The sequence below is a fragment of the Bradyrhizobium sp. 26S5 genome (assembly GCF_036923295.1).
GTDB lineage: Bacteria > Pseudomonadota > Alphaproteobacteria > Rhizobiales > Xanthobacteraceae > Bradyrhizobium > Bradyrhizobium septentrionale.
The window spans coordinates 8455001-8512671 of sequence record NZ_CP145948.1; the positions used below are offsets into that span (position 1 = coordinate 8455001).

43 protein-coding genes, 2 tRNA genes, 2 rRNA genes, 2 pseudogenes and 2 riboswitches (2 of these 51 running past the window's edge) are annotated in these 57671 nt (G+C 64.2%); of the genes and pseudogenes, 23 read left to right on the top strand and 26 right to left on the bottom strand.

Annotated features, from left to right (window positions below; translation table 11 throughout):
• The 4 genes from V5279_RS40055 to V5279_RS40070 form a co-directional block, all read right to left on the bottom strand.
• Positions 1-102: ribosomal RNA gene (locus V5279_RS40055) — 23S ribosomal RNA — on the bottom strand; it reaches 2744 nt to the left of the window's first position.
• Between the two features lie 420 nt (positions 103-522).
• Positions 523-598 (bottom strand) — tRNA-Ala (locus V5279_RS40060).
• A gap of 35 nt (positions 599-633) precedes the next feature.
• Positions 634-710 (bottom strand) — tRNA-Ile (locus V5279_RS40065).
• A gap of 216 nt (positions 711-926) precedes the next feature.
• Positions 927-2417: ribosomal RNA gene (locus V5279_RS40070) — 16S ribosomal RNA — on the bottom strand.
• The 16S and 23S rRNA genes sit together here with 2 tRNA genes alongside, the layout of an rRNA operon.
• 853 nt (positions 2418-3270) lie before the next feature.
• Here V5279_RS40070 and V5279_RS40075 point away from each other — a divergent pair.
• The 3 genes from V5279_RS40075 to V5279_RS40085 all read left to right on the top strand — a co-directional run bounded on the left by V5279_RS40075 (position 3271) and on the right by V5279_RS40085 (position 6235).
• A complete protein-coding gene (locus V5279_RS40075) occupies positions 3271-5331 on the top strand; it encodes a M23 family metallopeptidase (protein WP_051346107.1) in 2061 nt (686 codons plus the stop codon).
• Positions 5332-5517: 186 nt separating this feature from the next.
• Positions 5518-5880 carry an SPW repeat protein gene (locus tag V5279_RS40080; RefSeq protein ID WP_338692338.1) on the top strand — a complete coding sequence of 121 codons (363 nt, stop codon included), beginning with the start codon at positions 5518-5520 and terminating at the stop codon, positions 5878-5880.
• An 88-nt stretch (positions 5881-5968) separates the two neighbouring features.
• Entirely contained in the window at positions 5969-6235 is a 267-nt protein-coding gene (locus tag V5279_RS40085) for a hypothetical protein (RefSeq protein WP_338692339.1), read from the top strand.
• Positions 6236-6291: 56 nt separating this feature from the next.
• Here V5279_RS40085 and clpB read toward each other — a convergent pair whose 3' ends face one another.
• Together clpB and V5279_RS40095 are read right to left on the bottom strand one after the other, a co-directional pair.
• Positions 6292-8943, bottom strand: a complete 2652-nt coding sequence (gene clpB / locus V5279_RS40090; RefSeq protein ID WP_338692340.1) for an ATP-dependent chaperone ClpB — start codon at positions 8941-8943, stop codon at positions 6292-6294.
• A gap of 191 nt (positions 8944-9134) precedes the next feature.
• Positions 9135-9698 carry an XRE family transcriptional regulator gene (locus tag V5279_RS40095; protein WP_338692341.1) on the bottom strand — a complete coding sequence of 188 codons (564 nt, stop codon included), beginning with the start codon at positions 9696-9698 and terminating at the stop codon, positions 9135-9137.
• Between the two features lie 57 nt (positions 9699-9755).
• Here V5279_RS40095 and V5279_RS40100 point away from each other — a divergent pair, with 57 nt between their 5' ends.
• A complete protein-coding gene (locus tag V5279_RS40100; RefSeq protein ID WP_166307568.1) occupies positions 9756-10271 on the top strand; it encodes a GNAT family N-acetyltransferase in 516 nt (171 codons plus the stop codon).
• Between the two features lie 56 nt (positions 10272-10327).
• Positions 10328-11119, top strand: a complete 792-nt coding sequence (locus V5279_RS40105; RefSeq protein WP_338692342.1) for an MOSC domain-containing protein — start codon at positions 10328-10330, stop codon at positions 11117-11119.
• 42 nt (positions 11120-11161) lie between these two features.
• Here V5279_RS40105 and V5279_RS40110 read toward each other — a convergent pair whose 3' ends face one another.
• Positions 11162-11824 (bottom strand): TIGR02594 family protein, encoded by a 663-nt coding sequence (locus tag V5279_RS40110; protein WP_338692343.1) that lies wholly within the window; start codon positions 11822-11824, stop codon positions 11162-11164.
• A gap of 230 nt (positions 11825-12054) precedes the next feature.
• On the opposite strand from V5279_RS40110, the gene V5279_RS40115 reads away from it, so the two are divergent.
• On the top strand, positions 12055-12927 hold the full coding sequence (locus V5279_RS40115) for an alpha/beta hydrolase (RefSeq protein WP_338692344.1): 873 nt from the start codon (positions 12055-12057) through the stop codon (positions 12925-12927).
• A gap of 15 nt (positions 12928-12942) precedes the next feature.
• On the opposite strand, the gene metW is transcribed toward V5279_RS40115, so the two are convergent.
• Both metW and metX read right to left on the bottom strand, forming a co-directional pair.
• Positions 12943-13608, bottom strand: coding sequence for a methionine biosynthesis protein MetW (metW, locus tag V5279_RS40120; RefSeq protein ID WP_029079707.1), 666 nt, complete (start codon positions 13606-13608; stop codon positions 12943-12945).
• Positions 13605-14813, bottom strand: a complete 1209-nt coding sequence (metX, locus tag V5279_RS40125; protein ID WP_338692345.1) for a homoserine O-acetyltransferase MetX — start codon at positions 14811-14813, stop codon at positions 13605-13607. Before metX ends, metW begins: the two co-directional genes overlap by 4 nt.
• An 85-nt stretch (positions 14814-14898) precedes the next feature.
• Positions 14899-14978, bottom strand: a riboswitch (SAM riboswitch).
• A 174-nt stretch (positions 14979-15152) separates the two neighbouring features.
• Here metX and V5279_RS40130 point away from each other — a divergent pair.
• The 5 genes and pseudogenes from V5279_RS40130 to V5279_RS40150 all read left to right on the top strand — a co-directional run bounded on the left by V5279_RS40130 (position 15153) and on the right by V5279_RS40150 (position 21305).
• On the top strand, positions 15153-16016 hold the full coding sequence (locus V5279_RS40130; RefSeq protein WP_338692346.1) for a chorismate mutase: 864 nt from the start codon (positions 15153-15155) through the stop codon (positions 16014-16016).
• A gap of 24 nt (positions 16017-16040) precedes the next feature.
• Complete coding sequence (hisC, locus tag V5279_RS40135) at positions 16041-17138, top strand: histidinol-phosphate transaminase (RefSeq protein ID WP_338692347.1); 1098 nt, start codon at positions 16041-16043, stop codon at positions 17136-17138.
• A 4-nt stretch (positions 17139-17142) separates the two neighbouring features.
• Entirely contained in the window at positions 17143-18075 is a 933-nt protein-coding gene (locus V5279_RS40140; protein ID WP_338692348.1) for a prephenate/arogenate dehydrogenase family protein, read from the top strand.
• A gap of 728 nt (positions 18076-18803) precedes the next feature.
• Positions 18804-19579 (top strand): annotated as a pseudogene (locus V5279_RS40145) (IS5 family transposase).
• A 430-nt stretch (positions 19580-20009) separates the two neighbouring features.
• Positions 20010-21305 carry a serine hydrolase domain-containing protein gene (locus V5279_RS40150; RefSeq protein WP_338692349.1) on the top strand — a complete coding sequence of 432 codons (1296 nt, stop codon included), beginning with the start codon at positions 20010-20012 and terminating at the stop codon, positions 21303-21305.
• A gap of 134 nt (positions 21306-21439) precedes the next feature.
• Here the strand turns inward: V5279_RS40150 and V5279_RS40155 are convergent, their stop codons facing one another.
• The gene (locus V5279_RS40155) at positions 21440-22372 is read right to left on the bottom strand and encodes a tripartite tricarboxylate transporter substrate binding protein (protein ID WP_338701657.1); all 933 of its coding nucleotides are present in this window, start codon (positions 22370-22372) and stop codon (positions 21440-21442) included.
• A gap of 282 nt (positions 22373-22654) precedes the next feature.
• On the opposite strand from V5279_RS40155, the gene V5279_RS40160 reads away from it, so the two are divergent.
• Entirely contained in the window at positions 22655-25456 is a 2802-nt protein-coding gene (locus V5279_RS40160) for an ATP-binding protein (RefSeq protein WP_338692350.1), read from the top strand.
• A 145-nt stretch (positions 25457-25601) separates the two neighbouring features.
• Complete coding sequence (locus V5279_RS40165) at positions 25602-26597, top strand: alpha/beta hydrolase (protein ID WP_338692351.1); 996 nt, start codon at positions 25602-25604, stop codon at positions 26595-26597.
• Positions 26598-26825: 228 nt separating this feature from the next.
• Here the strand turns inward: V5279_RS40165 and V5279_RS40170 are convergent, their stop codons facing one another.
• From V5279_RS40170 to V5279_RS40180, 3 genes are all read right to left on the bottom strand, one after another.
• Entirely contained in the window at positions 26826-27323 is a 498-nt protein-coding gene (locus V5279_RS40170; RefSeq protein WP_338692352.1) for a hypothetical protein, read from the bottom strand.
• 195 nt (positions 27324-27518) lie between these two features.
• Entirely contained in the window at positions 27519-29099 is a 1581-nt protein-coding gene (locus tag V5279_RS40175) for a hypothetical protein (RefSeq protein WP_338692353.1), read from the bottom strand.
• A gap of 387 nt (positions 29100-29486) precedes the next feature.
• Positions 29487-30674, bottom strand: coding sequence for a DUF2125 domain-containing protein (locus tag V5279_RS40180; RefSeq protein ID WP_166299362.1), 1188 nt, complete (start codon positions 30672-30674; stop codon positions 29487-29489).
• A 155-nt stretch (positions 30675-30829) separates the two neighbouring features.
• Here V5279_RS40180 and V5279_RS40185 point away from each other — a divergent pair, with 155 nt between their 5' ends.
• Positions 30830-31441 (top strand): gamma-glutamylcyclotransferase, encoded by a 612-nt coding sequence (locus tag V5279_RS40185; protein WP_338692354.1) that lies wholly within the window; start codon positions 30830-30832, stop codon positions 31439-31441.
• 255 nt (positions 31442-31696) lie between these two features.
• Here V5279_RS40185 and V5279_RS40190 read toward each other — a convergent pair whose 3' ends face one another.
• On the bottom strand, positions 31697-32662 hold the full coding sequence (locus V5279_RS40190) for an IS110 family transposase (protein ID WP_338692355.1): 966 nt from the start codon (positions 32660-32662) through the stop codon (positions 31697-31699).
• A 509-nt stretch (positions 32663-33171) separates the two neighbouring features.
• Between V5279_RS40190 and V5279_RS40195 the strand changes: the two genes are divergently transcribed.
• From V5279_RS40195 to V5279_RS40205, 3 genes are all read left to right on the top strand, one after another.
• The gene (locus tag V5279_RS40195; protein ID WP_338692356.1) at positions 33172-36477 is read left to right on the top strand and encodes an efflux RND transporter permease subunit; all 3306 of its coding nucleotides are present in this window, start codon (positions 33172-33174) and stop codon (positions 36475-36477) included.
• Positions 36478-36549: 72 nt separating this feature from the next.
• Positions 36550-37017 carry a TlpA disulfide reductase family protein gene (locus tag V5279_RS40200; protein WP_338692357.1) on the top strand — a complete coding sequence of 156 codons (468 nt, stop codon included), beginning with the start codon at positions 36550-36552 and terminating at the stop codon, positions 37015-37017.
• A 119-nt stretch (positions 37018-37136) separates the two neighbouring features.
• Positions 37137-38618: an aldehyde dehydrogenase gene (locus V5279_RS40205; RefSeq protein WP_338692358.1), complete on the top strand. Its 1482-nt coding sequence runs from the start codon at positions 37137-37139 to the stop codon at positions 38616-38618.
• Positions 38619-38693: 75 nt separating this feature from the next.
• Here the strand turns inward: V5279_RS40205 and V5279_RS40210 are convergent, their stop codons facing one another.
• The 4 genes from V5279_RS40210 to V5279_RS40225 form a co-directional block, all read right to left on the bottom strand.
• Positions 38694-39449, bottom strand: coding sequence for an SDR family NAD(P)-dependent oxidoreductase (locus V5279_RS40210; RefSeq protein ID WP_338692359.1), 756 nt, complete (start codon positions 39447-39449; stop codon positions 38694-38696).
• Between the two features lie 142 nt (positions 39450-39591).
• A complete protein-coding gene (locus V5279_RS40215) occupies positions 39592-40389 on the bottom strand; it encodes an enoyl-CoA hydratase/isomerase family protein (protein ID WP_338692360.1) in 798 nt (265 codons plus the stop codon).
• 24 nt (positions 40390-40413) lie between these two features.
• The gene (locus V5279_RS40220; RefSeq protein WP_338692361.1) at positions 40414-41226 is read right to left on the bottom strand and encodes an amidohydrolase family protein; all 813 of its coding nucleotides are present in this window, start codon (positions 41224-41226) and stop codon (positions 40414-40416) included.
• A 72-nt stretch (positions 41227-41298) separates the two neighbouring features.
• The gene (locus tag V5279_RS40225) at positions 41299-42177 is read right to left on the bottom strand and encodes an AraC family transcriptional regulator (protein ID WP_338692362.1); all 879 of its coding nucleotides are present in this window, start codon (positions 42175-42177) and stop codon (positions 41299-41301) included.
• A gap of 144 nt (positions 42178-42321) precedes the next feature.
• Between V5279_RS40225 and V5279_RS40230 the strand changes: the two are divergent.
• Positions 42322-42441 (top strand): annotated as a pseudogene (locus V5279_RS40230) (aldehyde dehydrogenase family protein); the annotation flags it as partial.
• A 76-nt stretch (positions 42442-42517) separates the two neighbouring features.
• Positions 42518-42603, top strand: a riboswitch (ZMP/ZTP riboswitch).
• A 34-nt stretch (positions 42604-42637) separates the two neighbouring features.
• Complete coding sequence (glyA, locus tag V5279_RS40235) at positions 42638-43918, top strand: serine hydroxymethyltransferase (protein WP_338692364.1); 1281 nt, start codon at positions 42638-42640, stop codon at positions 43916-43918.
• Between the two features lie 122 nt (positions 43919-44040).
• Here the strand turns inward: glyA and V5279_RS40240 are convergent, their stop codons facing one another.
• The 6 genes from V5279_RS40240 to ftsE all read right to left on the bottom strand — a co-directional run bounded on the left by V5279_RS40240 (position 44041) and on the right by ftsE (position 51293).
• Positions 44041-45873, bottom strand: coding sequence for a PQQ-binding-like beta-propeller repeat protein (locus tag V5279_RS40240; RefSeq protein WP_338692365.1), 1833 nt, complete (start codon positions 45871-45873; stop codon positions 44041-44043).
• Between the two features lie 214 nt (positions 45874-46087).
• The gene (locus V5279_RS40245; RefSeq protein WP_338692366.1) at positions 46088-47701 is read right to left on the bottom strand and encodes a hypothetical protein; all 1614 of its coding nucleotides are present in this window, start codon (positions 47699-47701) and stop codon (positions 46088-46090) included.
• A 240-nt stretch (positions 47702-47941) separates the two neighbouring features.
• Positions 47942-48703, bottom strand: a complete 762-nt coding sequence (locus V5279_RS40250) for a lysophospholipid acyltransferase family protein (RefSeq protein ID WP_338692367.1) — start codon at positions 48701-48703, stop codon at positions 47942-47944.
• Between the two features lie 94 nt (positions 48704-48797).
• Positions 48798-49508 carry a YdcF family protein gene (locus V5279_RS40255; RefSeq protein ID WP_338692368.1) on the bottom strand — a complete coding sequence of 237 codons (711 nt, stop codon included), beginning with the start codon at positions 49506-49508 and terminating at the stop codon, positions 48798-48800.
• A gap of 161 nt (positions 49509-49669) precedes the next feature.
• Positions 49670-50641 carry a cell division protein FtsX gene (locus tag V5279_RS40260; RefSeq protein WP_166299375.1) on the bottom strand — a complete coding sequence of 324 codons (972 nt, stop codon included), beginning with the start codon at positions 50639-50641 and terminating at the stop codon, positions 49670-49672.
• Positions 50634-51293, bottom strand: coding sequence for a cell division ATP-binding protein FtsE (gene ftsE / locus V5279_RS40265; RefSeq protein WP_029079730.1), 660 nt, complete (start codon positions 51291-51293; stop codon positions 50634-50636). The genes V5279_RS40260 and ftsE overlap by 8 nt, the downstream gene beginning before the upstream one ends.
• A 160-nt stretch (positions 51294-51453) precedes the next feature.
• On the opposite strand from ftsE, the gene V5279_RS40270 reads away from it, so the two are divergent.
• Both V5279_RS40270 and V5279_RS40275 read left to right on the top strand, forming a co-directional pair.
• Entirely contained in the window at positions 51454-52317 is an 864-nt protein-coding gene (locus V5279_RS40270; protein ID WP_338692369.1) for an MJ0042-type zinc finger domain-containing protein, read from the top strand.
• 37 nt (positions 52318-52354) lie between these two features.
• Complete coding sequence (locus tag V5279_RS40275) at positions 52355-52732, top strand: response regulator (RefSeq protein WP_166299376.1); 378 nt, start codon at positions 52355-52357, stop codon at positions 52730-52732.
• A gap of 277 nt (positions 52733-53009) precedes the next feature.
• Here V5279_RS40275 and V5279_RS40280 read toward each other — a convergent pair whose 3' ends face one another.
• Entirely contained in the window at positions 53010-55622 is a 2613-nt protein-coding gene (locus V5279_RS40280; RefSeq protein WP_338692370.1) for a TIGR02302 family protein, read from the bottom strand.
• A gap of 172 nt (positions 55623-55794) precedes the next feature.
• Here V5279_RS40280 and V5279_RS40285 point away from each other — a divergent pair, with 172 nt between their 5' ends.
• Together V5279_RS40285 and V5279_RS40290 are read left to right on the top strand one after the other, a co-directional pair.
• The gene (locus V5279_RS40285) at positions 55795-56178 is read left to right on the top strand and encodes a carboxymuconolactone decarboxylase family protein (RefSeq protein ID WP_018268955.1); all 384 of its coding nucleotides are present in this window, start codon (positions 55795-55797) and stop codon (positions 56176-56178) included.
• Positions 56179-56376: 198 nt separating this feature from the next.
• Positions 56377-57288, top strand: coding sequence for an NAD(P)-dependent oxidoreductase (locus tag V5279_RS40290; protein WP_338692371.1), 912 nt, complete (start codon positions 56377-56379; stop codon positions 57286-57288).
• A 197-nt stretch (positions 57289-57485) separates the two neighbouring features.
• On the opposite strand, the gene lysA is transcribed toward V5279_RS40290, so the two are convergent.
• A protein-coding gene (gene lysA / locus V5279_RS40295; RefSeq protein WP_166299113.1) for a diaminopimelate decarboxylase crosses the window boundary here: on the bottom strand, positions 57486-57671 show its end. 1080 nt of this gene lie beyond the right edge of the window; only the last 186 of its 1266 coding nucleotides appear in the window; its start codon lies beyond the right edge, outside the window; it ends in the stop codon at positions 57486-57488.

Sequence of the window (57671 nt, forward strand, 5' to 3'; positions counted from 1 at the left end):
CAAAGCTTCTTCGCAGCTCCCCACGGCTTATCGCAGCGTAGCACGTCCTTCATCGCCTCTCAGCGCCAAGGCATCCACCGAACACCCTTAAGGCACTTGATTGCTCTCATTATCAATGTCCACACACTCGGCAGAATGTTGTCTGTGTAACTGCCACTTAAGGCGCGCATCCTCGATGAATGCGATTGCACAGCCGGACATTGACTAGAAAGACCAGCTTGCTTCGTAAGATCGGCCCGATAGCGAGGCGGTCAAGCTTCGCTAAAAAGATCGTTTTACAACTCGCTCACCCCACTCATCTTGCGATGAACTGCGATGCGCGAGCGCCGAAAACGATCTGGAGATTATGAATGGTACCCGCGAATTACTCCGCAGATCCAAACTCGGATCGATCTCCTCTTTACGATGTCAGAAAACACGCACGTCACCGTCCATCCGGACCAATGAGTGCGAAGTGATGTTTCGCGGACGATTTGAACAGAGCTTCTTGAACAAGGCGCATTCTTGAGCTTCAATTCCACCTGGTGGAGCCAGACGGGATCGAACCGACGACCTCATGCTTGCAAAGCACGCGCTCTCCCAGCTGAGCTATGGCCCCGTACCAGAAGACGAATGCTCCGCACTCGATCAAAATGGTGGGCCTGGGAAGACTTGAACTTCCGACCTCACGCTTATCAAGCGCGCGCTCTAACCAACTGAGCTACAAGCCCCTAACACGAGAGGCATGCGCATGCCGGCGCGCAACCGACTCGCGCCGATGCATCGCTCAAGCGCTCAGCCCCTGGCGCGTGTTCGTCCGCGAAGAAAGAGAAACGAAGACGGCGAAATCCCGCCAATGGAGCTCAACAATCCTGAAACTGTTGGCCCCTGAATGTTTCTAAAACGATCCGATAGAACGCGTGAGCGATCTGAAGGATCATCCTTAGAAAGGAGGTGATCCAGCCGCAGGTTCCCCTACGGCTACCTTGTTACGACTTCACCCCAGTCGCTGACCCTACCGTGGCCGGCTGCCTCCCTTGCGGGTTAGCGCACCGTCTTCAGGTAAAACCAACTCCCATGGTGTGACGGGCGGTGTGTACAAGGCCCGGGAACGTATTCACCGTGGCGTGCTGATCCACGATTACTAGCGATTCCAACTTCATGGGCTCGAGTTGCAGAGCCCAATCCGAACTGAGACGGCTTTTTGAGATTTGCGAAGGGTCGCCCCTTAGCATCCCATTGTCACCGCCATTGTAGCACGTGTGTAGCCCAGCCCGTAAGGGCCATGAGGACTTGACGTCATCCCCACCTTCCTCGCGGCTTATCACCGGCAGTCTCCTTAGAGTGCTCAACTAAATGGTAGCAACTAAGGACGGGGGTTGCGCTCGTTGCGGGACTTAACCCAACATCTCACGACACGAGCTGACGACAGCCATGCAGCACCTGTCTCCGGTCCAGCCGAACTGAAGAACTCCATCTCTGGAGTCCGCGACCGGGATGTCAAGGGCTGGTAAGGTTCTGCGCGTTGCGTCGAATTAAACCACATGCTCCACCGCTTGTGCGGGCCCCCGTCAATTCCTTTGAGTTTTAATCTTGCGACCGTACTCCCCAGGCGGAATGCTTAAAGCGTTAGCTGCGCCACTAGTGAGTAAACCCACTAACGGCTGGCATTCATCGTTTACGGCGTGGACTACCAGGGTATCTAATCCTGTTTGCTCCCCACGCTTTCGTGCCTCAGCGTCAGTATCGGGCCAGTGAGCCGCCTTCGCCACTGGTGTTCTTGCGAATATCTACGAATTTCACCTCTACACTCGCAGTTCCACTCACCTCTCCCGAACTCAAGATCTTCAGTATCAAAGGCAGTTCTGGAGTTGAGCTCCAGGATTTCACCCCTGACTTAAAGACCCGCCTACGCACCCTTTACGCCCAGTGATTCCGAGCAACGCTAGCCCCCTTCGTATTACCGCGGCTGCTGGCACGAAGTTAGCCGGGGCTTATTCTTGCGGTACCGTCATTATCTTCCCGCACAAAAGAGCTTTACAACCCTAGGGCCTTCATCACTCACGCGGCATGGCTGGATCAGGCTTGCGCCCATTGTCCAATATTCCCCACTGCTGCCTCCCGTAGGAGTTTGGGCCGTGTCTCAGTCCCAATGTGGCTGATCATCCTCTCAGACCAGCTACTGATCGTCGCCTTGGTGAGCCATTACCTCACCAACTAGCTAATCAGACGCGGGCCGATCTTTCGGCGATAAATCTTTCCCCGTAAGGGCTTATCCGGTATTAGCACAAGTTTCCCTGTGTTGTTCCGAACCAAAAGGTACGTTCCCACGCGTTACTCACCCGTCTGCCGCTGACATATTGCTATGCCCGCTCGACTTGCATGTGTTAAGCCTGCCGCCAGCGTTCGCTCTGAGCCAGGATCAAACTCTCAAGTTGGACTTGAAACCTTGAACCGGCCGATCACAACGTTTGACGAGGTCCCACCATTCTTCGCCGACCGAAGTCGACGAGCTGTCCGCGATTCACATCGCTGACAACGATGGTGTAACCTTTAAAACGTGTACCGCCGAAGTCTTTCGTCCACCCTCAGAACGTCAAAAGCCGAAGCTTTCAAGTATTCCGAGGGACGCAAGGACTCCGCCGTCCACGTTTCTCTTTCTTCATCTTTACTTGTCAAACAGCCCGGGATCCGACGACCCCACACCCTAGAGGGTGGCTCTACCCTTCAGCAATCGATGGTAAACCCCAACCGATTTATGTCGGCTGTTGTGTCACTCATCGAAGTGAGGAGCATAAAGGGCGCGAATGCTTGCCTTGGCCGGTGGGCCAATGCAGCGCCGCGCTCAGTGGGTGTCTTATAGGCCCGCCCCTTCGGACCTGTCAACACTCATCGTCAAGAAATCGTCGCATGACGACAAACTTTTTTCAGGGGCGGAAAAGTCCCTGATATTTGGGGACCTTGCGCCGCACTTGAGCCACAATCCTGCGACGTTCTGGCTATAAGGTATGCATTGAACCGCTCGAAACCTGTGGGGGCTCGGGTGGTTTTTTCGGGGGACTAGGCGATTATCTCCAAGAACCCGTCGCCTCTTTCCCTACACGGCCGAGCAACATCGAGAGATCTTCACACCATTGACGTTCGAGATCGCGGCTAGCTAATGGCCATCGGCTTCTCGGCTTCGATGCGTGTGGCTCGCCACACTGCCGGAATTCCTCGTCGAGGAATCGAGGTGGGAACAGGGACGAGCAGAGGTCGATCGCAGTTGCTGGAATTTGGGGGGATACAGGGTTGAGCCAACGGGCGTCACGCGGAAGCGGCATTGGGCGCGAGACCGGGATGATCGATCTCGGTCACGAGCCGCCGCTTTCAGTCGACGGCACCGAGGCTGCGGTGATCGATCGCCGCCGTGTCTCCGTTCAATGGTTCAGCGGCACCATTCTGACTGGTCTATGTGGCGCGGCCCTGATCGGCGGCGCCGTTTTTGCGTCGCTCGACGGCGAAATGACTTTTGCCAAGGTGCCGGAGCGCGTCGAAGGCGCGCTGCGCGGCGCGTTCACCGGCAATGATCGCGTCGTCAGCGTACACAAGGGCGACCGCCTGCCGCCACCCAGCGAATCCTCCGCCTCCCGCAGCCTGGTGCGCGTATCGACCGTAACCCGCGTCGGCAATCGCGACGTGATGCGGGTGCGGCCCTTCATCCGCATTTCCGGCAATCTCTCGATGACCACGAGCGATCTGTCGGCAAAAATACCTGCGTTCAACGCGCAACGTCTTCTGACCGATGTCGGCTCCGACACGCCGGCGGCGACCGAGGATCCGAATGCGGCGGCCGAGCCGGACGCCGAGGTCTCTTTCGTCACCAAGGATCTGGCATCCGTGCTGCCGAAAGCGAAGCTCGCTGCCGTCGTCGCGCTCGATGACATCCTGATGCGGGTCCGCGACGCCGCCAATTGGCGCGGCTCCGGCAACTCAGTGCGCTACGCCTCACTCGCCAATGCCGCGGCCGACGCGACCGGCGCCGGGCCCGACATGAGGCTGGCCTACGCCACCGAGGGCAACGCCCCCGATCCCTATGCGGGCTTCGAGACCCGCGTGGTGCCGGAGAACGTCACCCTGCTGCCGAAGACCAAGGAGCAGGTTACCGGCGGCAATCCGACCGGCGAACGGGTTCACCTCGTCAAGAAGGGCGACAGCATCACCTCGATCCTGCGCGACCAGGGCGCAACGCCCGACGAGGCGAAGGCGATTGCCGCGACGCTCGGCCCGCGCGGCCGCGACGGCGGCCTGAAGGAAGGCCAGAAGGTACGAATCCTGATGGCGCCGGCGACTCCCGGACCGAATGTCAGGCTGCAGCCCTATCGCGTGATCGTCGCCAACGAATCCGTCGTCGAGGCCATCGCCGCACTGTCCGATATCGGCCGATACGTCGCCGTCGACGTGCAGAGCATGAACACCACGACCGACACCGCTGACAATTCCAGCGACGATGACGAGGATGATGGCAGCGGCGTGCGGCTCTATCAGAGCATTTACGAGACCGCGCTGCGCAACAAGGTGCCGCCGACCGTGATCGACGACATGGTCAAGATCTACTCCTACGACGTCGATTTCCAGCGCAAGGTGCAGCCCGGCGACAGCTTCGATGTGTACTATGCCGGCGAGGACGAGGGCGTCACCAGCACCGAAAAGACCGAAGTGCTCTATGCCGCGCTGACCGTGGGCGGCGAAACCAAGAAATATTACCGCTTCCAGAGCTCCGACGACGGCGTCGTCGACTACTATGACGAGACCGGCAAGAGCGCGAAGAAGTTTTTGGTGCGCAAGCCGGTCAACACCGCGATCATGCGTTCGGGCTTCGGCGGCCGCCGCCATCCGATCCTCGGCTATGTGAAGATGCACACCGGCGTCGACTGGGCCACCGCCTACGGCACGCCGATTTTTGCCTCCGGCAACGGCGTGCTCGAAAAGGTCGGGTACGAGGGCGGTTACGGCAAATATATCCGCATCAAGCATTCCAACGGCTACGAGACGGCCTATGGCCACATGTCGGCCTTCGCCAAGGGCATGGAGATCGGCAAGAAGGTGCGGCAGGGCCAAGTGATCGGCTTCGTCGGCTCGACCGGCCAGTCGACCGGCCCCCACGTCCACTACGAAATCCTGGTCAACGGCCGATTCGTCGATCCGATGCGCGTGAAACTTCCGCGCGGCCGCTCGCTCGAAGGTCCGATGCTCGCGGGCTTCGAGAAGGAGCGCGACCGGATCGAAGCCCAGATGTCGAGCCGCGGCAGCGCCCGCATCGTCTCGGACGCCACCAGTTCGACGTCGCAGACGCGCTCCACCAACCGCTGATGATGCAAGAGGCCGCCGGCCCGTCCGGCCGCGCAGATCCTACGAAACGCTGTAGGCGCAGCGCAGATACGATGCCGTTTCCAGGCCGTCACGCCGCCAGTTTCACTAAATTTCGCGCCGCAAGATGGGAACCCGAACGGCGATCATCCAGTTGATTCGTCAGTGAAACCTCCAATGGAGGGTGTCATGGAGAACTGGACGAACGCAAAACTGTGTGACGTCGCAAACCTGATCCTCGGCGCGATTCTCTTCCTGTCGCCGTGGCTGTTCAAGTTCGACGCCGGAACGGTTTCCACCAACGCCCACATCGTCGGCCTCGCGATGGCGATCCTTGCGATCGCCGCGCTCGCGGCATTCGCGGTCTGGGAGGAGTGGCTGAACCTCATCGTCGGGTTTTGGGCGCTGGTCTCGCCCTGGGTCCTGGGTTTCCAGGGAATGACCACCGCGACGACCGTGCACGTGGTGATCGGCATCGCCGTCGCGGTCCTTGCGGCGATCGAGCTCTGGGTAATGTCCCAGCATCCGCCTCGGCTCACAACGCACAGCTGAGCCTTGAACTGATGCGTCCCTGCCCGCCGGCGCGGATCGCCGGCGGACAGGGGTTGTGCTCAACGAAGATAGCACAAGGATTTGCGCCATGACCCCGCTCACCCGCGACGATGTGTTGAAGGCCGTCGGCCACGCCGATGACGTCACGATTGCCAGGATCATTGCATCGGGAGCTACCGTCACCGAGCTTGCCGAGGCGCAGGCCTGGCTCGCCAATGACGAGCCGCTGATCAATGCCGGCAGGCCATTGGCCACGGGCCGCGCCCGCGAGCTGGTCGACATCCTGTCCGAGCTCGAGCCCGCCGAGGACGACGAGCCCGGCGGCCTGTCGCCGCCGATCGTCCCGCAGGAGTGACTCGCAAACCAAATCCTCCCCGCGATCTGCGGGGAGGATTTTTTATTGTTGAGCCGTCAGTTCAGCTTGCGCTTCGAGACCGGGGCCTCGAACTGCACGATCTCGGCGGTTTTGGGCACCTGACCGTTGAAGGTCAGCACGTTACCCTTCTCCGAAATCTTGACGTGATCGCCGTCCCTGACCTCGCCGGCGAGGATCATTTCGGCCAGCGGGTCCTGCACGCTGCGCTGGATCACCCGCTTCAACGGACGGGCACCGTAAGCCGGATCCCAGCCCTTCTCGGCGAGCCAATCCCGCGCCTTCGCATCGAGCGCGAGCTCGATCTTGCGATCCTCGACCAGCTTGCGCAGCCGCGCGAACTGGATCTCGACGATGCGGCCCATCTCGCTCCTCTGGAGGCGGTGAAACAGGATGATCTCGTCGATGCGGTTCAGGAATTCCGGCCTGAAATGCGCCCGCACGACGCCCATCACCTTGTCGCGAACTGCCGCCGTGTCCTCGCCTTCCGGCTGATTCACCAGGAATTCCGAACCGAGGTTCGAGGTCATGATGATCAGCGTGTTGCGGAAGTCGACGGTGCGGCCCTGACCATCGGTCAGCCGGCCGTCGTCGAGCACCTGCAACAGCACGTTGAAGACGTCGGGATGCGCCTTCTCGATCTCGTCGAACAGCACGACCTGGTAGGGCCGGCGCCGCACGGCTTCGGTCAGGGCACCGCCCTCGTCGTAGCCGACATAGCCGGGAGGCGCGCCGATCAGCCGAGAGACCGAGTGCTTCTCCATGAACTCGGACATGTCGAGGCGGACCATCGCGGTCTCGTCGTTGAACAGGTCAGCGGCGAGCGCCTTCGTCAGCTCGGTCTTGCCGACGCCGGTCGGCCCTAAGAACATGAACGAGCCGGTCGGCCGGTTCGGGTCCTGCAGGCCCGCGCGGGCACGGCGCACGGCGGTTGCCACCGCACGCACGGCTTCGGCCTGGCCGACGACGCGCTTGGCGAGCGAATCCTCCATTTTCAGGAGCTTGTCCTTTTCGCCCTCGAGCATCTTGTCGACCGGAACGCCGGTCCAGCGCGAGACGACCTGCGCGATGTGGTTGGCGGTAACCGCCTCCTCGATCATCTCGCCGCCGCTCTGCTTGCTGCTTTCGGCCGCCTCGATGTCGGCGAGCTTCTTCTCTAGCGCGGGGATCCGGCCATAGGCCAGCTCGCCCGCCTTCTGGAATTCGCCGCGACGCTGCGCGTTGGCAAGCTCGACGCGGAGCGCATCGAGTTCGCTCTTCAGCTTCTGGGCATTGGAGAGCTTGTTTTTCTCCGCGCTCCAGCGTGCCGTCAGCGCCGCCGACCTCTCCTCGAGTCCGGCGAGCTCCTTCTCCAGGGTCTGCAGGCGGTTCTTGGAGCCGGCATCGTTCTCCTTCTTCAGCGCCTCCTGCTCGATCTTCAGCCGGATGATGTCGCGATCCAGCGAATCGAGCTCTTCGGGCTTGGAATCGACCTGCATTTTCAGCCGGGCCGCCGCCTCGTCCATCAGGTCGATAGCCTTGTCCGGCAGGAAACGGTCGGTGATGTAGCGGTTCGACAGCGTGGTCGCAGCCACCAGCGCGGAGTCGGTGATGCGCACGCCGTGATGCTGCTCGTATTTGTCCTTCAGGCCGCGCAGGATCGAGATGGTGTCCTCGACCGTCGGCTCGCTGACATAGATCGGCTGGAACCGGCGGGCCAGCGCGGCATCCTTCTCGACATGCTTGCGGTACTCGTCGAGCGTGGTCGCACCGATACAGTGCAGCTCACCGCGCGCGAGCGCAGGCTTCAGCAGGTTGGACGCGTCCATCGCGCCGTCGGCCTTGCCGGCGCCGATCAGCGTGTGCATCTCGTCGATGAACAGGATGATGCCGCCCTCGGCGGTCGAGACCTCCTGCAAGACGGATTTCAGCCGCTCCTCGAACTCGCCGCGATATTTCGCGCCGGCGATCAGGGCACCCATGTCGAGCGACAAGAGCTTCTTGTCCTTCAGGCTCTCCGGCACGTCGCCATTGAGGATGCGCAGCGCCAGGCCCTCGACGATCGCGGTCTTGCCGACGCCGGGCTCACCGATCAGAACGGGATTGTTCTTGGTCCGCCGCGACAGAACTTGAATCGTGCGCCGGATCTCCTCGTCACGGCCGATCACCGGGTCGAGCTTGCCGTCGCGCGCCGCCTGGGTCAGGTCGCGGGCATATTTCTTCAGCGCGTCATAGGCGTTCTCGGCGGTCGCGCTGTCAGCAGTGCGGCCCTTGCGCAGCGCTTCGATCGCCGCGTTCAGGTTCTGCGCCGTGACGCCGCCCTTGCTCAGGATAGAGGCCGCCTCGCTGCCTTTCTCGAGCGTGAGCCCGAGCAGCAGCCGCTCGACGGTGACAAAGCTGTCGCCGGCCTTGTCGGCAGCCTTTTCCGCCGCGTCGAAGGCACGCGCCAGCTCCGGCGACAGGTAGACCTGCCCGGCACCATTGCCCGAGACTTTCGGCAGCTTGTTCAGCGCCTCTTCGGTGGCTTTCAGGATCGCTCTGGAATTGCCGCCTGCACGGTCGATCAGACCTCCGGCCAGCCCCTCATTGTCGTCCAGCAGCACCTTTAGCAGATGCAACGGCGAGAACTGCTGGTGACCGTCGCGCATTGCGAGCGACTGGGCAGACTGGATGAATCCGCGCGAGCGCTCGGTGTACTTCTCAATGTTCATTCGTTTTCCCTCGGCCTGCCGTCGCCACCCATTCAGGCATGACAACAGCATCTTCATTGGGTTTCCGCGGGCCGCGTTGACGTTCCTCAACCAGCCTCTGGTCGTCGCCATCATTTTTCAGGCTTGCCGCAGATGTGGGCACTTGGTTCCAAAACGGAAGAGCCACAGTCTGCGATTTCACCTGGTGGAGCTCAGCGCCGCACGATGGCGACAAGGTAGCGGCAGGGCTGAGCAGTTTCGTTACGGAAGACGATGTCCGATGGCGGGCCGAGCTCGACACGGTCACCCGCAGCGAGCTCGTGGCGGACCGCCCCTTCCATCAAGGTGAGGCGGCCGCTGATCACCCACACCACCTGGCGGACCAGGTGATAGGCGCTGGCGGGGAAGCCGGCTTCCTGGCGGGCAGGCAGCTCGATCTCCACCAGTTCCAGCGGATTGGCCGGATGCAGGAACACCTGCCGCCGCAGATAGGCCACCTTCGGATCGCGCCACACCGGCTGATCCTTGGCCCGCTGTAGGCGGGAACTGCCTGACGCAACCTCGAACAGCGCCGCCATGGTCAGGCCGTAGGCCGTGGCGATCCGCGACAGCGTCGCCGCCGTCGGGCTTGCCTCAGCCCGCTCGATCTTGCTCAGCATGGCCTTGGACACGCCTGCCCGGCCAGCGAGTTCCGCCAGCGACCAGCCGCGGCCCTCCCGCTCGGCGCGAACCCGCCGCCCGAGAGCATCATCGGCCTTGTCCTCTATAATTGACATATTGTCTTATATAGTGGACAACCGGGGTTGTTCAAGAGGCCCGTCGAGGAACCGCTGATGATCATCCGCCCCGCCACCGAGCAGGACATTCCTGCGATCACCGCGATCTTCAACGAGGCGGTCGCCAACTCGAACGCGATCTGGACCGAGAAGCGGGATACCGACGCCGAGCGGCTGGCCTGGATGAGGGCGCGGCAGGCGTTGGGTTATCCGGTGCTGGTGGCCGTCGAGGGGACGACGGTGCTCGGCTACGGCACGTTCGGCGATTTCCGGGCCTTTCCCGGCTATCGCTACAGCGTCGAACACAGCATCTATATCCACGCCGATCATCGCGGCCGCGGCCTTGGCCGCGTCATCATCGACGAGCTCGTCGCCGCTGCGATGGCGCTCGGCAAGCACGTCATGATCGCCGGCATCGACGGCGGCAATCAGCCCTCGCTGCGGCTGCATGCGCAGGCCGGCTTCGTCGAGGTTGCCCGGATGCCGGAGGTCGGGCGCAAGTTCGGCCGCTGGCTCGATCTGGTGTTCATGCAGCGCGTGCTGGATGAGGCCGGCGCGGCGCGGCCTGACTAGCTGCCTTACTAATGGCGGCGGTTCTCCTCGCGCGCCAAACAGGCTAGAGCGGGCGGATGGACACTACGCAAGCTTCCTCCGCCCGGATCACAGGCATCTATCGCTACCCGGTCAAGGGACTCACGCCCGAGCCCCTGCCCCGTACCGAGCTCAAGATCGGCCAGACGCTGCGCTCGGATCGCCGCTACGCGATCGAGAACGGCCCGAGCGGTTTCGATCCGTCGGCGCCGAAATGGTTGGCGAAGCCGCATTTCCTGATGCTGCAGCGGGACGAGTGGCTGGCGCCGCTGCGCACCCATTTCGACGATGACAGCCATGTGCTGACGCTGCGCCGCGACGGCGCGATGCTGGCCCAGGGCGATCTCGAGACCGAAGCAGGGCGCGCGGCGATCGAGCGCTATTTCGCCGACCGTCATGCCAGCCAGATCAAGGGACCGCCCAAGGTCCTGGTCAGCCCGGGGCACAGCTTTTCCGACGTCCCGCGCAAGGTGGTCTCGATCATCAACCTGGCGAGCCTGCGGGCGATCGAGGAGATGGTACAGGCGCCGGTCCATCCGTTGCGCTTCCGCGCCAACCTCTATGTCGAGGGCTGGCCGGCCTGGCACGAAGCCAGCCTGCTCGACCAGACCATTGCGATCGGCAGCGCACGGGCCAGGGTGGTGAAGCGCATCACCCGTTGCGCCGCGGTCAATGTCGATCCCGAGACCGGCGTGCGCGACCTCTCGGTCCCGAACACGCTGATGCAGCGCTTCGGCAACAATGAATGTGGCATCTACGCCGAGATCATCAGTGACGGCGATGCGGCCGTCGGCGACACGATTGCCGCCGAACAGCCGATGGCTTCGTAGGCCGGGCAAGGCGCGCATGCGCCGTGCCCAGCTTTCGGCGGATCAGTTGGTCGGCATCACGTAGGCGTAGATCCGGCCGCGTGAGACCGGTGCCTCGCGGACGCGATGGCCGCTGTTGCCCGAGATCATGATCGGATTGCCCTTGACATCGACGCCGGTGATGATGCCGACGTGACCGCCGCCGCGGCGGCTCATCACGGCGATGGCGCCGACCTGCGGCCCGGAAACGCGCTCACCGTATTTGGCGAACGAGCTCGCCATGTCGGAGCCGGTGCCGCGATAGCCGGTGTGCTGCAGCACCATGTTCATGAAGCGCGCGCACCACAGGCTACGGCGGTCGGTCGGATTGCCGCCGAGATAGCGGCGCGCCTCGGCGACGATGCCCGACGAGCCGAAGCCGCTTGCAGCACTCACGCCGCCGGTGTTGGGCACGGCTTCAATGCCGGGCATCACGGCCGCGTTGGCCTCGGTAAGGGCTGTGGCCTGCGTCAGCGCGCGGCGCTCGGAGCGCGACAGCCGCGCGGCGTGGCGATAGTGATGACGGGCATAGTGCCGCGCGTGATGGCCGGCATGGGCCGAATGCGCGTGACGCGAATGATGCGGACGGGCGGACGCCGGAGCGGCGGAGATCACGGCGAGCGTGAGCGAACACAGAGCCAGTGCCAAAACCCGAAGCGACCGGCGATACGCAAGCAACTGAACCATACTTCTCGAGATCCTCTGTAACACCCCGATTCCCCATCGCGTTCCCTTGGGAACGCGGCGGTGGTTTTGAAATTCGGGATGTGGCGAGAGGAAGATTTCATGCGGCGCTGCGGAAACGATTTCTGGGTCATTCCGCGCAAACTCCATGACCAAAAATAATCGGAGCTGCCGCATTGCGGCCGCGAAAATTAATTGCAAATCTGAGGCTGGCCAACGAGAGGAGAATTTCAATGCCCCACGCCGTCGCGAAAGATAATGTCCGCCTGCATTTCGAAGAGGCAGGCCACGGAACCCCGATCATCTTCCTGCACGAGTTCGCCGCGGACCACACCAATTGGGAACCGCAGATGCGCTACCTCTCGCGCGGACACCGCTGCATCGCCTATTCCGCGCGCGGCTACACGCCGTCGGACGTGCCGCCGTCTGCCGACGTCTACACCTACAAGCATTTCTACACCGACGCGCTTGCGGTGCTCGACCACCTCGACATCGCGAAGGCCCACTTCATCGGCCTGTCGATGGGCTCCTATTCGTCGCTGCAGGTCGCCCTCAATGCGCCCGAGCGCGCGCTTTCGATGACGCTCGCCGCGGTCGGCTCCGGCTCCAGCCTCGAGAATCTCGAAGCCTTCCGCGCGCAGTGCCGCGCCAATGCCGAGCAATATGAGACCATCGGCTCGGTCGAGGTCGCCAAGGTGACGCGCGAGGCGCCGAGCCGGATTCCGTTCCTGGTCAAGGATCCGCGCGGCCATGCCGACTTCTACGCCGCGCTCGCCCGCCATGACGCCAAGGGCTCGGCCAACACGATGCGCAGCTTTCAAGGCGGCAGGCCTTCGATCTACACCATGACCGAGGCCGTCAAGCGCGCGGCCACGCCGGCGCTGATCCTGTGCGGCGACGAGGACGACAATTGCATCGCGCCCAGCATGTTCCTGAAGCAGCATCTGCCGGCCGCCGGCCTGTCGTTCTTCCCGAAGTCGGGTCACGTGCTCAACCTCGAGGAACCGGCGCTGTTCAACGAGATGGTGGAGCGCTTCATCGCGCTGGTCGAGGCGGGCCGCTGGCCGGTGCGCGATCCGAGATCGCTGGTGGCGGCGCCGGTTTGACGCGACACGCACCGATCACTTCCCCTGCCCACCCCGGCTGAGCAGGAACACGCCCTGCTCGCCGAACATGTTCCACACCCACCACGGCAGATTGAGCGGCACCGGGCGGCCGTAGAGATCGAGCGCGACCGCGCGCTCCATCTTGACGTTGATCTCGTCGCAGAGCTGCACGAAATCCTTGATGGTGCAGAAATGGATGTTTGACGTGTCGTACCAGCTTGCCGGCAAATTCTCGGTGCGCGGCATGTGGCCGCCGATCAGGAGCTGCAGCCGCATCTTCCAGAAGCCGAAATTCGGGAACGAGACGATCGCGCGCTGGCCGATGCGCAACAGATTCTCCAGCACCACCTTCGGCTGCCGCGTCGCCTGCAGCGTCTGCGACAGGATCACGTAGTCGAAGGCGTCATCGGGATAATTCACGAGGTCGGTGTCGGCGTCGCCCTGCACCACCGCCAGCCCCTTGGCGACGCAGCCGTTGACGCCCTCGCGCGACAGCTCGATGCCCCGGCCGTCGATGCCGCGGCTCTCCAAAAGCTGCAGCAATTCGCCGTCGCCGCAGCCGACGTCGAGCACGCGCGAGCCCGGCCGCACCATGTCGGCGACCAATAGATGATCGGTGCGATAGCTGCCGGTTCGCTCGGGCGCGACGCCCGGCAACGGCAATGTCTGCTGCATGCTCATGATTGGCCGCCGCCGCCGTTCAGTCCGCGCGCCTTGCCTGCGGCCTGCAGGAAGGCGCGGGAGATCTCCAGGAATTCGGGCACGTCGAGCAGGAAGGCGTCGTGGCCCCTGTCGGTCTCGATCTCGGCGAACGACACCCGTGCGCTCGACGCGTTCAACGCATGCACCAGCGCACGCGATTCCGAGGTCGGAAACAGCCAGTCGCTGGTGAACGACACCACGCAGAAGCGCGTCTTGATGCCGGCGAACGCCTTCGCCAGCACGCCGCCATGGTCGCCGGCGATGTCGAAATAGTCCATCGCGCGGGTCAGATAGAGATAGGAGTTAGCGTCGAAGCGCTCGACAAAGGACGAGCCCTGGTAGCGCAGATAGCTCTCGACCTGGAAATCCGCATCGAACGAGAAGGTCGGCAGCTCGCGGTCCTGCATCCGCCGCCCGAACTTGCGGTGCAGCGCGGCGTCCGACAGATAGGTGATGTGTGCGGCCATGCGCGCGACAGCCAATCCGCGATGCGGATGCGTGTCCTCGTCGACATAGCGGCCGCCGCGCCAGTCCGGATCGGCCATCACAGCCTGGCGGCCGAGCTCGTGGAACGCGATGTTCTGCGCCGAGTGGCGCGTCGAGCAGGCGATCGCGAGCGTCGAGAACACGCGGTCGGGATAGGCCGCGGTCCATTGCAGCACCTGCATGCCGCCCATCGAGCCGCCGACCACGCAGAACAGCGTGGTGACGCCGAGCCGATCGATCAGCATCGCCTGCGCGCGCACCATGTCGGGGATCGTGATGATCGGGAAATCGAGCCCCCACACCTTGCCGGTCGCAGGATTCAGCGACGCCGGCCCGGTCGAGCCCATGCAGCCGCCGATCACGTTGGAGCAGATGATGAAGTATTTTTCGGGATCGATCGGCTTGCCCGCGCCGACCATAGTGTCCCACCAGCCGGGCTTGCCGGTGACGGGATGGGTGTTGTTGACGTGCTGGTCGCCGGTCAGCGCGTGGCAAACCAGGATCGCATTCGAGCGGTCGGCATTGAGCTCGCCATAGGTCTGGTAGGCGACCTGGAATGGCGCGAGATCGATGCCGCAATCGAGCTTCAGCGGCTGGTCCATCCCGAACTTCGTCAGCAATGACGACGGATGATCGGCCTCATGGGCGCGATCATCGCTCTGGGTTTGTGGGCTCGATATCGGACGCACATTGCTCATCTAGGCGACCCTGCCTCCGCGCGGGAGGGCTCGACGGACCTCAGGCCAATAAAAAACCCGGCCTGAACAAAGGTTCGGCCGGGAGCTGATAAGGTCCCCGGCCTGTTTAGCGAGTTGTTTAACGTGGCTGCAAGCCGGCCGGCTCAAATGACCACGGGACGCTGGGAACGTAGTCCCCGGCTCCCCCGCCGTCAAGGCAGCCAGATCCCCGGCCGATTGGTTAACCGAATGCGCAAGGCACGCCTGCGACGTTTCTCTTTGCTTTCGGTGGCTGTCTTTTCTAATCAGGGACCCTGTCTGACGCGGCATCGGGCCGCGCGGACAACAAGGTTTTAGAGCATGTCCAAGCCACCCCCGTCGCCGCCCTCGCTGCAGGAGCTGCGCAAGGAGATCGATGCGATCGACGAGCAGGTTCACCGCCTGTTGATGGCGCGCGGCGACATCATCGACCGCCTGATCCAGGTCAAGAAGACCCAGGAAGTCGGCTCGGCGTTCCGCCCGGCGCGCGAGGCCAGCATGATGCGCGAGCTGGTGCAGCGCCATCGCGGCATCCTGCCGCTCGACACCATCGAGAGCATCTGGCGCGTCATCATCTCGACCTTCACTTACGTTCAGGCGCCGTTCGCGGTGCATGCCGATGTTTCCGTCGGCGAGTCCGCGATGCGCGACTCGGCGCGGTTTCACTTCGGCTTCGTGGTGCCTTACGTCTCGCATTTCAGCGCGCAGGCCGCGGTCGAGGCGGTGGCAAAATCGAAGGGCGACCTCGCGCTGGTCTCCGCGATCGCGAGCCGCACGCCGTGGTGGAACGCGCTGGAAGCCGATGGCGCACCGAAGATCATTGCGCGGCTGCCATTCCTCGAACGCGCCGACCATCCCGCCGCGCTGCCGGTGTTCGTGATCTCGCGGGTCGCCGACGACGCCATGGTGACCGAGGTCGAGATGTGGAGCGTGCGCGTCTCCGGCTGGAACGCCGATGTCGCCCGCGCCCTGGCCCCGCTCGCCGAGATCGTCGCGGTCCCCGACACCGCCTTCGACGGCGCGGCCTTGCTGGTCTCGGTCACCGGGCACGACCTTAAGAACAAGGGCTTCGAGAAGATCAAGTTCGCGCTGATCGAGGCCGGCGCCTCGGTCCGCTCTTCGGCCCTCGTCGGCAGCCACGCAACGCGCTATACGGTGCCCTCTAACGGGTCGGCCAAAAGCTAGCCGCCCGTAGATCCGGAGTTGATAATGTCCCGCCCCGTGCCGAACCCCGGCATTCTCGATATTGCACCCTATACGCCCGGCAAGAGCCCGGTGCCGGAACCGGGCCGCAAGGTGTTCAAGCTGTCCGCCAACGAGACGCCTTTCGGGCCGTCGCCGAAGGCGATCGCGGCCTACAAGGCCGCGGCTGACCATCTCGAGGATTATCCGGAGGGCACCTCGCGCGTGCTGCGCGAGGCGATCGGCCGTGCCTATGGCCTCGATCCCGACCGCATCATCTGCGGCGCCGGCTCCGACGAGATCCTCAATCTGCTGGCGCACACCTATCTCGCACCCGGCGACGAGGCGATCTCGACCACGCATGGCTTCCTGGTCTACCCGATCGCCACCATGGCGAACGGCGCCAGGAACGTGATCGCGGCCGAGACCAACTTCACGGCCGATGTCGACGCCATTCTCAAGGTGGTGACGCCGCGCACAAAACTGGTCTGGCTCGCCAACCCGAACAATCCGACCGGCACCTATCTGCCGTTCGACGAGGTCAAGCGCCTGCGCGCGGCGCTGCCCTCGCACGTGCTGCTGGTGATCGACGCCGCCTATGCCGATTACGTCTCGCGCAACGATTATGAGCTCGGCATCGAGCTGGTCGCGACGACGGACAATACGGTGGTGACGCACACCTTCTCGAAGATCCACGGCCTTGCCGCGCTGCGGATCGGCTGGATGTTCGGCCCGGCGCATATCGTCGATGCCTGCAACCGCATCCGCGGTCCGTTCAACGTCACGACGCCGGCGATGCTGGCGGCGGTGGCGGCGATCGAGGACTCTGCGCATGTGCAGATGTCGCGGACCCATACCGAGCAGTGGCGCAACTGGCTGACCGAGGAGATCGGCAAGCTCGGGCTGAAGGTGACACCGAGCGTCGCCAATTTCGTGCTGATCCATTTCCCGACCGACAAGGGCAAGACCGCGGCGGAAGCCGACGCCTATCTCACGCGGCGCGGCCTCGTGCTGCGCGCGCTCAACAATTACAAGCTGCCGCATGCGCTGCGCATGACCATTGGCACCGAAGAAGCCAACCGCCTCGTGGTCGAGGGACTGCGCGACTTCCTGGCCGGAAAGTGACATCGTGACCACCGCTCCGCTCTTCAACCGCATCGCACTGATCGGCTTCGGCCTGATCGGCGGCTCGATCGCGCGCGGCGCCCGCGCGCAGGGGCTGGTCGGCGAGATCGTGACCACCGCGCGCTCGGAGAAGACGCGCGCGCGCGTCGCCGAGCTCGGCATCGTCGATCGCGTCGTCGAGACCAATGTCGAGGCGGTCAAGGATGCCGACCTCGTCATCCTCTGCATCCCGGTCGGCGCCTGCGGCCCGGTGGCGGCCGAGATCGCTGGCCATCTGAAGCCCGGCGCCATCATCTCCGACGTCGGCTCGGTGAAGGGCGCCGTCGTCAAGGACATGGCGCCGCATCTGCCTGGCGGCGTGCACTTCGTGCCGGCGCATCCGGTGGCCGGCACCGAGCATTCGGGGCCGGATTCCGGCTTCGCCGAGCTCTTCATCAACCGCTGGTGCATCCTGACGCCGCCCGAAGGCACCGATCCCGCTGCGACCGACCGGCTGCGCGCGTTCTGGGCCGCGCTCGGCGCCAAGGTCGAGATCATGACGCCGGACCATCATGACCTCGTGCTCGCGATCACCAGCCATCTGCCGCATCTGATCGCCTACACCATCGTCGGCACCGCCGACGAGCTGGCGCAGGTGACGGAATCCGAGGTCATCAAGTTCTCCGCCGGCGGTTTCCGCGACTTCACCCGCATCGCGGCGTCGGACCCGACGATGTGGCGCGACGTGTTCCTCGCCAACAAGGAGGCGGTGCTCGAGATGCTCGGCACCTTCACCGAGGACCTGTCGAAGCTGACCCGCGCGATCCGCCGCGGCCACGGCCAAGCCTTGTTCGACCACTTCACCCGCACCCGCGCCATCCGCCGCGGCATCGTCGAGACCGGCCAGGATTCCGCGGCGCCGGATTTCGGCCGGCCGCATGCGAATTTGAAGAAGTAGGATCACGCGTACCGCTTTCTCCACTTCGTCGTCCTGGCGAAAGCCAGGGGACCCATAACCACCGCATTCGGTGATGAAGGGGATCGTGGCCCCAGCGTCGCGCAACAATTCAGATTTGGGGTAATGGGTCCTGGCTTACGCCAGGACGACCATGAGGATGGTTCTCGATTCAATCTGTCAAACAGCCTGTTCGGTGTCATCACCCGCGCATGCGGGTGATCCAGTATTCCAGAGACGCCAGCGATTGAAACGATAGGCCGCGGCGTACTGGATCGCCCGGTCCCGTCTACGCCAAGGCTTCGACGAGGCCACGAATCCCTGGCACGCCGAAGCTTTAGCGAAGGCGGCGAGCCGGGCGATGACAGTGTGGGTGGGGACACAGCTTCGCGTTCTCGCGACATGATTTGTCCGAGCTTTGCGTCTCGTCTCGCCCTCTCCTCAAACAGAGGGCGCAGGGAAAGCCGGGTGCCGATCGCACCCATGGGTCCCGCGTAGTAAAAAACGCGGGAGGTAGGACCACAGGTGTAACCGGAAACACTCCGGCTTTCCCTGCGCGATGGGTTACGGCTTATTTCGCGCTCTCCCCGGCGAGACTGGGCTTGTTTGTCACCGCCTTCACAAGACGCGATAGCGTTTTGTGAAAAGACACCTACCACTAGGTGGTGTGGACTCTAAGGATTCCCTTTTAGGAGCAAATCAGATTCAAGGCTGCTTTTGGGGAGGCCGCCTTGGGTGTGATGGACCGTTTGGTATTGAGCGACGCGGCGTGGGAGCGGATAGCGCCGCTGATCATAGGGCGCCCCGATCAGAAGGGCTCCACCGGGCGCGACAACCGGATGTTCGTGGAAGGTGTGCTGTGGATCGTGCGTACGGGGTCTCCCTGGCGCGATCTTCCGGAGGTGTTTGGGGACTGGAACAGCGTGTTCCGGCGCTTCAGTCGATGGAGCATCAAGGGTGTTTGGTGGCGGATCTTCGAGGCGATGTCCGATGATCCGGACTTCGAATATCTGATCGTCGATTCCACCATTGTTCGGGCGCATCAGCACGCCGCCGGCGCCAAAAAGGGGGGTCTGAAGATCAAGCGGAAGATCAAGCGATCGGCCGCTCGCGCGGCGGCCTGAGCACCAAGATACATATGGCCGTTCGAGGCTTGGGATGTCCGGTGCGGTTCACGCTTACCGCAGGTCAGAAGGGCGATGCACCGCAAGCCGCCGCATTGATCGAAGGCTTATCCGCCGAGGTCGTCATGGCCGATACGGCCTATGACGCCGATCACTTGCGCCAAGCCATCGCCGCCAAAGGCGCGCTCGCCGTGATCCCCAACAACCCGTCACGCGCGCTCAAATATCCACTCGACAAGCATTTCTATGCCCAGCGTCATCTCGTCGAATGCTGCTTCTCAAAGCTCAAGCAGTTCCGCCGCGTCGCAACCCGCTTCGAAAAAACGGCCCGGAACTACCGGGCCGTCGTCACTCTCGCAGCCATCGTTCTATGGATGCGCTAGTGTCCACACCACCTAGGGCGTCAGGACCACACGACTTCACCGTCCGCTTCACACGCATTCGTCGACTGCGCGCTCGGCGTCCACCGCATCTCACCGCAACACCCGTGACGATGCGCAAGCGCCCCTCGATCGGGTGAGACGGCGGATTCATACATCGAGTTCCACTTCTGATAAAGCGAAATATTTTTGCTCGCGAGCATTGACAGGTTTTGCTGAGTTGCCCGTCGGGTTGTTTTGTCGCAGCCAGATCGCGCCGTCATGGCACGATCCGGGACCTGTCCTCATAAACATCGGCGCGCGAGGGCGAGGCGGAAAGTCGTCTCGCTCTCCCGCAATCGTCGGCTTTTGCCCGAAGCGGACTTGGCGCCAGTCACCGCCGAAGCTCGTGTTGACCCCTGCCGAAAGGGGCCCCTTATGGTAAAACTATTTCATGTCTCAATTTGTCGTCTGCTCGCGAAACGCCAAGTCGACGGTCCTCAATATCAGCCGTCGAGCCTTGCTCGCGTTCATAGGAAGCCTCGTTGCCCTCCCGATTTCACGTGCTCAGGACAATGCGGCCTCAGGCAGCAGCAACGATTTTGAGCATCGTATCCAGCGCATCGTGAATGCCCTAAGGCCTGCTATCGCCGACGCCAGCGGTCGTCCGATGAGGCTTGCTGATCGGATGAACGAACTGCACGTTCCTGGCGTCAGCATCGCCGTGATTCATGGCGGCGGAATCCAGGCCCGCGGGTTCGGGGCCGCCACCATCGGTGGTCCGCCTGTAACGCCTGAAACGTTGTTCCAAGCGGCCTCAATCAGCAAACCGGTTACCGCTGTGGCGGCGCTCGCATTGGTTCAGGCCGGGAAACTCGATCTCGATGGCGACGTCAATTTAGCCCTTAAGACCTGGAGAATTCCTGTTAACTCGTTCACCGATCAATCAAGGGTTACACTTCGAAGCCTGCTGAATCATTCGGCTGGTATAACCGTTCCCTATTTTCCGGGATATCCTGCAGGTGCACCCGTTCCGTCACTCGGCGAGGTTCTCAACGGCGCGCCGCTGTGGTGTCGTGCCCTAGCCCGGTTCGAGCTGTCAGCGCATGATTGGTTTGCACTATGCGCGCCTGCAAACACCGCGCCTGTCATTGTCGATCACGAGCCCGGCGCCAGGTTCGCGTATTCTAGCGGCGGCTATACTATAGTGCAGCAATTGCTCATCGACGTAACTGACAAGGCGTTTCCAGAACTGCTTGAAGAACTTGTCCTCAAGCCGTTCGGAATGACCCACAGCAGTTTCCTCCAGCCGCTGCCCAAAAATGTCGCTCAAAATGCCGCAACACCCTATCGAGCGAGCGGAGCGCCGGTACCGGGAGGTCCCCATACCTATCCGGAATTGGCTGCCGCGGGATTGTGGACGACCCCTACCGACGTCGCGCACTTTGCGCTGGGTGTGCTGGATGCATGGACCGGCCGCGACACATCCGTGTTGTCTCAGGCCACGACCCTTCAAATGCTCACACCGGGTCTTGGCGATTATGGACTGGGTCTGATTGTTCGCGGAGTCTCGCCGCATCGACGATTTCAGCATAGGGGCGTCAATGATGGATTCGTCAGTTCGATGATCGTGTTCGAAAATGGTGATGGCGCCGTTATCATGACGAACGGGGCTCGCGGTGGAGAACTGGCCAGCGAGCTCATGCAAAGTATCGCAGCGGAATATGATTGGCCGGATGGCCAGCCCTAGGATGATTCCGCCAATCAACATAAGCTGGCAAGCGTTGGGTTGATTGGTCGGAAGCGATCCGGGCGTTGACCGTGTCTCTTTGAATGTCCGTTGTTGGAGAGGAAGCGGACGCGACCAATTTACGAGTCCACGTCCTACGCCGGCGGCAGGCCGAGCGACTGGGCGGCCTCCATCCAGCCCGGCAATTCGCGCTGATACAGCGCGTTGCTCTCCTTGAAGCCGATCGCCGGCTCCAGCACGAAAGTGTTGAGAACCTCCTTCACCTTGGCATCATCGTTGGCGGCGACGCAGAGCTCGGACAGCCGGTCGACGATCGGCTGCGGCGTCGCCTTCGGCACCGCCCAGCCCGAGAAGCCGCTCAAGGTGAAGAATTTCGATGTCGCGCCTTGTTCCGGCAGCGTCTTGATATCCGGGATCGCGGCGACCTTCTTGGAGTGCACCGCGAAGACTGTGCCGCGGCCGCTCTGCAGCGCGGATTGCGCAGCGGTGTAGCTGCCCATCGCGACATCGAGCGTGCCTTCCGCGAGCCCGGTCCACATCGGCGCTTCGCCACGATAATGGATCGGCTCGATGGTGAGGCCGTATTGCTTGTTGAGCTCGTTGATCGTCATGTGCGGCGCCGAGCCCGCGCTGTAGGTGCCGAAATTCACCTTGCCGCTGCTGCGTGCATGGGCCACGAAGTCCGCCAGCGTCCTGACGCCGAGCTTCGGGTTCGCGACCAGGAGCAGCCCGGCACCCGGGATCACGCTGACCAGCGTCAGGTCCTTGTCCGTGTCGTAGCCGGGGTTCTTCATCATCGCCCGGTTCATCACATAGGTGGCCGAGATCGAGCAGAGGATGGTGTGGCCGTCGGGCGCGGCGCGCGCGACTTCCGCCGCACCGATCGATCCCGAGGCGCCCGCCTTGTTCTCGATGACGACGGTCTGCCCGACCTGCCGCGAGATGTATTCGCCGAAAGCGCGCGCCAAGAGGTCGGTCTGCCCGCCTGCGGGATAGCTGCAGATCATCCGGATCTGCCGCGACGGCCACGCCGCCTGCGCCGACGCCCGGCGCGACAGCAAGGGCATCGCGGCAGCCGCCGCGCCGGCAGCGATGACGTGACGGCGACTGAATTTTACCAAAGCGATTCCTTCCCTGAATTTTCAACGAGGTTATCGCATCGTCCGGCGACAGCGACGGGACAGATTGGCGCAGCGGGCGCGTCGGGCCGGACGCGACAGCCGACAGGCAGACGACCAGTCGGCGATTGTGTACGATAAGGCTCCTGCACCGCTCTCCACCCGTGATAGGATGGGTCCGATACAGACTAGATCGATGCAGCCCGGTGCGACGTCTGGAACGGTTGCGGGATGGCCAAGCGGACGAAGAAGACACAACCGCAGACGGGATCGCTCGCCCCCACCACCCGATCTCCAACCCCACGCTTACAAGGCCGCGAGCAGGACGTTGCTCTTATCGATCGGTTGATCGACCGCATCGATCAAGGCGGATCGACGCTCATTGTCAGCGGCGAGCCCGGAATCGGGAAATCGACCCTGCTCGAAATCGCCAGGCAGCGAGCCGATGAGCGCGGCTTTTCGGTCCTCAGCATGGCTGGCGTCCTGGCCGAAGTTCATTTGCCGTTCGCAGCGCTCGAGCAGGCATTGCGGCCTCTGATGAAGCAGGCCGCGCGCCTGATTCCCCGGCAACGGTCGGCGCTGCTGGCCGCCTTCGGCATGCATGACGACGCGGGTCCGCCCGATCTCTTTCTGGTGGGGCTGGCGGCGCTGTCCCTTCTCACCGAACGCGCAACGCGCGGGCCCATCCTACTTGTTGCCGACGATGCCCAGTGGCTGGATCAGGCAACCTACGAGGTGTTGGCGTTCATCTCGCGCAGGCTGAGTTCGGACCCTATCGTTCTGCTGCTGGCCATGCGCGATGGTTTCAATCGTCCGTTTGGAGATGCCTCCACACTGCGGCTGCATCTTGCCGGACTTGATCGCGTCGATGCCGAGCGCCTGCTGGACGCCAACGCACCGGGCCTGTCGCCCGATCTGCGCGGCCGCTTCCTCGAACAGGCTGCCGGCAACCCGCTGGCCCTTGTCGAACTGCCGCGCGGTGAGCGGGCAACGGAAGCGCGCGATGCACCGTGGCTTCCACTCACGGAGCGTCTGGAACGCGCCTTCTCGAGCCGCGTGTCGGACCTTCCAGATTGGACCCGAACCCTGCTGTTCGTGGCGGCGGAAAATGACGGAACTTCGCTGTACGAAGTTCTGCATGCCGGCGAGGCGGTATTGGGCGTGCGGGTCGGGGTCGACGCCCTGGCGCCGGCAGTCGGCGCCGGACTGATCGAGGTCGACGCCACCGACGTACGTTTCCGCCATCCGCTGGTTCGCTCCGCGATGCATCAGGCGGCTGAGCTGGCGACGCGTCAAAAAATTCACGCAGCGCTGGCGAGGACCATTCAGGATCAGTTGGATCGCCAGCTATGGCATCGCGCGGCGGCGACGATCGGACCGGACGACGAACTGGCGGACGAACACGATCGTATGGCGACCCGGGCATTGCGGCGGGGCGCAGTTGCCATGGCGATCGCGGTCCTTGAAAATGCGGCCCGACTGAGCAGTACGGCGAAAGCCAGGAGCGACCGTCTGCTGCGGGCTGCCGAACTTGCAGCCGATCTGGGACAACCAGATCTCATGGAACGTCTGCTCCGCCAGGCCGACGTCGATGAAAGCGACCCGCTCACATCGGCCAGGATCGGCTGGTGTCGCGAGATCGGCCAACCTCCGGCGATCGATGATCCCGCAAAGATCCCGGCCCTGCTTGGATTCGCCGCCCGGGCCCACGCCGCAGGCGCCACGGGTCTGGCAGCCAATCTTCTTTGGCGTGCCGCGCAACGCTGCTGGTGGAGCAGTGCAAGCGACGAACTCCGCACCAGGGTTTTTGTTGCGGCAGACCGGCTGAAGCTGCCGGCGAGGGATCCTCTTCTGCTCGCGATCTCCGCCTATGTCGAACCGCTTCGCCACGGCGGTGACGTGCATGTCAAACTCCACGAGCTTTCCAGAGCAAGGGATGGCGATCCAGTCGTTGCGGGAATCCTGGGAAGCGCTGCGAATGTCATCGGCGCCTTCGATCTCGGCACAGGCCTGCTCGCCGGGTCCAGTGCCGCGCTACGCGCACAGGGCCGGCTCGGCGATCTTGCGCGGGTGCTGTTCGCGCAGGGTTGGGCCGAAATGGAAGTCGGCGACTGGACGAGTGCGACGAGGGAGGCCGAAGAATCGGTCCGGCTTGCCGAAGAGACAGATGGCACCTTGTGGATCGCGGCGGCCACGATCCTGAAGGCGCACCTCGCCGGAATGCAGGGCAATCTGGAGCAATCCGAAGCGCATGCGGCGCAGGCGGAGCGCCTGATCGTATCGATAGGCGCCAGCTTCCTGCTCGCAATGCTGCAGCTCGCGCGTGGCATTTCCGCGATCGGCGCAGGCCGGCACTGGGAGGCCTATCAACATCTGCGACGTCTGTTCGCACCTGCCGATCCAGCTTTCAATTCCGGTCTCCAGTTCTTCGGACTTGCGGATTTCGTCGAATCCTCTGTGCTCTCTGGCAACGCCGAAACGGCCCGTGCGGTGGTCGACGAGATCGAGCATGGATCGGCCCCGACGCCGGTCCCCTGGGTCGAAACCATGCTCCACTACAGCAACGCGCTGCTTGCGGCACCTGAGGATGCCGAACAGTCCTTCTTGCGCGGTCTCGGGCCGGCTGCGAAGAGATGGCCATTCCTGCGAGGACGGCTTCTTCTCGCCTATGGCGGCTGGCTGCGCCGGCAGCGGCGTCCCGCCGACGCGAGGGCCCCGCTGCGCGAAGCCCGCGACATCTTCGACGCACTCGGTGCTTCGCCCTGGAGCGACCGCGCGCGGGAGGAACTACGCGCTTCAGGGGAAGCCAGCCGCCGGCGGTCCGAGCAGGTATGGGAGACGCTGACTCCACAGGAGCTTCACATCGCGCAACTCGCCAGTGAGGGCCTCTCCAACAAGGAAATCGGGGCCAGGCTGTATTTGTCCCACAGAACGGTCGGCTACCATCTGCACCGGATATTCTCGAAGACCGGCATCACCTCACGATCCGGCCTGCGCCACATTCTTGCCAGGACCAGCCCTTCCGCGAGCTAACCGACCGGTCACCGGACTGGTCATTCGACAGAAGCGACCGCTCCTCCTTCCGGGATACCCAGGTGTTGCGTGCAACCCCTCTCCTGAGAGAACGACCGTGAAACGCTTCTCGTCACTTGCCATCCTTAGCCTCGGAGCAATGCTCATGACCCAAGCCGCCGACGCGGCCCCGGACGCCGCCACTGACCCTCGGATCGATCCTCAGATCCGTTCCTTCCTCGCCAAGCTCAACAAGGACCCCAGTCCGTTCTGGGAACTGCCCCAGCCAAAGCCGCAGCAGATTGTCTCCGACCTGCAGCGCCAGACGGCCGTCGATATGTCCGGCGTCACGACGTCTGAACAAACGATCAACCAGGATGGCCGGACCGTAAAGCTGTACATCATGAAGCCGGCCCAAACGAGCGCCCGGCCCGGCGTCGTGCTGTTCATTCATGGCGGGGTCTGGATCGTCGGCAATTTCGAGAACCATCAGCGCCTGCTGCGCGATCTCGTCGTCGGCACGGGGCAGATCGGGGTATTCGTCGAGTACACGCCGCTGCCGGAGGCCAAGTTTCCGACTCAGCTCGAGGAGAGCTACGCAGCCCTGCAATGGATCGCGCAGCATGCGGCGGAGTTCGGTGCTGACGGCAGCCGGATCGCGGTCGCCGGCAATTCGGTCGGGGGCAACATGGCCACCGCGCTTGCCCTGATGAGCAAGGACCGCAGCGGGCCCAAGATCAGCTTGCAGGTGCTCCTGATTCCGGCGACCGACGCCAGCGTCGATACCGGTTCCTATCGCGAGTACGGGACCGGCCGTTTCCTCGCACGCTCGTTCATGAAGTATGGCTGGGATCTCTACGCTCCCGACATCAAGACCCGCGACAATCCCTATGTGTCGCCGTTACGCGCCAGCATCGACCGGCTCAAGGGCCTGCCGCCGGCGCTCGTCATCACGGCGGAAAACGACCCGCTGCGCGACGAGGGAGAGGCTTACGCAAGGAAGCTCAAGGATGCCGGCGTAGCCGTCGCCGCGGTTCGCTACAACGGCACGATCCATGACTTCGTGTTGCTGAACGCGATCCGCAAGGTGCCTTCCACCGAAGCCGCGATCGGCCAGATCAACGAGGCCCTGCGCCAGCATCTCGATCCAGCCACCCACTAAAGCATAAAACGCCTCAAAACAACAATCTGCAGCCCCGTTCCTATTCGATCGGAACGTGGCTGCAACGCTGCGATCGGCGCGGCGGCGTCTCGGGCTGCCGCGCCGATCGTACGATATCTGAGTCCGCCCAGAACAGCGGCGGAATTTGACCGACGTTCAGTGGCCATCGCCCTCAATGCGGCCCTTGACGTTGAGGCGCGGCGCGGTGGGTTATGCCTGCAGCTAAGCCTACGAAGCCGCACGATTCGATCGCACCGACATCGCCGCAACCTTCTGCGCCAGCCGCTGCCGGCCGACGAGGCCGGCGGTGGCCAGCATGACGACGCCGCCAAACCACCACGAGCCGATCACGAACTCCCAGGCCCGCGGCGGAATCTCGTCGAAGACGATGCCATAGACCGACACCAGCGCGGCCAGCGCGGCGAGGAAGATGCCGCCCGCGCTCAGCAGCTCGACGACGTCGATGCGCCCCGTCGCGCGCACCGTCAGCTTGGGAACATCGATGCCGAGATAGAAGCCGACCGCGCCGACCACGATCGTCGTGGCGATGAAGGCAAGTGTGCTGAAGACAGCGACGTTGCCCTTCGCCAGCTGCGCGGCGACGAAGGTGCCGGCCATGGCGCCGGCCATCGCCAGCCCGGTTCGCTGCATCACATGCGCGGCGCGGCTGACCATCATCAACTCGCGCGCGAGCACGGCTCGCTCCTTTCTGGTCACGATCCTCATCTGCAGTCTCCTTTCCAGAGCTTCGGTCCGCAGAGGCGGTGAACCGATCTGTCCCGGCATTGCGAGCGAAGTGAAGCAACCCATCGCGCGGCAAGTACAGCGATGGATTGCTTCGTCGCTATCGCTCCTCGCAATGACGAGGTAGATAGGTTCACGCCCTGACAGAATCGAAGCACGCCATTTGCTATTCGATCGCTAGAACGGGTAGTAGCGGACCTGGGTCATGACGATGTGGTCGTCGGTCTTCGGCGCGCCGCCGACACCTTCGAAGGCGAAGCGCTGGTTGTAGGAATACTGCACGCCGGCCTTGATCGCCCCGTAATCGCCTTTGAAGATGGTGTCGTAGAAGCCGACGGTGTACTGCCTGACCTGCGAGGTGTTGGCGTTACAAGTCGCCGCCGGCGAGTTCTCGATGTTGCAGCCGAGATTGTTGTAGAGCGGATTGCCGTAGCCGAACGGCACCGTGCCGACATTGGAGAACGTCGCCTTGGTCTTCTCGAGGCCGGCATAGGCATAGAGATCGAGCGACGGCGTCGTGTGCCAGACCGTGCCGATCAGGAATGCCGTGATCGGCAGTGGCTGGATCGAGCCGTCCTGACGCAAGGTCGCGTCCGGGAACGGCGTCGCGGTAAAGCGGCCGAGCGCGCCGTGCGACGCCGAGCCCTGCAGCTCCAGCAGCTTCGGCACGATCTCCGCCGAGAAATGTCCGCCGAAGCTCACCGTGTTGACGTCGTGATTGGCGAAGTTGAAGTGGTCGTAGAAGTCGCGATACATCGCCCAGCCCTCGACATGCAGCTTGTAGGGCCCGAGCCGCGGATCCCACGCGCCCTTCACGGTGAAATCAGGCACGTGGTTGAGGCTGACATTGTTGGCGTTGTTGAAGAAGCTGCCGCCCGGACCGGTGAGGTTGACCAGCACGTTCGGATTGAGCACGCCTTGCGGTCCGACCGCGGGCGTGCCAACCAGCGGCGTGTTGCCGCCGAAGAACGAGGTCTGCGCATTCTCCGCCGAGACCGCGAGCTTGAACTCGGGCCCGAAATCCTGCCAGACGCGAATGCCGGGCTGCCGGGCCGCGAGGAAGCCGGGCACCGATTCGAAATCGATCACGCCGGGCGCATCGACCCCGCGCGGATCGATGCCGGCCTTGCTCGGCGCATTGAGCGACCAGCTCTGGCCTGCGAGAAAATGCAGGCCGAGATCGGTGCGATCGATCTCGATGCTGGCCTGGCGCAGCCGCGGGTTGAAGGAGTTGGTTGCGACCGAATTCGCGGTCTGCGCCGCGCCTTCGAGATCCAGTTCGCCGTAACCGGCGACACGGGTGTTGGCGAACACCTCGGCTTCCGCGAGCAGCGAGAAGCGGCTCTGCCGCGCGGAGAAGCGCGATTCGTCGGTGTTGAAGTTCTTGCTCTGCGGGAACGGAATGAAGTTGTAGACCGAGCCGGTGTCGGAGGCGAGATTGCGGCTGCGGTAGATGCCGGTGAGATCGACCCAGCCGCCGAACGTGAAGGTGACGCCCTTGTAGCAGAGCTTGCCCGAGGCGCAGGGATCGAACGGCACCGGCGCCTTCGCCGCCATCTGCGTGTTCTGTCTTGTATTCTCCCTTGCGTTCTCTCTTGCGGCCAGCGCCTCCTCCTTGCGCGCCTGCACCTCCATTTTCTGTTCGAGCTGCCTGAGGCGCGTCTTCAACGCCTTCAGTTCGGACGCATCGTCTTCCGCAAACGCAGAACCAGTCGACAGCAGCATGCTGCCGAGCAGAATTCCCCCGAGAATTCGCATCGCTTATCTCCCACGCGAGGTTGTTTCCTCAGGCGAGAGAGCGGTATTCGGGGAGTGATATTCGCCCGGAGCCGGATTATTCCGGTCACGTTTTTCTCATCGCGATCGCGGGAATGTTTAGCGGCAGCGAACGATATCGCGCGCGAGGGATTAAGGAGTGCGCCCGGTGTGGTGGACGGATTAGCGTAGCGTAATCCGCCATCCTGGTGGGTTTGCGCGGCGGGTTACGGCTTCGCCCAACCCGCCCTACGAGGTTACTTCGACCTGCTAACTAGCTCCGTCATTGCGAGCGAAGTGAAGCAATCCATCGCGCCGCATATGCGGAGCGATGGATTGCTTCGTCGCTGTCGCTCCTCGCAATGACGGAGCTTCACAACGTCCATACGCTCAGAACAGCGGCGGAATCTGTCCGACTTTCAGCGGCCCCAGAAACACCGCGCCGTCGGCGAAGCGCAGCGGGAAGCTGCGCGCCTTCTTGCCTTCGAGCGAGGCCTCGGTGCCAAGCGAATTGATGCCGGCGGAAATGCCGGCATTGGCGTTCTGCTTGATCACCTTGCCGAGGCCGGGAATCGCGCGATCCAGCGCGCCGAACAGACCCTTGAGGTCCTGACTCTTCACGCCCGGCGCGACGCGGTCGAGCGTGGCCTGCGGCACGCCCTCCTCCAGCATCTTGTCGATGCCGAGCGCAGGGATGACGCGCTCGAGGCCGGCGACCGTCATCTGCAACTCGCCCTCGATCAACCCTTGCGCGTTCAGGCGCAGCGTGCCGGCCGCGACCGAGACGACATCGCCCTGCTCGATCCGCGATTGCTGGATCTCGACGCTGCCGCCGGCCGCCTGGATCTCGCGAAAGCGATCCGGCCAGGGCTTTGGTGAGAAATCCTTCAACCCGTTGAGCCGCGCATGGATGTCGGCGTTGAACGGCTGGGCGAGCAGCGGGTGCACCTCCTGCAAGGTGCCGCCTGATATCTGCAGCACGGTCTCGATCGCGGGATTGTCGGGCGCCGAGCCGTCGACCTGCCTGCCGTGCAGCTCGATGTGATTGACGTGGGCCACCGGGATCGGCGCGACACCGCCGATCCGGTCGATCGCGAGATCGTCAAACACCAGCGAGGCGCGCTGCGGCACCGCCGGCAGGCCGACCACGCTGCTGCGGCCCAGCTTCCAGTTGACCTGCAGCGTCGGCTGCGCGTTGCGCTCGGCGATCGTCGCCGGTCCCTTGAACTCGGCGATCACGCGCTTGGGATCGTAGACCTGCGCCACCACCAGGATCTCGGCCAGCCGCGCCACGAACGCCATCTGCGGCGAGGCGGTCTGCGACACAAGCATCACGCTCGGATCGGTGCAGCGGACCTCGAAGCGGAACGGGTAACCCGCCACCGAACGGTTGCCGCAATCATAGACCCGGCCGGCCTTCGCCTCCTGCGCGCGCCAGGCATCGGCCTGCACGCCGACCTCTGAGGCGGCGAAGAACCAGAAGCCGCTCCACGCGACCGCGGCGATCAGGACCGCGACGGGGACGGCATAGAGGCCGAAGCGCGAGCGGCGGCGGGGGGCGGAGGTCAAATCGGACATGCGGCGTCCTTTGGCGGGCGAATTTGTCAAAATCTAAGCGGCGGCAAGCCCTGAACAAGCCTTGCGCAACCCTTTGAGCAAGCCTTGATCAACCCTTGGAAACATCACGGAATTTGCTTCGCTTGGGCAGCGTGTTCTGCTAGCCCATCGGTGCAATGGCTGCAAATCCCCTCAACTCCGAAACCGCCGACGGCGACCTCTGGGTGTTCGGCTACGGCTCGCTGATGTGGAAGCCGGGCTTCGAGTACCTCGAGCAGGTGCCGGCGCGGCTGATCGGCGAACATCGCGCACTCTGCGTCTATTCCTTCGACCACCGCGGCACGCCGGAGAAGCCCGGCCTGGTGCTCGGACTCGACCGCGGCGGCGCCTGCCGCGGCATCGCGTTCCGCGTTGCCGCCCGCCTGCGCCACGACACCATCGCCTATTTGCGGGCGCGCGAGCAGACCACCAATGTCTATCGCGAGGTGATGCGCTCGGTGTGGCTGGAGAACACGGCGCGCGATCGCGTCAGTGCGCTGGCCTATGTGGTCGATCGCGGCCATGTTCAATATGCCGGGCGGCTGTCGCTGGCCGAACAGCTGCGCCTGGTGCAGCAGGGCCACGGCCGCTCCGGCAACAACCGCGACTACGTGCTCTCGACGGTCGCCGCGATCGAGCAGCAGGGCTTTCGCGATCAGCCACTGCATCAGCTGGCGGTGATGCTGCATGATGCGGGCGCGACGCTGCATCGCGACGCGCGTGCGACGGGCGGGGTTGATCCGCGCTGAGGCGCGGTGGGCCGGCAGCATTGATGAACCAGGCCGATCTCGTAGCAACCATTAGCTCTTTCGGTTGTGTGCGATTGAATTGCCCGATCGCCGTTGAGACTGACGCCGTGCTCGCGGCCATCAAGGCGTGGCCTGTCGAGGGTGGGATGTGGCAGCATTTGAGCGACGGCCATCCTTGACGGCCGCTGTGCGCGGCGTCCTTGTGACGGCAGGTCGGGACGAAGAAACGGTGCCCCGATCGAACAAAGAAACGCTTCAGGTCGCCGGGGCGACGACTGGCAAGTGAGCTTGCCAAGGGGTCGCTCGGGCCACCACGGTGTTGATGAAGATGAGCAACTTCCTGGCGCAGGCGATCAGGGCACGCTTGTGGCCTTTGCCGGCGGCGATCAATCGTTTGTACAGGGCCATGAGCTGCGGATTCCAGCGGAAAGACGCCGCCAGCGCCGCAGCATAGAGCGCATGGCGCAGACGTTTGCGTCCACCGTCGATGTGACGAGCGCCGATGTGTTCGCCGCTGTCGTCGTCATAAGGCGCAAGGCCCGCAAGTGCTGCGGCCTGCTCGCGGCTGACCTGGCCGATCTCGGGCATCCGGACCAGGACGGAGACCGCAGTCGGCAGCCCGGCCCCACCGACGCTGTAGATCAGGTCGAGCCGAGCGGCGAGATCGTGCTGCTTGCGGATCGCTGCCACCAGAGCCTTGAACTCGACGCGTTCGCGCTTGGCCAGACGGGCGATGTCGTCCTTCCAGAGCTTTTGGATACGCGCGTCGCGGCAGCTCTCGAGCCGGTTCTTGAACCGCGCGATATCTTCTCCGATCTGATCGATCAGCGTCAGATGCCCGGCCAAGGGCGGCAATCTTGCATCGGGTGCCGGGTGGATCTTCTTGACCGCAGCGGTGCATGCGGCGATCAGCGCGGCATCGATCCGATCGTTCTTGGCACGCTGCCCGCGGTATTTGGCATAGGCACGCACCTGCGCCGGCTGGAACACCACGACGACAAACCGCTTGCGCCGCAGCTCGACGACGACCGGCTGCTCATAGCCACCGCTCGCCTCGATCCCAATTCGCCTGACCTTATGGCGCCCAAGCCACTCCAACAGCGTCTTGTAACCTTCCGCCGTGTTCTCCACCTGCAGCTGCTCCGAGCCGTCATCGAGCGCCACGTCGAGCTTCCGTTTGCCGGTATCGATCCCGGCACAGATTGTGGTACGCTTGGCCATCTTCCTCGACCCTCCCTTGTGATGCGAACCTAAAGTTCGTTCAACCATGCGGGTCCCGATGAAGTGCCGATCGCGATCTTGCTACGAATAACAGCCCTCAAGGCTTCGATGGGTAACGATCCGATCGATCAGCGGCCCAGCCCGGGCGGCCACCCGAGCGGGGCCATTCCTCACGGAACGAGGCCAGTCTAACCCAGCGCGCTAATACAAGGATGGGTGGAGCGCAGCGATACCCATCAATTGCATCCGCGCAGTGAGGTGATGGGTATCGCTTCGCTCCACCCATCCTACGCAAATCATCCGCGCAGCCGTTGCTGCGATACCCTCTCCATCACCTGCATCGATCGGGCTTTGTAAACTGGTTGTTGCCAGATCGCGCTTTTTCGGCGCGCGGCGCGGTCCATCCGGCAAATCACGGCAGGGGTGTGGCAGCGCCCTGTGACATTTAGGCTTTTGCATCGCGGCGCGGACGGATAGAAGCTGAGCCGCAAACGTCGCTCGCTGATGCAATGAACCTCTCCGCACCCTTTGTCCGCCGGCCGGTCGGCACCACGCTGCTCTCGCTTGGGCTGGTGGTGGCGGGCATCATTGCGTTCTTCAAGCTGCCGGTGTCGCCGCTGCCCGACGTCGACATCCCGACCATCATGGTGCAGGCGACCTTGCCCGGCGCGAGCCCGGCCGACGTCGCCGCCACCGTGGCGAGCCCGCTCGAGCGGCACCTCGGCCAGATCGCCAGCGTCACCGAGATGACGTCGACGTCTTCGCTCGGCTCGGCACGCATCACGCTGCAATTCGACATCGAGCGCGACATCAACGGCGCGGCGCGCGACGTGCAGGCGGCGATCAACGCCGCGCGCGCCGATCTGCCGACCAACCTGCGCGCCAACCCGACTTACCGCAAGTTCAACCCGGCCTCGGCGCCGATCCTGATCTACACATTGACCTCTGATACGCTGACCCCGGCCGAGCTGTACGACGCCGCCTCGACCGTGCTCGCGCAAAAGCTGTCGCAGGTCGAGGGGGTCGGCGAGGTCTCGGTCGGCGGCGGTTCGCTGCCGGCGGTGCGGGTCGAGCTGATCCCGCCGGCGCTCTACAAATACGGCATCGGGCTCGAGGACGTCCGCGCCGCGCTCAGTAGCGCCAATGCCCACAGCCCGAAGGGCGGCATCGACGTCGGCGACCAGCGCTACCAGATCTACGCCAACGACCAGGCGAGGAAGGCGGCGGACTACAGGCCGCTGGTCGTCGCCTACCGCAACGGCGCGGCGGTGCGTCTGACCGACGTCGGCGACGTGATCGATTCCGTGGAGAATGTCCGCACGCTCGGCCTTTCCAACGGCAAGCCGGCGGTCGTGATGATCGTGTACCGGCAGCCGGGCGCCAACATCATCAAGATGGTCGACAGTGTGAAGGGGCTGATGCCGCAGCTCAAGGCCTCGGTCTCGAACGCGATCGACATCACGCTGGCGATGGACCGCTCGAAGACGATTCGCGCCTCGCTGCACGACGTCGAGATCACGCTCCTGATCGCCGTCGCGCTGGTGATCCTGGTCGTGTTCGCGTTCCTGCGCAATGCGCGCGCCACGCTGGTGCCTGTGGTGGCGGTCGGCGTGTCGCTGATTGCGACCTTCGCCGTGATGTACATGCTCGGCTACACGCTCGACATCTTCTCGCTGATGGCGCTGACGGTGGCGACCGGCTTCGTGGTCGATGACGCCATCGTGGTGCTGGAGAACATCACCCGCCACATGGATGCCGGACTGTCGCGACTGGAGGCGACGCTGGTCGGCACCCGCGAGGTCGGCATCACCGTGCTGTCGATGAGCGTGTCGCTGATCGCGGTGTTCGTGCCGATCCTGTTGATGGGCGGCCTGGTCGGCCGGCTGTTCCGCGAATTCGCCATGACGATCACGATCGCGATCGTGATCTCGCTGGTGGTCTCGCTGACGACGACGCCGATGATGTGCGCCGTGCTGCTGCGCAAGGAGCAAGGCCAGCCGCACGGCCGGATCTACCGGATCAACGAGCGCGTCCTCGAGCTGATGCTGAACGGATACCGCGCGACGCTCGGCCTCGCGCTGCGCCATCCACTGCTGGTAATGCTGATCCTGGGCTGCACGCTTTATTTGAACGTGCATCTCTACACGGTCGTGCCCAAGGGCTTCGTGCCGCAGCAGGACACCGGGCTCCTGATCGGCTCGATCCAGGCCGACCAGAGCACCTCGTTCCAGCTGATGCAGCAGAAGCTGACGCAGTTCATCGACATCGTCAAAACCGATCCGGCGGTCGACACCGCGGTCGGCTTCACCGGCGGCGGCGGCGTGGGTCCCGGCGGCGGCACCAATACCGGCACGGTGTTCGCTTCGCTGAAGCCGATGGACCAGCGCAAGCTGCGCGCCGACAAGGTGATCGAGCGGCTGCGCGAGCCGCTCGCGACGGTGGCGGGCGCCACCTTGTTCCTGCAATCGATCGGCGATCTCGGCGCCGGCGGCCGTTCGGGCAACGCGGCATATCAATACACCCTGAAGGGCTCGACCTTCGAGGAGCTGAACGAGTGGACGCCGAAGCTCGTCGCGGCGCTGCAGAAGGAGCCGACGCTGGCCGACGTCAACACCGACCAGCAGAACAAGGCGCTGCAGGCCAATCTGATCATCGATCGCGACGCCGCCTCCCGGCTCGGGATCACGGTCGCCCAGCTCGACAACACGTTGTATGACGCGTTCGGCCAGCGCCAGGTCTCGACCATCTTCGTCGCGCGCAACCAGTATCACGTGATCATGGAAGTCGCGCCGCGCTTCTCGCAGGACCCGCAGACCCTGAAGGAGGTCTATATCTCGACCTCGGGCGGATCGGCGAGCGGCACGCAGTCAACCAACGCGGTGGCCGGAACGGTCGCCTCGTCGTCGCAGAAGAGCTCGGTCAGCTCCGTCGCCGCCAATGTCGTGCGCAACCAGGCGACCAACTCGATCGGCGCCACCGGCAAGGGCGTCGCCTCGACCGGAACCGCGGTCTCGACCAGCGCGGAGACGATGATTCCGCTGTCCAGCGTCGCCCGCTTCGAGCACGGCGTGACGCCGCTCGCCGTCAACCACCAGGATCTTCTGGTCGCCAGCACCATCTCGTTCAACCTGGCGCCGGGCACGTCGCTGAGCACCGCGACCACCACGATCGAGAACGCGATGAACGCGATGCACGCGCTCGGCATGCCGGCGGGCATCAATGGCGGGTTTGCCGGCTCCGCGAAGATCTTCCAGCAGGCGCTGGCGAACGAGCTGTTTCTCATCCTCGCGGCGCTGGCGACGATCTACATCTCGCTCGGGATGCTCTACGAGAGCTACATCCACCCGCTGACCATCCTCTCCACGCTGCCCTCGGCCGGCGTCGGCGCGGTGGCGGCGCTGATGCTGTCGCGCACCGATTTCGACATCATCGGCATGATCGGGGTGATTTTGCTGGTCGGCATCGTGAAGAAGAACGCGATCATGATGATCGATTTCGCGCTCGACGCCGAGCGCCAGCGCGGGTTGTCGTCGCGCGACGCGATCTACGAAGCCTGCCTGATGCGGTTCCGCCCGATCATGATGACGACGCTCGCCGCCTTGTTTGGCGCGGTGCCGCTGATGATCGGCCTCGGCGAAGGCAGCGAGCTGCGCCAGCCGCTCGGCATCGCGATCTTCGGCGGGTTGATCCTGAGCCAGATCCTGACACTCTACACCACGCCGGTGGTCTATCTCTATCTCGACCGCGCCAGGCTCTGGAGCCAGCGGCGGCGTGCCGCGCGCCGCGCACGGCGGGCTGCGGCGAGCCCGTCCTGACCTGCCATCGTTGACAGACCCGCGCTGGTCTTGCCAACCTGCCGCGAGGTGGCAGGCGCAAGGAACCAATCTGTGAGTCCAGCTCCGGAAATCGCCGCGTCGCGTTGGTTCAACACCGGCGAACCCCTGACCTTGGCGGCGCTGCGCGGCCGCCCGGTCCTGCTGCACGCATTCCAGATGCTGTGCCCCGGCTGCGTCGCCCACGGCACGCCGCAGACCCAGCGCGCGTTCGAGCTGTTCAAGCATTCGGATTTGCAGGTGATCGGGCTGCACACCGTGTTCGAGCACCACGCGGCGATGACGGAGGTCGCGCTGGAGGCCTTCGTCCACGAGTACCGGCTGACGTTTCCGATCGGCGTCGACGAGGCCGGTGACGGCACGCCGATCCCCGTCACCATGCAGCGCTACGGCATGCAGGGAACGCCGACCAGCATCCTGATCGGCCGCGACGGCAACATCGTGCATCACGGCTTTGGGCAGCAGAGCGACATGGCGCTCGGCGCGATCATCGCAGCCGAGCTCGCCGCGCCGCGCGGCTGACGCCGCCCCGCCCGGCTGCAACCTATGCGCAGCCCTTGCACGCGGCAGCGTTGTGACGGCGTCGCGAAATGCGTGATACCGTTGCGCCAACCAGAACCATCGCCTTGCGGGAGGACCTCATGAAGACCTATCAGCTGTACATCAACGGCCAGTATGTCGACCCCGCCAACGGCGAATGGTTCGACACGATCGATCCCTATCGCGGCGAGGCCTGGGCGAAGATCCCGCGCGGCTCGGCCGCCGACGCCGACAAGGCGGTGAAGGCCGCCAATGAGGCGATGTGGCGCGGCCCGTGGGCGAAGATGACGGCGTCGGCGCGCGGCAAGGTGATGCGCAAGCTCGGCGACCTCGTCGCCGCCAACGCGGAACGTCTCGCCGAGATCGAGGTGCGTGACAACGGCAAGCTGATGGCCGAGATGCTGGGCCAGCTGCGCTACCATCCGGAATGGTGGTGGTATTTCGGCGGGCTGGTCGACAAGCTCGAGGGCGGCCTGGTGCCGATCGACAAGGCGGATACCTTCGCCTACACGACGCATGAACCGGTCGGCGTCGTCGCGGCGCTCACCGCCTGGAATTCGCCGCTGCTGTTTGTCGCCTGGAAATGCGCCGCCGCGCTTGCGGCCGGCTGCGCCGTGGTGGTCAAGCCGTCGGAATTCACCTCGGCGAGTACGCTGGAATTCGCAGCTCTGACCAAGGAAGCCGGCATTCCCGACGGCATCTTCAACGTGGTGACCGGCTTCGGGCCCGAGGCCGGCTCCGCGCTGATCTCACATCCCGGCGTCGCCAAGATCACCTTCACGGGATCGGATACTACCGGCGCAAGAGTCTACGAGACCGCCGCCAAGAGCCTGAAGCGCGTCTCGCTCGAGCTCGGCGGCAAGTCGCCCAACATCGTGTTCGAGGATGCCGACCTCACGGCGGCAGCGGCCGGCGCGATCTCCGGCATCTTCGCTGCGACCGGCCAGACCTGCATCGCGGGCTCGCGCCTTCTGGTGCAGAGCTCGATCAAGGAAAAGTTCGTCGCGCGGGTGCTGGAGTTGGCAAAGTCCGCCAAGATCGGCGATCCCATGAAATCCGACACCAATGTCGGCCCGATCACGACCCCGGCGCAATACAAGAAGGTGCTCGACTATATCGACATCGCCAAGGCCGAGGGCGCGCGCTGCCTGCTCGGCGGCAAGCCGGCCACAGGCGAGGGCATCAAGGGCGGCCAGTTCGTCGAGCCGACCATCTTCACCGATGTCGACAACACCATGCGGATCGCCCGCGAGGAGGTGTTCGGGCCGGTGCTGTCGATCATCTCCTTCGACACCGAGGAAGACGCCGTCCGGATCGCCAACGACACGATCTACGGCCTCGCCGCCGGCATCTGGACCAAGGATCTCGCGCGCGCCATCCGCGTGCCGAAGCAGCTGCGCGCCGGCACAGTCTGGGTGAACACCTACCGCGCCATCAGCTACATGATGCCGTTCGGCGGCATGAAGTTCTCCGGCGTCGGCCGCGAGAGCGGCATCGACGCGGTGCGCGAATATCAGGAGACCAAGAGCGTCTGGATCTCGACCGCGACGGACGTGCCGGCCAATCCATCCGTGATGCGGTGAGCGCGCGTTTTCTCGCTTCGGTTCACCTCTCCCATCGGGGGTGAACCGAGTCGCAGTCCGAACACCTCAGGAAAGCTAATGCATAGCCATCGGATTTCCGCCGTCCACGACAATCGTTTGTCCCGTCACGCTGTCCATTCGGCAATAAGCCACCACGAGCTGGGCAATGTCATCGACGCTTCCGGTTCGTCCAAGCACTGACTGGGCGCGCGCCATCTGCCGCATTGCTTCGGGCACGCGCTCGGCCATGCGCGTTCCTTCGACCAAGCCGGGGGCGACACAGTTGACGGTCACTTCGGGCGACAATGTAACTGCCAGGCAATGCGTAAGATGGATCAATGCCGCCTTGCTGACCGCGTAAGCGATACTGCTGCCACCTGGTGCAACCCCGGCAATTGACGCGATATTGACAATGCGACCTGCCTTGTGCCGCCGAAGTTCAGAGGCAAAACCCCGTGCGAGCAGAAATGGTCCGCGAAGATTCGTTTCAAGAATCCGATCCCAGATCTCCGGCGTTAGCGCGTCGAGCTCCTTGAACGGGATGCCGACGTTCCACGCGGCGTTGTTGATCAGAATATCGATCCGGCCAAAATGGCCGGCCAAGGCTTTGACGCACGCATCGATCGATTGAGGATCCCGCTGATCAAGCTGCACCGCCTGGCTGCGCCGGCCAGCCATCCGCAACGCCTCGACCAATTCACCCGCGCGCGCCGCTTCCGCTACGTAGGAAACGGCAACGTCCGCACCGGCGGCGGCGAGAGCCTTGGCAATCGCCTCTCCAATTCCACCCGACCCGCCGGTGACCAATGCGACTTTTCCGTTGAGGTCCATAGCTTCCCCTCGTTCACACGAACGGCAACACTCAGGGTCAAGGATACACGTTTCAACGGAGCCGGCAAAATTGCGCCTGAATGTCATTGTGCGGCATCACCTTGCCACCCGTGCTCGGCAATGCAAGCATCGGGTTGGTGGCCTAGGCGGGTAGCGGCCAGGTCACGTCCCTGCCCTTCAGTTCCTTGTAGCGTCGGGTGTGGGCGCGAATGCTTCCGAGATCCGACATGCCGCGCGACAGCAGGTCCCGGTCGAGCCGCGCGGCGGCATCGATCGCCGTCATTGTGGTCGCCTGCAGCGCGCGCTTCGAGAACGCGTAGGCCATGTAGCAATCCGGCGGTACCGACGCCGCCCAAGCGACGGCCGCATCGAGCAACTTGTCCGGCGCGACTGTCTGCTGGACGATGCCCAGTCGCGTCGCCGCGGCGAGATCGTAAACCTGACCAAACAGCGTCAATTCGAAAGCCGATCGCGGACCGATCGCATGCTTGATGATCTCGCAGTAGACAGCCGGCATCGGAATGCCGATGGGGACCTCGTTCAGCGCGAACTGCAGCGGACCTTCGCTGGCGATCCGGTGATCGCAATCGATCGCGGTGATGAATCCACCTGCATAGGCATGGCCGTTGAGCGCAGCCACCGTCGGCCTCGGATACGTGAAGAGACGGAGGTTCGTCGCACGATATTCGTCGAACCAAGCATCGATCTCCTTGATAGATTGGCGCGCGAACATCGGGAAATGATGATCAAAGTCGAGACCTGCCGTGAACACCGCGCCCGATCCGGTCAACACGACGGCGCAATCGGCGAACTCGGTTTCCAGGCGATCAAACGCCGCGTGTAGGTCGGCGAAGAAAGCCGGATTCTGCGCATTGACCTTGTTGGTGTTCATTGTCACTACGGCAACGTGCGGGTGCTTGCGTTCAATGATCCAGGGCATCGGTCATCCTATGGTTGCGAAAGATCAGGCGAGCTTGAACAGACGCCGCGCGTTTTCGGTCAAGAATGCCGAACGGGCGTCGACGCCGAGTTGGAGGTCGGCGAGGCCGGCGATGCACTCACCAGCCGGCCAAAAGGGATGGTTGGACCCAAAGAGAACCCGATGCCTCTTCTTGGCCCGCATGTACGCGACGAGGTCGGGCGGGTAGCGGCTAACCTTGTAGGCCGACGTGTCGATGAAGACGTTCGGGTACTTCATGACCAGCGATAACATCTCGCCGAGCCACGGGACGCCGATATGGCCGCCGAGAATACGAAGCTCGGGAAATTCGAGCGCGACACGATCGAGATAGGGAATGGGACGTCCCGGTTCGGATTCGCGCAGAGGCCCCGCGTGTCCAACCTGCGTGCAGAACGGGATGTCGAGTTCGCAGCACTCCGCGAACAGAGGATAGTACCGGCGATCCTCCGGCGGCAGCCCCCACACCCAAGGCAGAACGCGCAGTCCCTTGAAGCCGTCTCTCTTCACGCGCAGCCTCAACTCTCGTACCGCGTCCATCGGGCGGAAGAGATCGACCGAAGCGATTCCGACGAAGCGGTCAGGGTGAGCCCGGCAGTGTTGGGCGACCTCGTCGTTACTGATTATCGGCCCGCCCGGACCGTGCCAGCCACAGAGCATGCCCATAGAAACGCCTGCACGATCCATCTCGGCAAGCGTGTCTCCGATAGGGGGCGCCGTTTCCGACCATTTGCCGGGTCTCCACCGGCGCAACGACTCGAACATCGGATCCCCGATCCACGCGGGATTCGGATGCTGCATCCAGGCGTCGATGATCATTCTGAGCTGCCCGCGTCTTACAATGGACCGAGGCGACGGCCCGCGACCTGCCAGCGTGAAAGGCGAACCTGCTCAACCGGACTCGGTCGTGGTCCCGAGTGGCCACACCGCCATCACTAGACGCGAGGATCGTTCGGCGTCTTGAAGAAATCGGACAGCCTGCGCACGGGGCCTGCCCCACGCCTGCCGGAACGCCCCGGGCGTGACACCGGCGTGTCGCCGAAACTCTCTGGTGAGGTGGGCCTGATCGGAAAATCCGAGATCAGATGCAATCCCCGACAGACCATCGCCTCCGGCCGCGATTTCGTAGACCGAGCGACGGAAGCGCTGCACGGCAAGAAAACGCTTGGGCGGGCAACCGGTCGACGTTCGCACTCGCCTCTGCACCGTCCGGACCGATTTACCGACATGGCCCGCCAGGTCGCTCACCCGACCATGCGGCGCATCCAGCGGGTCGCACCCTGGAATCGAGGGGGGCCTCGCCTTCCGCGCGAGCGCGAGTAACATTAGATCCACGCTGTCGAGGATGTCAAAGCACGATGGACTGTCCCGGACGATTCGCGCCAGCGCATCGCGACACGCGACGATCGTCGGATTGTGGACGCTCGGCGTTCCCGGCCAATTCGGTTTCAACTTGACGCCGACGATCCAACCGAAGAACGCCCTTCCTTTTCTTCTGCAATCGAGGCTCGGCTCGTTGAAGACCACTTTGCCGGCCGAATCGCCTTCCCGGAATACGAAGGCAAGCTCCTTGAGCGGGGAAGCGAATGATATCCGGCTTTCCGTCAGCCGCCCCCGGTCTTTCAGGATATAGATCGAGTCCACAAAGGCGGCCTGATCGTCGCGCGGTGCGAATTCAGCGTAGAACGAGGGACGGGCGAAGACGCTGTCTTCGCCTTTGTCCGTTTTGATTGGACTAACGGTCATCAGTTTTCGACGCTTGATCGGCAATTTCTTGGTTCGCTGTTGAATGCACTTACGACTGATCTATCATACACCTCCGTAGCGGCAGTTTAAGCGCAAAGCCGCCGGCGTAGAACGTAGCCCATTGGTTCGCGATGAAGCTCGCATCAGCCCCAGGTCGGCTCTTCTGACAAGCAGCTGCTCGCCGGCACCGTGCGGGTGAACACCTACCGCGCCTTCAGCTACATGATGCCGTTCGGAGGCATGATGTTTTCCGGCGTCGGCCACGAAAGTGGCATCGCCCTTGTCCGCGGTCATTGAACTGGTCGTTGCGAAAGGTCCGCCGGTCGGCTAAGTTCTGCCTCACGAAGAGTCTCCGTGCTCATTCGTCCTTTCGCGCGACTGGCGAGCCAACGTGGAATTGACCACGGTGAAGCGCGAAGGGTTTCAACGCCGATCGCCTGGGCAACCCATCTGCTGGAAAAACAGCGTGTTGAGGAGCCCGAGCATGCCGTCGTTTCGCAACGAACTGTCCATCAACGATCAAGAGATCGCCGCCGCCCTTGCGGGCGAAGAGCGCCGTCAACAGGACGGCGTCGAACTGATTCCGTCCGAGAACTACACCTACCCGGAGGTGCTCGAACTGCTCGGCTCCGTCTTCACCAATAAATATTCGGAAGGGTATCCGGGACGCCGATACTACGGCGGCCAGCAGTATACGGACAACATCGAGAACCTCGCGCGGCAGCGGGCCTGCTCGCTGTTTCGTGCCGAGCACGCCAACGTTCAGCCGCTTTCCGGATCACCGATGAATCAGGCCGTCTATCTCGGCCTGTTGAATCCCGGCGACACCATTCTCGCCATGGACCTGTCCCATGGCGGTCATCTCACCCACGGCGCGCCGGTGTCCCACATGGGGCGCTTGTTCAACTTCATTCGCTACAAGACGGCGCCGTCAAACGGCGGCGCGATCGATTTCGACGCATTGCGCGCGACGGCGCGTGAAGCGCGTCCGAAGATGGTGTTGTGCGGCTACAGCTCCTATCCGCGCGACCTGGACTATGCGGCATTCAAGAGCATTGCCGACGAAGTCGGCGCGCTCACGATGGCCGACGTCAGCCATTATGGCGGATTGGTTGCCGCTGACGTCATGCGCAATCCGCTCGATGCCGGCTTCGACGTCATGACGACGACGTCCCACAAGTCGCTGCGCGGCCCCCGTGGCGGGATCATCCTGTGCCGGAAGGAACATGCCGGCCGGATCGATGCTTCGGTCTTTCCCGGTTTGCAGGGCGGGCCTCACATGAACGTCGTGGCCGGGATTGCCGTGACGCTCAAGAAGGCGGCGACCGCGGATTTCCAGGCCTACGCGCGGCAGGTCTTGCGCAACGCGAAGGTGCTTTCCGGCGCGCTGATGGATCGAGGGATGAAGCTGGTCACCGACGGGACGGACAATCACATGATGGTCGTCGATACGGCAGCATCGGTCGGGCTGAACGGGCGAGCGGCCGAGGACGTGCTCGATGCCATCGCCATCACCACCAACAAGCAAGTCATTCCGGACGATCCGCGCCCGCCGCTCAGGCCGAGCGGTGTTCGCCTCGGGACACCGGCGGCGACCACGCGCGGCATGGGAGAAGCCGAAATGCATCGTATCGGCGGGTTCATTGCGGCGGCTCTGCGGGCGAATGGAGACGATGCGGTCGTCGCGCGCCTCAGGTCGGAATGCACCGAGATGTGCCGGGCTTTTCCTGTTCCAGGCGTGGTGTCCGCGTCCGGACCGAACTGACCGGCGGCACACCGGCAACCGCAGCCTGGCGCGGAGACATGCCGAACGGAGTTTGGCGCCGCCGGTGCGCATCCCGCATCAAGTGCGGGACAGGCTTCGCTCGAAAACGCTCTATGCGCTCGTCAGGGATTGCCGACCTCGAAGGCCAGCAGAACATTGCCGGGCAAGCCGCTCCACTGCGCGTAGCCGGAATTGACGTACAGCATGTGATCCACAACGATCGGGCCGGGTCCGTCCATGGCACCGCCACGGGCCGCAACGCCATTGATCGTGGTGTAGTCGCGGGCCGTGTCGATCTCCCAGAGCAGCCGAGCGTCGTCGGTTGCATAGGCGCGCAAGAAGCCGCTCACGCCGCCTGAGAACACGACGCCGGGAATGACGGTGATCGCGGCCGACAGCGCCGGGCTGCACTGGGGGCGGTCGCCGCAGGCGACCGGCGCCACCTGCATCGTGACCTTCCCGGTCGCAAGATCCAGTCCGAACAGGCCGCCGCCTTCGCTTGAATTGAGACGCCTCGTGCCGTCCCTTAGAAACCGCACGTCCGAATTGGCGACGTAGATCCGGTCCTGGTCCGCAGCCGAGCCCCACTCGGTCCCGCCCAACGGGCCGCCCTGGCCGATCCGCGTCTGCCACAGGATCTTGCCGTCATGATCGGGATCCAGTGCATGGACCACGCCGGATTTCTGGCCGATCACCAGCGCGCGTTGTCCGTTGCGCAAGCTCACCAGGATGGGCGATTGGCCGAAGTCATGATCGGGTCCGCGGCTGTCAGGACAGTTGGTCTGGTCGGCGCCGAAACACGCAACGACGAAGCTGTCCCTGGGCGTGGCCTGCTGATGCCAAAGCATCCGGCCGGTCGCCAGATCGAACGCGAGGACGGCATCGCTGGTGTCGGTCGCCGGATCGGCATAGCTGTTCGACGTCGCGACGTAGAGCGCCTGGCGCTGCACGTCGATGGTCGGCGCGGACCAGACCGACGCTCCGGCCGGACCAAACAGCTGGGTGCCGATGGCGTTGGTCTTGGTCGGATGCGGCACCTCAGGGATGGTGTAGCTCTTCCAGATCTGCGCGCCGGTCTCGGCCTTCAGTGCAACGACGCTGCCGCGAAACGTGCAGCATTGGTAGGTCGGCCGCGACCCCGTGGCCTCCTCGATCGATGAAACCCCGACATAGACGACGCCGGAATGGAAGACTGGCGCGCCGGTGATCCGGGCGGCCAGATGATCGTCGGCCCTGCTCTTCCAGATCAGCGCGCCGGTCACAGCATTCACGGCGTAGACGTTGGCGAACAGATCGCCAAAGAAGATGGCGGGCTGGCCGTTGTCCAGCGGGGCAAAACTGATCGCGGTCCGGACCGCCGCCTCGGTCGGAAACACCCAGCGGGTGCATCCGCTTTTGGCGTCGAGGGCGTGCACCTTGCGGTCGCCGCCGCCGACGAACAGCAGGCCGCCGACGACGGTCGGCTGAGCGAAGGCGGTGGACGTGTTCGGGAATCCGAACGCCCATTTCAGACGTAACCGGGGGACTTCATCTGATGTGAGGCCGGCCACGGCCGCCGGCTGAAACCGGCTGTTGTTGAGATCCGCGCCCCAACCATTCCATCCTGGCCCATCGGTCGGTTGCGGAAAGCCGGCCTCGCTCGGCGCGCATTGGCCCGCATTCTCGGTCGACGCATGCGACGCGGCCTTGCCGGTGACGAGCGAGGCGATCGCCGCGCGTTCGTCACCGGTCAGCCCCTGTGCGAAGGATGCCATCGCGCCCGTGGTGATCGCACCCACAACCTCGTCGAACGATTTTGCCTGCAGCGCGGCGCGGCTCGGCACGCGACTATCTGCGTTGCCGCTGTCGTGGCACTGCGCGCAGCGTTGCGCGTAGAGCGCGGCGGCGCGTTGCTGCGCTGTCGCCGGGAGGCAAGACCAGATCAGGATGACGGCCGTCGCAGCAACCAGTTTCATCGTCGTTCACCAGCGTTGCTGTTGATGACAAGAACTGTTGCAGCCTAGCAGAACCCGGATGGTTGCCAATCCCGCCCGATTACCGAGCTAGCCGAGCGACAAGCCGGCGGTTGAGCCGCCGCTTGTGCTCCTTCGTAACTGCCGACCCGGATGACGCCGGCCGCGTCGCCCGCCTTGCACGCGCAGCCAGCAAAGCTCCGGTCACTGCGGACGATCAGTGACCCGCCGCGATCCTGGTTGGACCGCAGACATCGTCCTGCAGGTTTTTGCCGTCGTCATTGCCGCGGCCATGGTCCTTCATCCGGCCATGATCGCCGTCGCAATTGACGGGAGCGAACGACACACCGCGATAGACCATGCCGAAGGCCGGCGGCACGACGACATCGAAGGCCTCATTCGCCGGAAGCGCCGTCGCCGCCACCTTGTCCGTGATGGCGACCACCAGATTCGGATCGGCGCCGGGCTCGACCGAATTGCTCACCGTCGACGTCACGGCGAAGACCGTCGCGGTGCCGTTGCGGTTCACGCGGCCCGTGATGTTGCGCAGGCCGCCCGTCGCCGGGTCGGTCGGATATCCCTTCACATGATAGGCCGTGCCGAGGTTCAGCCCCTTCTGCAGCGTGTACGCAAGGCTCCAGCTGCCGTTCGCATAGACCCATTTCTGAAGGCCCGCCGTCGGCGACGTTGCCGCGTCGGCCAGGTTGCCGTCGCCCTCCTGGGCGACATAAAGCGTCGTCGCATTGGCAAACCAGATGCCGAAGGGATAGAAGCCGTTCGCGCCGGAGTTCACCGCGGGATTGCTCGGGAAACCCGGAAGAATGCTGAACGCCGTCGCGGCGGCCGTATCCCGGGTCGGGAGAACTCCCGGCGCGCCGACCTGATAGACCGTGTTGATGCCGTTGCTTCCGCTGCCCTTGGTTACGTAGAGCGTGTTGTCAGAGATCGCGAGGCCGCGGAAATTGTCGTCCTTGCCGGACTTGTCCGCGGCAAAGCCTAGCTGGCCGACGGAGAAGCCGAACTGAAAGCCGTTCTTGCTGCCGGGCGTTCCCTGCTGCACGCCAACCACGGTGTCAGAACCATCGCTGCCCGGCGTCGCGAGTTGAACGCCGGTGTCATTGACGATCAGCACCGGCTGGGTGCCGCTGCCGTTACCGGCATTGCCGACCGTGAAATACTGGTCGGCCTGGGTGCCATTGACCTTGTTGGCACGGATCGCGCCGCGGCCATTGTCGCCGCTGTAAACGTTGACCTTGGTCCGGTGCAGTGATCCGTCAAAACCGAGCTCCGCCACCACGCGTGCATGCACGCTGGTGTCCGGATTGGTGGGATCGACATGGTTGGGCGAATTGGAGTTGGAAACATCCAGCTCGTTCACCGTAGCGTCATAGCCCATGAATGTCACGGCCTTGCCGTCGGGCGACAGGTGAAGCGACAATTCTGACTTGGAGCTGAAGCTTGTCACCGCGATGTCTGCCGGGACAGTCAGCGCGCCGATTTCGGCAAGGCGACCGCCTTCCAGATGATACTTCTTGATCACGACCGGCGCAGTCACGCCGAAGTTCGAATCAACCGCCACATTGTTGAAGACCGTCGGATAGGTGCCGTCAGCCACCGCAATTCCGCCCGTCGGCAGGGTCTGGCCCACGGCGACGGTCGACGGCTTGCCTGCGTAGAGCGCGCCGCTGACGAGCAATTCGTGCGGATTGCCTGCAATCTGGGAAAAGGCCGGATGGACTGCGAACAGCACCGGTGAGAGAGCCGTCCCCGCGATCAGGCGCCGGACAATTGCGCGGCCGATTGCTTGTGGTGTGGAGATTGTCTTGAACATCCGAGAGCCCCCATTTTTTGAAGATCAAAATGGATTGCTCATAAGCGGCGGATCGCAACACTGCTGTGACAGATCTCCGACTGTCGCGTTCACGTTTCGGAAAATATTGATGCGATCCACCGATGGCTGCAGAAGGCGGTTGGCCGGCAATCTTCCGAAACAATAGGGATCGAGATTGAGCGGCCATGCAGCCGTGGGACGACGGCTTCGGGCACGGCGATTTGTGGAAAGGCTTCCGCCCTAACCCTTCGCCTCGCTCGGCATGCCGCCGAACAATTGCGCCTGCTCGGCGCGGCCGGCCTCGACGATCCGGCTGGTGGCGGTCTCGATCTGGTCGCGCAGGCGGGTCATGAACTCGTCGCGCGGCAATCCCGGCGGCAGCGGATCGAGGAATTCGACCACCAGCGTGCCGGGATAGCGCATGAAGGTGCGGCGCGGCCAGAACAGCCCGGAATTGAGCGCGACCGGCAGGCACGGCACGCCGCTCTCGGCATAGATCTGCGCGACGCCGGCCTTGTAGTTCGGCACAGCCCCAGGCGCGGTGCGCGTGCCCTCCGGGAAGATCACGAGCTGACGGCCGAGCTTCACCTCGGCCGCCGCGCGCTTCAGCGTCTTGATCAGTGAGCGCGGGCCGCCGCCACGCTCGACCGAGATCATGCCGACCTTCTTGAGGTACCAGCCGAACACCGGGATCATCATCAGCTCGCGCTTGAGGATGAACAACGGATGGTCGAAGAAGCGCACCAGCGCAAAGGTCTCCCAGAACGACTGGTGCTTCGAGGCGATCACCAGCGGTCCCTTCGGAATCTTCTCGACGCCGCGAAACTCGATCTTGATGTTGCAGACCACGCGCATCAGGAACAGGCTGATGCTGGCCCAGGCGCCTTCGAGTGCCATCATCGCGCCGCGCGGCAGCAGCAGCGCCGGCAGCGCGATGATGCAGAGCACCACCAGCACCAGATAGAACAGCACGTTGAAGATCAGCGAGCGCAGGAAGATCATTTCAGTCCTTGTTTGAGCATGAACTCCGCGCAAACGCGTTCCGCGTTTGTCGCGAGGGAAAACCGCTCCGCACTTTTCCGGATCATGCCTAATCCTAATTCGCCTGCGCCGTCGCCGGACGGCGCGATGCGGCTGCCGGCTCGGCGAGATCGGAGGTCAGGTCGAGGCCGATATCGGCGAGCCGCACCCGGACCTCCGCGGCGACATATTTGGCGTATTCCGATAGCAAGAGACGAAAGGTTCCGCCACTGGTCCACCACGGCTCGTCGCGCCATTTGTCGCCAACGACCGCGAACGGGATCAGCGTGACGTCGGGCATCGCATGTGACAGTTCCACGATCGCGCGCGGCATGTGGTAGTTCGAGGTCACCACGATCAGCGATTTGAAGCCGCGCTCGCGCGCCCAGCGCCGCGTCTCCGCCGCATTGCTGCGGGTGTTGACCGCCGAGCGGTCGAGATCGACGCAGCAGCTCATCAGCCCCCGACTATCGGGCACCGAGCGGGAGATGTCGCCGGCGTCGTTGGTCGGATGCACGCCCGAGATCAACAGCCGCTTGCCGTAGCCCGCGGCGAGCAATTCCATCGCGTCCGACACCCGCGACGAGCCGCCGGTCAGCACCACGATGCCGTCGGCATTGTGCGGCGGGTCGGTCTCGACGCCGCGCAATTGCGAGAGGAAGCCGACAAAGCCGACCGCCGCGGCAACGAAGCCAAGCGCCAGCGGCGCGACGATGACGGCGCGCAGCCAGCCGCGCGGAGGCGCGGCATAGCCATTCGGCGACGTATCGTCGGACTGCAAACTCATGTGATGCGGTTACCCTTCCCCCGGGCGATTTTAATGCATGAACTGGAAAAGTGGAAACCCGGTTTTGCCGTGACGACGGCTGCGCGAATACGCGCGGGATCACACTCTGGCGGCGAAATGCGATCACGCGACTGACCTCATGGTTGCGCTGTCGTGCGCCGTCAATCGATGTCGTCGAGCGTGGCAAACAATGTGCGCCGCGACGCCCAGGCGGTGATCGCCGCGATCAGCACCGCCTGCATCGCCAGCACCAGATAGCCCGATGGGCGCAGCGAGAACGTGCCGAGCAGCGCCGCGAACTGGTCGCCCACCGGCGTGCCGGAGAACCAGTTGGCGATCGACTCGGAGAAGCCGAACGCCAGCATCGCCGCGCCGCCGCCGATCAACCCGCCTTCAAGGCCGAGCCGAAGGAAATGCCGCAGGAAGCGGTTGGCGATGTAGCTGTCGCCGGCGCCGACGAAATGCAGCACCTCGACGATCGGACGGTTGGACGCCATCGCGCCGCGGGTCGCAAACGACACCGAGATGATGGTGGCGATGATCACGAGGATGAGGATGCCGACGCCGGCAAACACCGTGGCGCCGGTCATCGAGCGCATGCGCTCGATCCAGGCGCGGTGATCGTCGACGCTTGCGGTCGGCGCCACCTGCGTCACCCGCGCGCGCAGCGCGGCGAGATCGAGCGTGGTGCCGGGCTGCACCCGCGCCACGATGACGCGCGGCACCGGCAGCTCCTCGATCGAGAGCCCGCTGCCGAGCCACGGCTCCAGCAGTTTGGCGGATTCCTCCTTGCTGAACGGCCGGACCTCGAGAATGCCGGACTGCGCCCGCATCGCATCCGCAGCCGCCTGCGCGTCGCGATCGAGGTCGCGGCCCGGTGAGGGGCGCACCTGGATGGTGATCTCGCTCGACACTTCGGACTGCCATTCGGCCGCGGATGCACTAACCAAGAGAACGGTGCCGGTCGTCAGCGAGGCGAGGAAGGTCATGATCGCGACCACCGCGACCAGCGCGCGGCCCGAGATCGAGGCGCGCGGCACGATCGGCGACATGTTGCGCGCCGTGGCCGGGACCTGCGGGCGTTCGCGCCCGAGATCGACCAACGACACTTTCTCGTCGCCGCTCCTATTCATAGATGTGCAGCCGTCCCTGATGCAGCACCAGCCGCCGCGCCTCGTATTGATCCATCAGCGTGATGTCGTGGGTCGCGATGATAACAGCGGTGCCCGATTTGTTGAGCTCGATGAACAGCCGCAACAGGCGGCGCCCGAGCGTCGGATCGACGCTGCCGGTCGGCTCGTCCGCCAGCAGCAATTGCGGCCGCGAGATCACCGCGCGCGCGATCGCCGCGCGCTGCTTCTCGCCGCCCGACAGGATCGGCGGCAGCGCATCCATGCGCTCGCCGAGGCCGACCCATTTCAGGAGGTCGATCACCTCGCGGCGATAGCTCGATTCGTCGCGGCCCATCACCCGGAACGGCAGCGCGACATTCTCGTAGGTCGTCATATGGTCGAGCAGGCGGAAATCCTGCAGTACGATGCCGATCCGTTTGCGCAGGTCGGCGACCTGGTCCTTGCTCAGCAGGGAGACGTCCTTGCCGAACAGATTGACCAGCCCGCGGGTCGGCCGCAGCGACAGGAACAACAGCCGCAGCAGCGAGGTCTTGCCGGCGCCGGACGGGCCGGTCAGGAACTGGAACGAATGCGCCGGGATCATGAACGAGAGGTCGCGCAAAATCTCCGGGCCGAGCCCGTAGCGCAAACCGACATTTTCGAACCGAACCAATGCGCTAGCTCCGTTCGAGAGGGCCGATGGCCGAATACCCCATACTGCCGGCCGACCGGCCACGAACCGCACAGAAAGGTTGTGCGTCGGTTATGGTTTCCGATTCGTTAACGGTCGCTCAGTAGCATCCGGGCATACCATACGGTGGAGATTCGGCTCCATGCATATCGTTTGCCCGCATTGTACAACATCCTATGCCATCAATCCGGCCACCCTGGGGGAGGCCGGGCGCAGCGTCCGTTGTTCCCGCTGCCGGGAGGTCTGGCTGGCCCGACCGGAGGACGCCGTCGGGGTGACGGCGCCCGTCTTGGCCCATCAGTCCGCAGGCTCCGATCTCGCCGCCGAATGGAACGCGATGGGCCGGGAGGAGGCTGACGAGACCCCAGTGGTCGAAAGCCCCTCGATTTCGGCCGATTTGCCCAGCGAGAGCGACGCCACCGCGTGGCCGGCGGTCGCCGCGGCGGATGCCGCTGCCCATGCCGACGGCCAACAGGTGACCGGAACCAAGCGCCGCTTCCGCCTGCCGCGGCTTCCCCGGCTCTTCCGGCTGCCCTCGCTGCCCCGAATTCCCTTCATGCCTGTGATCGGCGCCCTGCCGACCACCTGCGGCGCCATGGCCGCGCTGATCATCGCGCTGTTCGTCTGGCGCAACGACGTCGTGCGCCTGCTGCCGCAAACCGCCCTGTTCTACAAGATGGTCGGGCTCGACGTGAATCTGCGCGGGCTCGCCTTCAAGGACCTCAAGATCACCAACGAGACCGTGGACGGCAAGCCGGTGCTGGTGATCGAGGGCATGATCGTCGGCCAGACCAGGAAGCCGGTCGAATTGCCGCGGCTGCGCTTCTCGGTCCGCGACGCGCAGGGCGCGGAAATCTATGCCTGGAATGCGGTGCTGGAGCAGCCGGTGCTCAATCCCGGCGAGCGCGCCTTCTTCAAGTCGCGCCTCGCCTCGCCGCCGCCCGAAGGCCGCAATATCGACGTACGCTTCTTCAACAAGCACGATCTCACCGGCGGCCGCGCCTGAGCCGCCGGCAAACACTCTCGGAAACCGACCCATCACCATGACGCGTGTTCTGATCGCCGACGACGAAGACTCGATGCGCTCGCTGGTGGCGCGCGCCATCGCCATGGACGGCCACGAGACCGTGACCGCGCAGGACGGCGCCGAGGCGCTGGAGATGCTGACGCGCGATGAAGGCGCGTTCGACCTCCTGCTCACCGATATCCAGATGCCGGTGATGGACGGCATCGCGCTGGCGCTGACCGCGGCGCGCGACTTCCCGGAGCTGAAGATCCTGCTGATGACCGGCTTCGCCCATCAGCGCGAGCGTGCCTCCGGCCTCGAGGCGATCGTGCATGATGTGGTTACGAAACCGTTCTCGATCGCCGATATCCGCACTGCGGTAGCGGATGCGCTGGCGGCGCGGAAGGCCAGCTAGCCGTCATTGCCGGGCTTGCCCCGGCAATCCATCTTCAAAATGAGTCTTGCGAAGCTTGATGGATGCGCGGGTCAAGCCCGCGCATGACGAGGTGTGTGCGGAGACGGATATTCGCACGCCATCATTGCGCGCAAAGCAACCCCCGCACACAACCTCGTCATGCCCCGCGAAGGCGGGGCATCCAGTACGCCGCGGCTTCTCGATTCGATCGCTGACGTCTCTGGAATACTGGATCGCCCGGTCAAGCCGGGCGATGACAGTGAAAGGCGCGGAGAGATCAATAATCCTTCAGCAGCCGCTCGATGTAGTCGAGCTCGAGCTGCGGTCGTGACGGATCGGCGAGGCGGCGGCGCAGTTCTTCGAGGATGCGGCGGACGCGCTGGACGTCGATCTCGCCGGGGATCTTCACCGTGTAGTCGTCACCGAATTCGCGGCCGTGCAACGGACGGCCGAGCGGATCGGTCTGGTTGCCGCCGCTCTGCTGGCGGCCGGCGCGGTTGCCGGGGCCGTCGCCGGGCTGGTCGCCATCGCCCTGCTGCATGGCGTCGGCAAGGCTCTGCGCGCCCTTGCGCAGCGCATCGAGCGCGCGCCCTTGCGAATCCACCGCGCCGTCGGCATTGCCCTCGCCGAGCCGGCCGGAGGCATCGCCCATCGCGGAGTCGGCCTGGTCGAGCCCGTCGCCGTCATCGCCCTGATCGCCTTGGTCGCCCTGCTGGGCCTGGTCGCCCTTCTGACCCTGGCCCTTCTGGCCGCGCTGATCCGGACCCATGCCGCGCTTGGCGAGCTCTTCCTGCAGCTTCTTCAGCCGGTCGCGCAGCGCCTGCTGATCCTGCTGCAGGTCGCCCATCGACTGCTCGCCCTGCTTGCCGCGCATGCGGTCGCGGCGGGAATCCTGGCCCTGCTTGAAGGTCTTGTCGCGCAACTGCTGCTGCTTGCGGATCATGTCGCCGAGCTCGTTGAGCGACTGCTGCATGTCGTCGTCGCCCTGATTGGGCTGCGCCATCTGCAGGTTTTCGAGCATCTGCTGCATCTGCTCGAGCAGTTGCCGCGCCGCATCCTTGTCGCCGGAACGCGACAGCCGCTCCATGCGGTCGAGCATGTTCTTGAGATCCTGCTGGCTCAACACTTTGGCATTGGGATCGAGCGGCCGGGCGAGCTGCTGCGGATTGTTGCGGAACTGCTCGGTGAGCTGGCGCAGGAAATTGTCCAGCGCCGCGCGCAGATTGTCGGTGAGCTTCTTGATCTCCTCGTCGGTCGCGCCGCGGTCCAGCGCCTGCTTCAGCGCGTCCTGCGCCGCGCGCAGCGCCTTGTCGACGTCGGAGATGTTGCCGTCCTCGATGGTGACGGCGAGCGCCCACAGGCTGGCCACGACCCCGCGCAGCTGATCGTCGGTGCGTGCCGCCTCGAGCTGGCGGCTGACGGTATGGAGGCCAAGATAATAGCCGGTCTCCGGCATGAACATTTCCGGCGCGATCATCAGCGCCTCGAGCGCGGCGAACACCTGGCCGTTCTGGTTGGCGTCGAGCGCCAGGATGCGGCGCTGCTCGATCAGCGCGCGCGCCAGCGGCTTGGTGAACAGCCGCTCGGGCAGCCGCATGTTGAACGGCTCGCTCTTGCCCTCATTGCCGGCCTCGTCCTTGGCCGTCAGCGTCAGCGTGACGTCGGCGCCGGCATAGGGGTCTTCGCTAAGATCCTTGACGGTCTGGCCGACGCCGTTGCGGGTGCGCGCGTTGGGCAGCACCAGCGCGAATTGCGGCGGCTCGAACAGCGGACGCGGCTGCGCCGCCTTGCCGTCGGCATCCTTAGCAGCATCCTTGGCGCCATCCTTGGGCGCATCGCTTGGCCGCGCCGCGAACTGCGCACGTGCTTCGCTGACGCCGTAATCGTCCTCGAGCCGGTAGGACATCTGCAGCGAACCGCGCGCCTGCCGCTCCGGATCCTTGGCGAGCGCGATCGACGGCGGGCGGTCCGGCGTCGCGGTGAATTTCCACTGCGGCTGGCCGGCCGGCGCGCGGACATGCGCGGTGCCGTCGGCGGCGATCTTGAAGTGCCGCTCATTGGTGCCCTTGGGCGCCTGCCCGTCCGGCGCGACCTCGGTGAGGCCGCCACCGACGACAACGTCGATGGTGCCGCCGCTGGAGCGCACCAAAAGCGTGCTGCCGGCCGGAACCGCGAGCGGGGCATTGTCGGCCGCGGCGGCGTCCTTGTTGGCGTTCGACAGGATGATCGGCGGCTTGCCGGTGTAGTTCGGCGGCGTCACCCAGGCATCGACCCGGACATTGGGCGGCGCCATGATGCCGTTCCAGTCGAACGCGGAGGCAACCCGCAGGCCGCGCTCGTCGCCGGCGGCGACATAGGTTGCGATCAGCATCACGATGACCAGCGCGCGCAGCGCCCAGGGGTCATGCAGCGAGACGCGCGGCCGCGGCAGCCCGGCGCGGATGCGCTTGATCGAGGCCAGCGTGCGCTCGCGCTGCGCCTGCCACAGCGCCAGCGCGAACGGATCCTTGTTGGTGAGCGTATCGGAGAGCGTGGTCGCCGGGCGATGCGGGATGCCGGCGCCGCGGTCGAGCCGGCTCAGGCCCTCCTCGCGGCTCGGCCAGCGGAAGCGCAGCAGCGGCAACAGCATCGCGAGGGCGGCGATCGCGAACAGGCCGGCGCCGGCGACGCGTGCGACAAACGGCAGCACCAGCCACAGCCCGGCCCAGGACGCGACCAGGAACAGACCCACGACCGTCAGGAACCGCGCCAGATGCGGCCACGACCGTTCCCACGCAATCGCAAATCTTGCCCGCTGCAGCGCCTCGGTCAGTTTCAGCCGCGCGATCGCATCGCTGTCGCGGACGGCGCGTGAGGCGTTGTCGGACGGGTCGATGTTGGCTCCGCTCAATAAAATCTCCGGGGTAGCCGGCAGGTCAGCTTAGCACAGCGGCGGCTTTGAGGCACCCGTTCCGGGGCGTAACCCACACCGGGAAATACGCATAACACGAAGGCGTGACTGCGGCGGTTCGACCCCGTAACTTCCCGGCCCGAACCAACGCCTTAACGCATGAGGAAACGATATGGACCAAAAAACGCACGACAAGGGGCTCGAAATCCGCAAGGCGGTGCTCGGCGAGGCCTATGTCAACAATGCGCTGAAGAATTCGGACAGCTTCAACAAGCCGTTCCAGGAACTGGTCACCGAATATTGCTGGGGCGCGGTCTGGGGCCGCGAGGAGCTACCGCGCAAGACCCGCAGCATGCTCAACCTCGCCATGATCTCGATCCTGAACCGGCCGCACGAATTGAAGGCGCACATCAAGGGCGCGCTGACCAACGGCGTGTCCCGCGACGAGATCCGCGAGATCTTCATGCAGGTCTCGATCTATGCCGGCATCCCCGCCGGCGTCGACAGCTTCCGCATCGCGCGCGAGGTGTTCGCCGAACTCGACAACAAGGCGTAAGGCGCTGCTGCCTCCGCATCGTCGTCTCGGCCAAGCGAAGCGCGAGCCGGGACCCATAACCACAGCTCGTTGTCGCTACGACGGCTGTGGCCCCAGCGGAGCCAAACAATCTGGTCCTGGGGTTATGGGTCCCTGCTTTCGCAGGGACGACATCGAGGGGAGGCGGCATCGCGAAAAACGACATAGAGGAAACGACTCATGGAAATCGGATTCATCGGCCTCGGGAAGATGGGCTTCCCGATGGCGCGCCGGCTGATCGAGGCCGGCCACAAGCTCACCGTGTTCGACACCAGCAAGGACGCGCTCGACAAGCTGGTCGCGCTCGGCGCTGAGGCTGCAATCTCACCCAAGGACATCGCCGACCGCGTCGAGACCGTGATGGCGAGCCTGCCCTCGCTGCAGGCCTCGCTCGAGGTCGCGACCGGCACAGGCGGCGTGATCGAGGGCACGCGCGTCAAGCGCTTCATCGATCTCTCCACCGTCGGCTCACAGATGGCAGTGAAGATCCACGACCTGCTGGCGAAAAAGAACATCGTGCAGATCGACAGCCCGGTGTCCGGCGGCGTCTCCGGCGCCGAGAAAGGCACGCTGGCGGTGATGGTGTCGGGCCCGCGCGCCGATTTCGAGTTGGTGAAATCCGCGCTCGACGTGATCGGCAAGGTGTTCTTCATCGGCACCAAGCCGGGCTCCGGCCAGACCATGAAGCTCGCCAACAACTTCCTGTCGGCGACCGCGATGGTCGCGACTTCGGAAGCGGTGGTGATGGGCGTCAAGTCCGGGCTCGATCCGGCCGTGATGATCGATGTCATCAATGCGGGCTCGGGGCTGAACACCGCGAGCCGCGACAAGTTTCCGCGTTCGGTCTTGCCGCGCAGCTTCGATTTCGGCTTCGCCACCGGGTTGATGGTGAAGGACGTGCGGCTCGCGGTCGAGGAGATGCGCTCGCTCGGGCTTTCGATGGAGGTCGCCGAAGCGGTCGGCCGGCTCTGGGAAGTGATCATCCGCGAAGAAGGGCCGGAGTCGGACTTCACCGCGGCGATCAAGCCGATCGAGAAGGCCGCGGGCGTGATCGTGGGTGGCGGCAAGGGCGGCGCGCACGCCGCGAAGTAACGCTCTCGCCGAATTGAACGCTGTCGTCCCGGGCAAGCGAAGCGCGACCCGGACCCATAACCACAGGCGTTTGTGGTTTAGCTGAGCTGGGGCCCCAGCTCAGTACAACAATCAAGAGCGGTGGTTATGGGTCCCTGCTCCCGTGCGCAATTGCGCACTAGGCAGGGACGACACCGAGAATGAGGTGCCAGCGTGCCTCACAACCACGGCGCGGGCTTGTCCATCGCAATCAGCGCGTCGACGTCGATGCGCGGGCGAACGATCGCATACTGGTCGTCCTTGACCAGCACCTCCGGCACTAGAGGCCGCGTGTTGTAGGTGCCGGCCTGCACCGCGCCATAGGCGCCGGCGGTCATGATCGCGAGGAGATCGCCGGCCTTCGG

Bases quoted from the DNA above. Each gene is read 5' to 3' on its own strand.
- V5279_RS40080 (WP_338692338.1), top strand. From the start codon at position 5,518: ATGGAGAACTGGACGAACGCAAAACTGTGTGACGTCGCAAACCTGATC.
- V5279_RS40085 (WP_338692339.1), top strand. From the start codon at position 5,969: ATGACCCCGCTCACCCGCGACGATGTGTTGAAGGCCGTCGGCCACGCC.
- clpB (WP_338692340.1), bottom strand. From the start codon at position 8,943: ATGAACATTGAGAAGTACACCGAGCGCTCGCGCGGATTCATCCAGTCT.
- V5279_RS40095 (WP_338692341.1), bottom strand. From the start codon at position 9,698: ATGTCAATTATAGAGGACAAGGCCGATGATGCTCTCGGGCGGCGGGTT.
- V5279_RS40100 (WP_166307568.1), top strand. From the start codon at position 9,756: ATGATCATCCGCCCCGCCACCGAGCAGGACATTCCTGCGATCACCGCG.
- V5279_RS40105 (WP_338692342.1), top strand. From the start codon at position 10,328: ATGGACACTACGCAAGCTTCCTCCGCCCGGATCACAGGCATCTATCGC.
- V5279_RS40110 (WP_338692343.1), bottom strand. From the start codon at position 11,824: ATGGTTCAGTTGCTTGCGTATCGCCGGTCGCTTCGGGTTTTGGCACTG.
- V5279_RS40115 (WP_338692344.1), top strand. From the start codon at position 12,055: ATGCCCCACGCCGTCGCGAAAGATAATGTCCGCCTGCATTTCGAAGAG.
- metW (WP_029079707.1), bottom strand. From the start codon at position 13,608: ATGAGCATGCAGCAGACATTGCCGTTGCCGGGCGTCGCGCCCGAGCGA.
- metX (WP_338692345.1), bottom strand. From the start codon at position 14,813: ATGAGCAATGTGCGTCCGATATCGAGCCCACAAACCCAGAGCGATGAT.
- V5279_RS40130 (WP_338692346.1), top strand. From the start codon at position 15,153: ATGTCCAAGCCACCCCCGTCGCCGCCCTCGCTGCAGGAGCTGCGCAAG.
- hisC (WP_338692347.1), top strand. From the start codon at position 16,041: ATGTCCCGCCCCGTGCCGAACCCCGGCATTCTCGATATTGCACCCTAT.
- V5279_RS40150 (WP_338692349.1), top strand. From the start codon at position 20,010: ATGTCTCAATTTGTCGTCTGCTCGCGAAACGCCAAGTCGACGGTCCTC.
- V5279_RS40155 (WP_338701657.1), bottom strand. From the start codon at position 22,372: ATGCCCTTGCTGTCGCGCCGGGCGTCGGCGCAGGCGGCGTGGCCGTCG.
- V5279_RS40160 (WP_338692350.1), top strand. From the start codon at position 22,655: ATGGCCAAGCGGACGAAGAAGACACAACCGCAGACGGGATCGCTCGCC.
- V5279_RS40165 (WP_338692351.1), top strand. From the start codon at position 25,602: ATGACCCAAGCCGCCGACGCGGCCCCGGACGCCGCCACTGACCCTCGG.
- V5279_RS40170 (WP_338692352.1), bottom strand. From the start codon at position 27,323: ATGAGGATCGTGACCAGAAAGGAGCGAGCCGTGCTCGCGCGCGAGTTG.
- V5279_RS40175 (WP_338692353.1), bottom strand. From the start codon at position 29,099: ATGCGAATTCTCGGGGGAATTCTGCTCGGCAGCATGCTGCTGTCGACT.
- V5279_RS40180 (WP_166299362.1), bottom strand. From the start codon at position 30,674: ATGTCCGATTTGACCTCCGCCCCCCGCCGCCGCTCGCGCTTCGGCCTC.
- V5279_RS40185 (WP_338692354.1), top strand. From the start codon at position 30,830: ATGGCTGCAAATCCCCTCAACTCCGAAACCGCCGACGGCGACCTCTGG.
- V5279_RS40190 (WP_338692355.1), bottom strand. From the start codon at position 32,662: ATGGCCAAGCGTACCACAATCTGTGCCGGGATCGATACCGGCAAACGG.
- V5279_RS40195 (WP_338692356.1), top strand. From the start codon at position 33,172: ATGAACCTCTCCGCACCCTTTGTCCGCCGGCCGGTCGGCACCACGCTG.
- V5279_RS40205 (WP_338692358.1), top strand. From the start codon at position 37,137: ATGAAGACCTATCAGCTGTACATCAACGGCCAGTATGTCGACCCCGCC.
- V5279_RS40210 (WP_338692359.1), bottom strand. From the start codon at position 39,449: ATGGACCTCAACGGAAAAGTCGCATTGGTCACCGGCGGGTCGGGTGGA.
- V5279_RS40215 (WP_338692360.1), bottom strand. From the start codon at position 40,389: ATGCCCTGGATCATTGAACGCAAGCACCCGCACGTTGCCGTAGTGACA.
- V5279_RS40220 (WP_338692361.1), bottom strand. From the start codon at position 41,226: ATGATCATCGACGCCTGGATGCAGCATCCGAATCCCGCGTGGATCGGG.
- glyA (WP_338692364.1), top strand. From the start codon at position 42,638: ATGCCGTCGTTTCGCAACGAACTGTCCATCAACGATCAAGAGATCGCC.
- V5279_RS40240 (WP_338692365.1), bottom strand. From the start codon at position 45,873: ATGAAACTGGTTGCTGCGACGGCCGTCATCCTGATCTGGTCTTGCCTC.
- V5279_RS40245 (WP_338692366.1), bottom strand. From the start codon at position 47,701: ATGTTCAAGACAATCTCCACACCACAAGCAATCGGCCGCGCAATTGTC.
- V5279_RS40250 (WP_338692367.1), bottom strand. From the start codon at position 48,703: ATGATCTTCCTGCGCTCGCTGATCTTCAACGTGCTGTTCTATCTGGTG.
- V5279_RS40255 (WP_338692368.1), bottom strand. From the start codon at position 49,508: ATGAGTTTGCAGTCCGACGATACGTCGCCGAATGGCTATGCCGCGCCT.
- V5279_RS40260 (WP_166299375.1), bottom strand. From the start codon at position 50,641: ATGAATAGGAGCGGCGACGAGAAAGTGTCGTTGGTCGATCTCGGGCGC.
- V5279_RS40270 (WP_338692369.1), top strand. From the start codon at position 51,454: ATGCATATCGTTTGCCCGCATTGTACAACATCCTATGCCATCAATCCG.
- V5279_RS40275 (WP_166299376.1), top strand. From the start codon at position 52,355: ATGACGCGTGTTCTGATCGCCGACGACGAAGACTCGATGCGCTCGCTG.
- V5279_RS40285 (WP_018268955.1), top strand. From the start codon at position 55,795: ATGGACCAAAAAACGCACGACAAGGGGCTCGAAATCCGCAAGGCGGTG.
- V5279_RS40290 (WP_338692371.1), top strand. From the start codon at position 56,377: ATGGAAATCGGATTCATCGGCCTCGGGAAGATGGGCTTCCCGATGGCG.